The following is a 40765-nucleotide window of genomic DNA, read 5'->3' as shown; positions in this document are numbered from 1 at the left end:
AATACTGACGGGGCATGTTCCTGATCCTCCTATAAAGATCGGAACAAAACCTGGGGTACTTCACTTCGACACGCGCAGAACTTCGCGGCCACGATCCGGTGCGCGACGTTCTACGAGACGACCAGCCCGACCCACCTCCACTGGATCGGCCACGAACACACCGGCATCACCGCAGCGATCGCCAACTTCCTATCTGCGCCGTAATCCGATGGGTCGCCTCCCAGCAACAACGACACCACGCCTGCAACGTCGCGCAAGTCGGCGTACACACTCGCCAACGACATCGTTGCGATCAGTCGGTGGGCTGGGCTCTGGCCGTGCGCGGCGCGATAATGTCAGGCGGGGTCGGTTTGTGGATCGTCCAGGATGGGTCGATACCTTCATCGAGGCGCCCGTTGCCCTTGGCGTCGAGGTAGCGGAAGTAGAGCACCGCGAAGACCACCACCAGCATCAGCGACCAGCCGTAGGTGATCTTCATGTATTCCAGGAAACGTCCGGTGGTTGGCCAGTGCCACAGCAGCCAGCGGTCCATGGTCATAAAGCCGTACACCGCCAGCCATGCCACCCAGTTGCGGATCACTGAGTTGGGCAGCACGACGGTCATCAGGAACGGGAACAGCGTCAGTGAGTAGTAGCCCTGGCCCAACGATGACACCAGCCAGAACGCGATCAGCACCACACCGGAGGACGTGAGCATCCAGAACAGCGGATCGCGGGTACGGTAGTAGCGGTATAGCAGCCAAAGCGACACGATGGCGAGCGCACCAAAGCCTATGCGCAGTAAGATGATCAGCCACATCGGCAGGCCGTAGTAGATCCCGTTGCCTACAATCGAGCTGTTGAAGTAGTCGCGGGTGCTCAGGATGTAGGGCACCGTGCGGGTGACGAAGCTCATCGGGTCGGCGATCAGCGGCCACGCAGCCGCATTGAACACCACCGGAACAGCAATGGCGGCGATCAAAGCCCGCCACTGCCGGTTGAGCAGTGGCAGCAACAGCAGCGGTCCCAATAGCGGTTTGACCACCAGCGTCAGCCCGATCGCGATACCGGCCAGCCATTCGTGATTCTTGTTGCCGTCCAGCAGCCACCGGAAGAACAGCACCGCGGCCAGCAGCAGCGGCCCGTTGAAGTTGCCGAATACCAGTGTGTTGGTGACGCTCTCGGTGCAGAACATGGCCAGCAGCAGTGCCGGGGCGGCCACCGAGGCCAGCGTGAACTTGAACAGCCGTAGCAGAAAGTAGGCGGCCAGCACGATCGCCAGCGCGTTGAAGAAGATGAACCAGTAGCGCGAGACGTCGGGCGGTAGGTAGCCGAAGGGCGCCATGATCAGCGTGCCACCCGGTGGGTACAGGTAGTGCGGGTCGACATGGTCGAAGTTAGCGTCGTATATCGGTTCACCGAGTTTGAATTTCACCACCGCGGCGTAGACAGGCGCGAAATCGTCGGTGATGTAGCCGTTGGTCGCCAAAGCGAAAGCCCGGTGCAGTACCGACAGGATGGCGATCGGCCACAACGCCGAACGCAGCACCACGGCCGCGCTAGGTGCAGACCCGCGGGGCCCGAACGCCGCTGTGAGTTGCGGCATCAACGACGAGACGAATGCGCCCGAGCGGCTGCTGGTACGTGGCTCAGTGTCCATGACGGCCTTGTCGGGTCGGGTCTGCTCCGGCGGCATACTGCCGGGTTCGGCGGTAGTGCCGATTCCGCAGGCCCAGGACTGTCGTGGCCAATGCCGCGGCAAGCAGCGAGGCGGTGAGAACTCCGATCTTGACGTGATCGGCGCGGCTAGCGTCAGGGGCGTAGGCCAACTCACCGATGAGCAAGGAGACGGTGAATCCGATGCCGGCCAGCAGCGCAACCCCGAGAAGGTCGATGCGATGGAGTGCATCATCCCGATTTGCCTTGGTCATACGAGTGACGATCCAGGTTGCGCCGAGAACACCGATGGGCTTGCCCACGACCAACCCGCAGATGATCCCCAGCACGACCGGATCGCCGAGCGCGGCCGAGAATCCTGTGAGGCCGCCGATCGACACCCCCGCGGCGAAGAATGCGAACAACGGTATAGCGATTCCCGCAGATAGCGGTTGAAATCGATGTTCGAGGTGCTCTGCGGGACCTCGTTGCGTTGATTTGTCGGTCCCGTCTCGGTTGCGAACTGGCACTGCGAACCCGAGAAGTACGCCAGCCACCGTCGCGTGGACACCGGATTCGTGAATGAAAACCCAGGTGGCAGCGGCCAGGGGAATCAAGATCCACCATGAGCGGATACCTTTGCTCATGCACAGCGCAAACAACGCCAAGGGAACTACGGCTGCCGCGAGGGCCCACACGCTGATCGTGTCGGTATAGAACACCGCGATGATGGTGATGGCGAAAAGATCATCGACGACTGCCAGCGTGAGCAGAAACATGCGCAGAGCGGGCGGGAGATGCTTGGACACGACGGCGAGCACAGCGACTGCGAAGGCGATGTCGGTTGCGGTGGGAATCGCCCACCCGCGGCTAGCACCGTCTGCCATCCCCGCGGTGAACGCGATGAAGATGATTGCGGGAACGACCATTCCGCCAACGGCAGCCGCGATCGGCAGCGCGGCTCGGCGTGGATCCCGGAGTTCGCCGATGACGAACTCACGCTTGAGTTCCAACCCCACCACGAAGAAGAAGATCGCGAGCAGACCGTCAGCGGCCCAGGCACTCAGAGTCAGATCGAGGTGTAATCCCAGTGGCTCGCCGCCGACTCGGGTCTGCTGCATGGCCGAATAGCTGTCGGCCCACGGTGAGTTCGCCCATATCAATGCCACAGCGGCAGCGACGAGCAGCAACGCCCCGCCAGCTGCCTCGGTGCGCAAAAACGCGCCAACCCGCACCGTCTTCGAAGTAGCGCCTCGCGGGGTCTTGCGGCGCTGCGCTCCGCTCGCGCTGGTACGCGCCATGATGAATACCTTTTCGGTCGGCGATCAATGATGAAACTTGCCGACCAGGCTTCCCGGCGCACCGCAAGCCAGCATAGACCTCGGCTGCAGCACACCGTCATGCGGTCCGCCGTCGATTGCCGCCAGCGCCCAGGGCGGATAGCTGGCCCGCGTCAACGACCCGGTGCAGTTGGCGCAGCCTTCTGATCGCCTCAGTCTTCGCCTACCCCGTCCGGTAGGCTCTGCTGTGGCGCGCCGGGAAGTCTGGTCGGCATCATCAGTGCTGTGACACCACTGTGGGGTTGCAGTGGGTTTCCTTCGACCGGAAGGCTGCGCTGGGGCGCAATGGCTATGGACACTCTCAGTCTCACGGTTGCGTTCCTTCTGGTTTGGTTCGTTACCGGAACGGTCGCTGGACTTTGGCTGGTGCGGCGCGGCCACGATATTCGCTGGATTCCGATCGCCTTGGTGCTAGGCCCAATCTTTGTCCCGATCGCGTTGGAACGCGCCGATCGAGGTGGTCCACGCCGGGCGCCAGTGAGCCCCCGCAACGACTCTCGATCGTCGAGGTCGGCGCCTGGGGCGCCACGAGTCCTAGTGGGCTGGGACGGATCAGCGCAAGCGGCGGCCGCGCTCGACGCTGCGAAGCGCCTATTCGGTGGGACCGGTGAACTCGTCCTGGCTGAGGTCATTTCGTACGAGGACGCCGAGGATCCCCAGCAAGCATCAGTCACCTCGGCCGATGCAGGGTTGGCCGCTATCGCCGCCAACGCCGATCCGGCAGAGACCCCGCCACGGCTCGAGGTGCTCGTCGGCGCCCCCGCCGAAGCGTTAGCCCAGTTTGCCCAACGGCTCGACGTTGACGTCGTCGTCGTCGGCCGCCGCGGTCGAGGCTTGACCCGCCGGCTGCTCGGCAGCGTCTCCAGCTATCTACTTGAGCATTCCGCCGTCCCGGTGCTCATCGTTGATGCCGTGCACTCCTCGGCCAACTCAATTAGGACCACCGATAAGGCGCCCGAATAGCAAGACAGATGAACGCCGGTGCGACGACGCGCGTTGTCCTCGGCGTCACGATCGATAAAGCCAAGGCTGCTGCCGCGGACGAACAGCACGGTGGGCCTTGTCGGGATGGTCATCGGGTGATGGGAACGTCGAGTTCGGTGAGCAGTGCCCTCACCTTGGTGTCGATCATGTCGCGGATGGGACGCACCGCGTCGACGTCTTGTCCGGCCGGATCGGGCAAGTCCCAGTTCTCGTAGCGTTTTCCGGGGTAGACGGGGCAGGCGTCGCCGCAGCCCATGGTGATCACAACATCGGCCGCTGCCAGGATCTCGTCGGTCCAGGGTTTCGGGAATTCGCCGGTGATGTCGATGCCGACCTCACGCATGGCGGCGATGGCGGCGGGGTTGACTTCGTCACCGGGCTCGGACCCACCCGACCAGGCGACGGCATTGTCGCCGGCGTGGTGCGCGAAGAAGCCGAGGGCCATCTGGGAGCGCCCGGCGTTGTGTGTGCACAGAAACAGCACGGTGGGTTTGCCGTCACTGGCCGTGCCCTCGACGCGGGCCAGGGCAGATAGCCGTTGGCGGGCAAAGCGTTCGGCCAGCAGCGGCAGAAAGTTTGGGATGGTGGCGCGGCCGGCGAATTGGTCGTAGGAGGATTCCAGGAATCGTTGGATGGTCTCCACTCCGAAGGCGTCGGCGAATTCGGCCTGTAGCCGGGTAGCTGCAGTGCGCAACGCCAACTGCTGGTCGACGGACAGATCGGGGCCGGGGTGAGTGACAGGACTGTCGGTCATGGCGTGCTTCCTTTTTCGCTGGTGGCCGGCTGATCAGGGGGCGGTGATGAATCCGAAGACATGGTGCTGTTGGTGAAGCGGCTGCGCAGAGTCAGCGAAACATAGATCAACGCGACCAGAATCGGGACTTCGATGAGCGGGCCGACGACGGTGGCCAGCGCCTGTCCGGAGGTGGCACCGTAGGTGGCGATGGCCACCGCGATCGCCAGTTCGAAGTTATTGCCCGCGGCGGTGAACGCCAAGGTGGTGGTGCGCTCGTAGCCCAGACCGATCGCGGCGCCCAGTAGGAAGCCACTGCCCCACATGATGGCGAAGTAGGCCAACAGCGGCAGCGCGATGCGGGCCACATCCAGTGAGCGGCTGGTGATCTGCTCACCTTGCAGTGCGAAGAGAATCACCACGGTGAAGAGCAAGCCGTACAGCGCCCACGGCCCGATCCGCGGCAAAAACTTCGTTTCGTACCAGTCGCGGCCTTTGCTGCGTTCGCCGATGCGCCGTGACAGGTATCCGCCGATCAGCGGGATGCCGAGGAAGATGAGTACGGACTTGGCGATCTGCCAAGGCGATGTGTCGATCGTGGTCTGTTCGAGGCCGAGCCAGCCGGGCAGCACCGAAAGGTAGAACCAGCCCAGGACGGCGAACATCAGGACCTGGAAGATCGAGTTGAGCGCCACTAGGACGGCAGCGGCCTCGCGGTCACCGCACGCCAGGTCGTTCCAGATGATCACCATGGCGATGCAGCGGGCCAGGCCGACGATGATCAGCCCGGTGCGGTACTCGGGCAAATCAGGAAGCAGCAGCCAGGCCAGCGCGAACATCAGTGCCGGGCCGAGCACCCAGTTGAGCACCAAAGACGACAGCAACAGTTTGCGGTCACTGGTGACGGTGTCGAGGCGGTCGTAGCGGACCTTGGCCAGCACCGGATACATCATGATCAGCAATCCGAGTGCGATGGGTAGCGAAATCCCATCAATCTGAACACTTTCCAGCATGGTGTTCAGGCCGGGGACCCCGCGCCCCAGTAGCAGGCCGGCGATCATGGCCGCGCCGATCCACACCGTCAGATACCGGTCGAGAATCGACATCTTGCGCACTACCGCCGGCCCGGTCGCCGGCGCGGGGGCGGTCACTGGGAGGCCCCGACCGGCTCGGCGCCGGCGGCGCCGAGCACCACCGACAGGCTGGCCAGCGCTTCGGGGACCACCGCGTAGTAGACCCACGAGGCGCGGCGCTGCGACGTCAGCAGGCCGGCTTCACGCAGCACTTTGAGGTGATGTGACACCGTCGGCTGCGAGACATCGACGTCGGTGGAGATGTCGCAGACACACGCCTCGCCGCCGGTGCGGCTGGCGATCGCGGAAAACAGCTGCAGGCGTACAGGATCGGCCAGCGCCTTGAGTTTTACCGCAATATCCGCGGCCTCCATGGCCGACAGCGGCTCGCGCAGTAGTGCCCCCGGTGGGCAGGTGTTCCGGCTGCCCAGCAGGTCTGGCGATGATTTCGACACACATCGATATTGACAGGTATCGAAACTATCCGCAAGCTGGCGGGCCACGAGCCGCGGTGGGCTGTGGGTGCCCGAACGCTGAAAGGGTGCTCCCGCCGCCCACTGGGGCGCAGGGTGCGCCACCGCAGACCAGGTGGACCACCGCGATGTGGTGACCACCCGGCCTGGGGCGGTTGTCAGCAGCAGGCTGCGGTGTCGGCTGGCTGGTCTGCATCGGGGTTGGCTGCACTGCCGAAGCACGGGCCGCCTTCGGCCTCGGTGTTGAGGTGTTGCGGGCTGGTGCCGAAGGTGTCCGAATCGGCCAGCACGGTGTAGACCTCCCATTTTTCCCCGGCCGGTCCGGTCACCCAGACCTTGTCCTGGGTGGCAAAGCAGCAGGTGGTGTTGATTTCCTCGTCGGTGAACAACCCAGCCTCGCTCAGCCGGGTGATCTCGGCGTGCACCTGCTCGCTGGACTCGACCTCCACGCCCAGGTGGTTGAGGGTGCCGCCCTTACCGGGGTTCTCCAGCAGCACCAGCTTCAACGGCGGCTCGGTGACCGCGAAGTTGGCATAGCCGGGTTTCACCTTGGCCGGCGCGGTGTTGAACAGCTTGGTGTAGAACGTGATGGCCTCGTCGAGGTCATCGACGTTGAGGGCCAAATGGGCTCGGGACATGCCGTCCTCCTCTAGTGTTGTGACATATATCGAAGTGGCGCCGAGTTCAGAATCCGCTCCTTTTTGATATATGTCAAGAACCTGGCAGGATGGATGTTATGCCCAAAGCGTTACCTGTGATCGACATGACCGCCCCGGTGTGCTGTGCGCCGGTCGCCGCCGGGCCTGTCAGTGACGATGACGCACTGCAGATCGCGATGCGGCTCAAGGCGATCGCCGACCCGGCCCGGGTCAAGATCGTGTCGTTCCTGTTCGGCGCCAACGCCGGTGAGAAAACCAGCGGCGAACTGGCCGCCAAATTGGGCCTCAACGAATCCACCATCAGCCACCACATTGGCCAACTACGCCGAGCCGGTCTCGTCAACTCCGAACGGCGCGGAATGAATGTCTTCCACCGGATACGCCCCGAGGCGCTCCAAGCCCTGTGCGTGGTGCTCGATCCGAATTGCTGTACCTAGACCTCGCCAACACTCGGGAGTGGAACCACCGGCTTCCGCCGCACAATGTGCCCGGTAACTCGAACGGCGAGATACAGGTCAGCTCAACTGTTCCCGACGCAACAGCACTGCGTAGTCGAATGGGAGTCGCCCAAAGACCAAGCGGCCCATGCCAGTTACGTGACCGGACGCCTCGGCTTTGCTCACCACCCGCGGATCTTTCACCGGGAGCGTCCGGCCATGGCGCTTGAGCATGCCTCCGTCAGCAGCTTTGAGATTTTTCAACCAGTCACGATCTGGTCCATACGTCAGCAAAATCGCCACACCGGTATCGGTGGAAAAGACGGTGAGGGGAGTCCGATAGACCCGCCCGGACCGACGGCCGACATGCTCCAGAATCCCGAAAGTCGGGGCCCAACCCGCCCACATGCGCTGGATGGGATTGGTCACGTGGCGGTTGAACCGAGCTAACCATTGCGGAAGTTGCATGGCCTCCACCCCTTCCAAGGCGTGTCCGAGCGCACCCAACGGACGCTATTCGGATAGTTCTGATACCGCGTATTACCAATACGATAGGGCTTACCCGACTTACGGCCGACGTGCTCGAGGATTCCGAACGTGGGTGCCGAGCCGGCCCACAGTCGCTGGATCGGGTTGGTGACATGCCGGTTGAACCGGGCCAGCCATTGCGGAAGTTGCATCTCCGCATTATCTCCGGGCATTGCCAGTCCGAACAGGCCCGAGCACACTGCAGATGTGGCTTATCTCGAGCAGGGCTGGTTCACCGCCAAGGTGCTCAACCGCATTGCGATGGCAACCGGGCTGGCCGGGGCCGAGACACTCACCGTCACCGGGCGCCGCACCGGCAAACCACAGAAGATCCCGGTCGGCACGGTCATGGTGGACGGCAACCGCTACCTGGTATCCACCCGCGGCGAGTCCCAGTGGGTGAAGAATGTGCGGGCCACGCCGCGGGTCAGCGTGGCCAACCGGGCCGGAACCACGTATTTCACGGCCGCCGAGATACCCGTCGAACAACGCCCGGCGGTGCTGGCCGCCTACCGGTCCAAGCTGGGCAAAGTCGTCGAAGGCTACTTCCGGGAGCTCCCCGACCCGGCCGATCACCCGGTGTTCCTGCTGAGCCCGCCCTGAACAACTACACCCTGTAGTGGCCGTCCGGCGCAGTCCTGGGACACTAGAGGCCATGGCCAACACCGATCAGTCCGCCAAGCTGTTCGCCGACGCGGCCGCTGTCATCCCGGGCGGGGTGAACTCGCCGGTCCGCGCGTTCGCGGCAGTCGGCGGCACCCCGCGATTCATCACGGCCGGGCAGGGCTACTGGCTGACCGACGCCGACGGCAACCGTTACGTCGACCTGGTGTGCTCGTGGGGCCCGATGATCCTGGGGCACGCGCACCCGGCGGTGGTCCAGGCCGTCACCGCCGCGGCCGCGCACGGGCTGTCCTTCGGCGCACCCACCCCGACCGAGACCGAACTGGCCACCGAGATCATCGACCGGGTCGCGCCGGTCGAGCGGATCCGTCTGGTCAACTCCGGCACCGAGGCCACCATGAGCGCCATCCGGTTGGCCCGCGGGTTCACCGGCCGGTCCAAGATCATCAAGTTCTCCGGTTGCTATCACGGCCACAGCGACGCGCTGTTGGCCGACGCCGGCTCCGGCGTCGCCACCCTGGGGCTGCCGTCCTCACCGGGAGTGACCGGCGCCGCGGCCGCCGACACCATCGTGCTGCCCTACAACGACGTCGCCGCCGTCGAAGCCGCCTTCGCCGAAGCCGGCGACCAGATCGCCTGCATCATCACCGAGGCCAGCCCGGGCAACATGGGCTGCGTCCCGCCGCTGCCCGGCTTCAATGCCGCGCTGCGCCGGATCACCGCGCAGCACGGCGCACTGCTGATCAGCGACGAAGTCATGACCGGCTTCCGGGTCAGCCGAAGTGGTTGGTATGGAATCGATCCCGTCGATGCGGATCTGTTCACCTTCGGCAAGGTGATGAGCGGCGGGCTGCCGGCGGCGGCGTTCGGCGGCCGCGCCGAGGTGATGGACAAGCTCGCCCCGCTCGGCCCGGTGTATCAGGCCGGGACGCTGTCCGGGAACCCGGTGGCGATGGCCGCCGGGTTGGCCACGCTGCGCACCGCCGACGACGCGGTGTACGCCGCGCTGGACGCCAACGCCGACCGATTGGCCGGCCTGCTGACCGGCGCGCTCACCGAAGCCGGTGTGGCACACCAGGTTCAGCGCGCCGGCAACATGCTCAGCGTGTTCTTCGCCGACGCCCCGGTCACCGACTTCGCCGCCGCGCGGGCCAGCCAGACCTGGCGCTTCGCGCCGTTCTTCCACGCGCTGCTCGATGCCGGTGTCTATCCGCCGTGCAGCGCCTATGAAGCCTGGTTCGTCTCCTCGGTGCTCGACGACGCGGCCTTCGACCACATCGCTGCCGCGCTGCCGGGGGCAGCACGCGCAGCCGCGACGGCCAAGGAGCCTGCAGCATGAGCGGATTGACCCGGGTGCACGTGATGCGGCACGGCGAGGTGCACAACCCGGACGGGATCCTGTACGGGCGGCTGTCCGGCTACCGGCTTTCCGACCGCGGTCAAACCCAGGCCGAGGCGGTGGCAAAAGCTTTGGCGAACAACGACATTGCCGCTGTGATTGCGTCCCCGCTGCAACGCGCGCAGGAGACCGCGGCGCCGATCGCCGCTCAGCACGAACTAACCGTCGGTACCGACGAGGACCTGATCGAGTCGGCCAACTTCTTCGAGGGCAAGAAGGTGTCGCCGGGCGACGGGGTGTGGCGTAACCCGCGGGTGTGGTGGCAGGTGCGCAACCCGCTGACCCCGTCCTGGGGTGAGCCGTACCGCGAGATCGCGGCCCGGATGACCGCCGCGGTGCACCGTGCGCGCCGGCAGGTCGAAGGCCGCGAAGTGGTGCTGGTCAGCCATCAGCTGCCGGTCGAAACGCTGCGCCGGTCACTGCAGGGCCGGCGGTTGCCGCACGACCCGCGACGCCGGCAGTGCAACCTGGCGTCGCTGACCACCTTGACCTACGACGGCGACCAACTGCTGGCGGTCAGTTACTCCGAACCGGCGGCCGGGCTGTGAAACTGCGCAGCCTGGTGGCGGCGATGGCGCTGGTCGCCGTCGTCGGCACCGGCTGCGCAACCGGAGACGACGCCGTCGCGCAGGGCGGAACGTTCGAGTTCGTCGCACCCGGCGGCAAGACCGACATCCGCTACGACCCGCCCGAGAGCCGCGGCCAACCCGGCCCGATCAGCGGACCCGACCTGCGCGACCCGGACGTCACCCGCGCGGTGGCCGACTATCCCGGCCAGGTCGTCGTGCTCAACGTGTGGGGCCAGTGGTGCGGGCCGTGCCGCACCGAGATGGCCCAGCTGCAAGAAGTTCAGCAGGCCACCCGCGACGACGGCGTGGTGTTCCTCGGCATCAACGTGCGTGATTACGACCGCACCGCGGCCGTGGACTTCGTCACCGACCGCAAGATCACCTTCGACTCCATCTACGACCCGGCGATGCGCACCCTGATCGCGTTCGGCGGACGGTATCCGAGCTCGGTGATCCCGGCGACCATCGTGCTGGACCGCCAGCACCGGGTGGCCGCGGTGTTCCTGCGCGAACTGCTCGCCGAAGACCTGCTGCCGGTGGTGCAGGAACTGGCCGCCGAAGAGCCGGACGCCTCATGACCGGTACCGCCGAACTCGCCGCCAACGGCCCGCTGCTGTTGGCCTTGGCGGTGTGCGTGCTGGCCGGGCTGGTGTCGTTCGCCTCGCCGTGCGTGGTGCCGCTGGTACCGGGCTACCTGTCGTATCTGGCCGCGGCCGTCGGCGTCGAGGACCCGCCCGCGGTGGGCGCCGCCGGCGCGACCCCAGGCCAGACCGCGACCAAGTCCGTGACCCGCGCGACGCGGCTGCGGGTGATCGGATCGGCGTTGCTGTTCGTGGCCGGGTTCACCGTGGTGTTCCTGCTCGGGACCGTCGCGGTGCTGGGCATGACCACGTCGCTGATCACCAATCAGCTGCTGCTGCAACGCATCGGCGGCGTGCTGACCATCGTGATGGGTTTGGCGTTCATCGGGTTCATCCCGGTGCTGCAGCGGCAGGCCCGGTTCAGCCCGCGCGCGCTGTCCACGGTGGCCGGGGCACCGCTGCTGGGCGCGGTCTTCGCACTGGGCTGGACCCCGTGTTTGGGGCCGACGCTGACCGGCGGATCACGGTGGCGGCCGGCACCGACGGCGCCAGCGTGGCCCGCGGCGTCGTCCTGGTGATCGCCTACTGCCTGGGTCTGGGCATCCCGTTCGTGCTGTTGGCGGCCGGTTCGTCCTGGGCGGTCAGCGGCCTGAGTTGGCTGCGTCGGCACACCCGCACGATCCAGATCTTCGGTGGCGTGCTGTTGATACTGGTGGGTCTGGCGCTGGTCAGCGGGCTGTGGAACGAGTTCATCGGCTGGGTGCGGGACGCCTTCATCAGCGACGTCAGGTTGCCGATATGAGCGTCCCGCGGCGGCTGTGGGCGCTGCTGCGCAACACCTGGCGCGGCCTGACCTCGATGGGCACCGCGCTGGTGTTGCTGTTCTTGCTGGCGCTAGGCGCAGTCCCGGGGGCGCTGCTGCCGCAGCGCAGCCTGAACGCCGCCAAGGTCGACGAATACCTCGCCGAGCATCAGCTGATCGGGCCGTGGCTGGACCGGCTGCAGTTCTTCGACGTGTTCTCCAGCTTCTGGTTCACCGCGATCTATGTGCTGCTGTTCATCTCCCTGGTGGGCTGCCTGACCCCGCGGATGATCGAGCACGCCGTCAGCCTGCGCGCCGAACCGGTGCCGGTCCCGCGCAACCTGGCCCGACTGCCCAAACACGCCCGCGGCCGGGCCGACGGCGACGCCCTGGCGTTGGCCGAGCAGATGTCGGACCGGCTGCGCGGCTGGCGCAAGGCGGTCCGCAGCAACGGCGACAACGTCGAGCTCTCCGCCGAGAAGGGGTACCTGCGCGAGTTCGGCAACCTGGTGTTCCACTTCTCGCTGCTGGGTCTGCTGGTCGCGATCGCGGCCGGCAAGATGTTCGGCTACGAGGGCAACGTCATCGTGATCGCCAACAGCGGGCCGGGCTTCTGCACGGCGTCCCCGGCCGCCTTCGACTCGTTCCGGGCCGGCAACACCGTCGACGGCACCTCCCTGCACCCGATGTGCGTGCGGGTCAACGCATTCCACGCCGAATATCTGCCCAACGGGCAGGCCAAGTCGTACGCCGCCGACATCGACTACCAAGCCGGTGCGGACCTGGCCGCGGGCATCTGGCAGCCCACCCGGATCGAGGTGAACCGGCCGCTGCGGGTCGGCGGCGACCGGGTCTACCTGCAGGGCCACGGCTACGCGCCGACGTTCACGGTGACCTTCCCGGACGGTCAACAGCGCAGCCAGACCGTGCAGTGGCGACCCGACGACCAGACCACGCTGCTGTCCTCCGGCGTCATCCGGATCGACCCGCCGGCCGGGATGTACCCGGACGGCGACGAACGCCGCAAGCACCAGATCGTCGTGCACGGACTGTTCGCGCCCACCGAACAACTCGACGGCACGCTGCTGTCGTCGAGCCATCCCGAGCTGCGCAACCCGGCCGTCGCGGTGGACATCTACCGCGGCGACAGCGGTCTGGACAGCGGCCGGCCGCAGTCCCTGTTCGACCTGGACACCCGGCTGATCCATCAGGGTCGGCTGACCAAGGAGGAGCGGGTCAACCTGCGCGCCGGGCAGGACGTCGTGCTCGACGACGGCACCCGGGTGCGGTTCGACGGCGCCACCCCGTTCGTCAACCTGCAGGTCTCGCACGACCCCGCGCAGGTGTGGGTGCTGGTGTTCGCGATGACGATGATGGCCGGATTGCTGGTGTCGCTGCTGGTGCGCCGCCGCCGGGTCTGGGTGCGAATCTCCCCGGCCAGCAGCGACGGCGTGCCAACCGGTAGTTTGGACGTCGAATTGGGCGGCCTGGCGCGCACCGACAACTCCGGTTGGGGTGATGAGTTCGAGCGGTTGACCCAGCGCTTGCTGGCCGAACATGAGCCGGTCGAGCCGGCAAGGGAGAAGATCTGATGAACACCGAGTACGTCAATCTGGAATTGGCCCGGTACTCGGACTGGGCGTTCACGTCCTCGATCGTGGTGCTGGTGGTGGCGCTGCTGCTGCTGGCGATCGAACTGTCCTACAGCCGTAGCCGCAAGGTCACCGAGCGCGAACTCGTCGCCGCCGGCGGGGTCGGTGCTGACTCCGACCGGCCCGGTGTGGTCGCCGAGCCGCCCCGGCGCAGCGCCGACGAACGCATCGGGCGGGCCGGGCTGGCGTTGGTCTACCTGGGCACTGCGCTGCTGCTGGCCTGCATCGTGCTGCGCGGGGTGTCCACCGCGCGGGTGCCGTGGGGCAACATGTACGAGTTCATCAACCTGACCTGCTTCTGCGGTCTGGTGGCCGCCGCGGTGGTGCTGCGCCGCCCGCAGTACCGCAGCCTGTGGGTGTTCGTGCTGGTGCCGGTGCTGATCTTGCTGACGGTGTCGGGCAAGTGGCTGTACGCGCACGCCGCACCGGTGATGCCCGCGCTGCAGAGCTATTGGCTGCCGATCCACGTCTCGGTGGTCAGCCTGGGCTCGGGGGTGTTCCTGGTCGCCGGTGTGGCCAGCATCCTGTTCCTGCTGCGGATGTCGAAGTTCGGGCAGCCCGGTCGCACTGACTTCGTGGCGCAGATCGTGTCCCGGCTCCCGGACGCGCAAACGCTGGACCGGATCGCCTACCGCACCACGATCTTCGGTTTCCCGGTGTTCGGCTTCGGCGTCATCTTCGGCGCCATCTGGGCCGAGGAAGCCTGGGGCCGGTACTGGGGCTGGGACCCCAAGGAAACCGTGTCGTTCATCGCCTGGGTGGTGTACGCGGCCTATCTGCACGCCCGCTCGACGGCCGGCTGGCGGGACCGCAAGGCGGCCTGGATCAATGTCGTCGGGTTCATCGCGATGGTGTTCAACCTGTTCTTCATCAACCTGGTCACCGCGGGTCTGCACTCCTACGCCGGGGTGGGTTGACCCGGTCCACCCACGGTGGTGAGCACGCGGTCATCGCGGTCCGACCGGTGCAGCGCCCGCGGTTCGCACGCCGCGCCGCCGGCAGCGTGCTGCGATAGGGTCGACCCCGTCGTCGAAAAGGGGAGTGAGTTTGTCTGATCAGCCGACGCGCAGCGGTGAGCCACGTCATGGCCGGGACAGCACCGAGCCGCCGGACTGGTTGAACCCGTCGACGGATTCCGGTTCGCATCACCTGCCCGCTTCGGAAACCCAGCAGCTCCCCGTGATCGATCCGAATGCGCCGCCCCCGTCGGCTGCCCCTAAGCAGTGGAGCGAGGCCACGCCGCCGACCGGGATGCCTGCGGTCGACCCCTACGGGCTGCCGGGTTTCTACCATTCCCGGTCCGAGTACGGGCCGCCGCAACCTACCCACGTGCCGCCGGTGCCGGCCGGGCCCGCGGTGCCGCCGCCCGGTGCTGAGCTGCCGCCCTACCAACGTCCGCTGTATCCCCCCACGCCGTACCCGGACCTGACCACCGGGGCGTTGCTGCGCCCGGTCAAACCCGCACCGAGCAGCGGATGGCGTCGGCTGCTGTACGTGCTGTCGGGCAAACGGATCAACGTGGGCGAGAGCTCGCAGGACACGCGGCGACGCAATCTGGTCGCGCACGTCAACCAGCCGCTGGCCGGCTGCTACAAGATCGCGCTGCTCAGCCTCAAGGGCGGGGTCGGCAAGACCACCATCACCGCGACCCTGGGCTCGACGTTGGCGTCGATCCGCGGCGACCGGGTGATCGCCGTGGACGCCAACCCGGACCGCGGCACGTTGAGCCAGAAGGTGCCGCTCGAGACCGCCAACACCGTGCGTGACCTGCTGCGTGACGCCGATCGCATCGAGCGCTACAGCGATGTCCGGCGCTACACCTCGCAGGGCCCGAGCCGGCTCGAGGTGCTGGCCTCGGAGACCGACCCGGCGGTGTCCGAGGCGTTCAGCTCCGAGGATTACAGCCGCACGCTCGACGTGCTGGAGCGGTTCTACAGCCTGGTGCTCACCGACTGCGGTACCGGTTTGATGCACTCGGCGATGTCAGCGGTGCTGGCCAACGCGGACACCCTGATCGTGATCAGTTCCGGCTCGGTCGACGGCGCGCGCAGCGCGGCCGCGACGCTGGATTGGCTGGACGCGCACGGTCACGAGGACTTGGTGCGCAATTCGATCGCGGTGATCAACGCGGTGCGCCCGGGCGCCGGCAAGGTGGACATGCGCAAGGTGGTCGACCACTTCTCCCGGCGCTGCCGGGCGGTGCGCACCGTGCCGTTCGACCCGCATCTGGAAGAGGGCGCCGAGATCAGCCTGGACCTGCTGAAGCGGGAGACCCGGGAAGCGCTGCTGGAACTGGCTGCGGTGGTGGCCGAAGGCTTCCCGAACCCGGATCCGCCCGGCACTCAGCGCGGCTGAACCGCGGTTGCGGTCAGCGCGGATTGTTGTCCCCGCGGCTGAGCCGCCACAGGAACTCGGGATCGTCGTCGGGCCCGATGACTCGAGTACGCGGTTGAGCTGCGCGGTCACGCGCTACCCGCAGGCCGGCGTACACGGCCACGCCAATGATCAGGATCAACAACAGGTAGAGCACGGATAACCTCCTAGCCTTCGAATATACGCTCGCCGGTAGGCTCAGGTGGTGTCCGATGAACAGTCCACCGGTCGGATGGTGGTTGATGTCTTGAGCTATGTGCTCGCCCGGCTGGCACTGGTGGCCGCGGTGTGGGGGCTGATCTACTACGGCGCGGTGCTGCTCGACGTCGACATCCCGATGTTGGTCGCGTTGCTGTTCGCGATCGTGATCTCGATGCCGTTGGGGATGTGGCTGCTGGCACCGTTGCGCCGACGCGCCACCGCCAGCGTTGCCGCCGTCGACGAACGACGTCGTCGCGCCCGCGAGGAACTGCAGGCCCGGCTGCACGGCGACGACAAGTAGCGGCTTTCTCGCCGGCCAGGAGCGCGCCGAATTCGCGTTGTCCTCCGGCTCGACGTCTGCGGATCGTGTGATGAGCTGGGCTGACGCCGACCTCGGGCGCGCCGGACCGACCATTGACCAAACATCTGGTCTTCCGTAACGTCGGCGCTGCCAGACCATGGCGAGGCGAAGGAGAGCTCGTGCCGGACACCGTCGACTTCACCGTCACAGCGCAGGCACCGACTCTCGGCCACTACCGTCGGGACTGGGCGCCCACTGCCGCGGTGAACCTCGGCGGGGTCTGGATCGGCGGGGTGGTCAGTGACGCCTCCGGCCGCGACTACTGGGCGGTGCGCGGCACCGACGACTTCCTGGCCGGCATGACGCACGTGGTCTCCCCGGTGTGCGGGTTCCGGGCGCTGGGCCGGGATTTCGACACCCCGGCCGAACACCTCTACCCGGAATACGCGGGCATCGACTGGTTCGAGCCGATGACCTACACCGACACCGCCGAGCGGGTGGAGACCACCTTCCCGAGCGGCCGGCTGGTGCGCGACGACGACGGCTTCCACTGGTACGACGCCACCAACCGCTGGGAACTGCACGGCCGCACGGTCTCTGACGTCGTCGTCACCACCGTGCCCACCCAACCCGGCATCGATCACGAGGTGCACTACCGGCACGAGCTGATCCACGCCACCGGCGTGATCAACGGCGTCGAAGTCGGCGGCTACGCCCATCAGGACTTCGCCTACGGCCCGGACGGGATGATCTACACCGAGTTGCCGATCGTGCGTCAGCTGCAGGGCATGTGGGCGTCCTGGCTGGCCGAGTACCCCGACGGCCGGCTGGGCGGCGGCAGCTTCTGGCAGGGCCGCGACGGGTTACCGTTCGGCCCGGGCTATCAGCTGCGTGACGGCGTCACCACCACCCATGACGACATCGTCGCCACCCCCAGCTTCGACGATGCCGGCCGGATGGTCGCGATGGACGTCGAATTCGGTTCGGACACTTATTCGTTCAGCTTCGACACGATGGGCAGTCCGCTGCACTACTTCGGCCGCCTGACCGGAGATCCCGGCGGCCCGGCACCGGTGCGCAGTTGGTGCTGGGTCGAGTACGCCGGCGGCATGATCACTGCCGAGATCCTGGACATGATGAACCACCAGTTCAGGCTCGCCCGGGGACGTTGAGTGCCAGACAGGGAGCGCCAGATGCCGCAGACCGGAGCCGCCCGGTGAACCCAGCCGACTGCTACCACGTCGGAGTGGTCGTCGATGACATCGGCGCTGCCGCAGCGCGACTGACGGCCGCCGCCGGGCACGCCTGGACCAAGCCGATCGAGTACACCCTGCAGGTCGTGGTCGGGGACCAGGAGCTGGACGTGCCGATCCGGTTCGTGTACTCCCTGCAAGCGCCACACCTGGAGTTGATCGAGCAGGTGCCCGGAACGCTGTGGCGAGCCGACGACGGTCGAGCTGCGCATCACCTGGGTTACTGGGTCGACGACATCGGCGCTGCCGCAGCGCGATTGGAAGCGGCCGGCTATCGGTTGGAGGCCCGACCGGCCGGCCCGGTGCTGTCCACGTTCGCCTACTACATCGATCCGGCCGGGCTACGCATCGAAATCGTCGACCGCGCGCTGTTCGGCGATTGGCCGGGTTTTCTTCGCTCGATGGCCGCCTGAATCGGGCCGCCGGTGCGGCACGGCATCAATATCAACTACTTGTCATTGGGCTCTCGAAGCGCTAGCGTCGGCTGTGCAACATCAGACTGGGCGCTGCCCGTCGAAAGATGGCGGTTCGGTCTGTCACCGGCACTTCAGCCCGTGTCGGTGTTCGTGGTTTCGTCGATGGAGGACTAGACATGCCGCGGTTCCCCAAACCGGCCGAGGGCAGTTGGACCGAGCATTACCCGCAACTGGGCACCGGACCGATGTCCTACGAGGACTCGATCAGTCCGGAGATCTACGACCTGGAGCGACAGGCGATTTTCAAGCGCGCCTGGCTCAACGTCGGCCGGGTCGAGCAGGTGCCGCGCAAGGGCAGCTACTTCACCAAGGAGATGAAGGCCGCCAACACCTCGATCATCGTGGTGCGCAACAAGTCCGGCCAGATCAACGCCTTCCACAACGTATGCCGGCACCGCGGCAACAAGCTGGTCTGGGACGACATCCCCAGTGAGGAAACCCGCGGTGTGTGCCGGCAGTTCACCTGCAAGTACCACGCCTGGCGCTACGACCTGGACGGCGAGCTGACCTACGTGCAGCAGGAAGAAGAATTCTTCGACCTGGACAAGGGCCGCTACGGTCTGGTGCCGGTGCACTGCGAGGTCTGGGAAGGCTTCATCTTCGTCAACTTCGCCAAACAGCCCGAACAGACGCTGGTCGAATTCCTCGGGCCCATGGTGACCAACCTGGCGGGCTATCCGTTCGACAAGATGACCTCGCGGTTCACCTACCGCTCGGAGGTCAAGGCCAACTGGAAGCTCTACATGGATGCCTTCCAGGAGTTCTATCACGCGCCGATCCTGCATGCGAACCAGTCGCCGACCGCCTATTCCAAGGCCGCCGCCGAGTCCGGGTTCGAGGCGCCGCACTATCGCATCGAAGGGCCGCACCGCTTGGTGAGCACGTCCGGGGTGCGGGCCTGGGAGATGCCCGACGAGATGCGCAAGCCGATCGAGGACATCTGCCAAAGCGGGCTGTTCGGGCCTTGGGACAAGCCAGATCTCGGTGAGATGCCGGCCGGTCTCAACCCGGCCAAGTGCGACCCGTGGGGCCTGGATTCCTTCCAGTTGTTCCCCAACTTCGTGATGCTGTTCTGGGGCCAGGGCTGGTATCTGACCTACCACTACTGGCCGACCTCGTACAACAGCCACATCTTCGAATGCACGCTGTACTTCCCGCAGCCGCGCACCGCGCGCGAGCGGCTGGCGCAGGAGTTGGCCGCCCAGTCCTTCAAGGAGTACGGGCTGCAGGACGCCAACACCCTGGAAGCCACCCAGACCAGCATCGAATCCCGGGCCGTGCAGGAGTTCCTGCTGTGCGACCAGGAGATTCTGCTGCGCCATCTGCATCACGAGACCGCGGCCTGGATCGCGGACTATCAGCGCAACACGGCGGGGGTGTGAGCGTCATGACCAACCTGTTTCCCGCGGAATTCGCTGATCTGGAACGGTTTTCCCAGTGGTGTCTGCCCAACGAGGAGCAGCGCTACGCCAAGCGGCTGGCCAGCAACATGGACCAGATGCAAGAGTTCTACGACGTCATCACCGAGCGGGCCGAAGAGGCCATCTCCTACTGCGACAAGTTCCCGCTCGACGACATGCCCGAGGACGTCGTCAACCTGATGCGTCTGCTGTACGCGATGATCACGGTGTCCTTCCCGGTCGAATGCTGGAAGCAGCCGCGGGTGCCTGACTCCGGGGCCACCAGCCTGGACTGTGTCCTCGAGCCCGTCCCGTGACCGCTGCCACCGCGACAACGGTGCTGCGTGCGGCCCGCTGGGCCGACGTGGCGGCCGGCCAGATCCGCACCCCGGCCGTGCTGGTCATCGAGGGAAACCGGATCAGTGCGGTCAATCCCGAAGCGCCACTGCCGGATTCGGCGACCGTCATCGATCTGGGTGATGTGACGCTGCTGCCCGGCCTGATGGACATGGAGCTCAACCTGCTCATCGGTGGACCGGGCAACCCGGACGGGCTGCCCACCCCGATGCACGGTGTGCAGGACGATCCGGCCTACCGCACGCTGCGGGGTGCGGTCAATGCGCGCACCACGCTGGAGGCCGGGTTCACCACGGTGCGCAACCTCGGTCTGATGGTCAAGACCGGCGGCTATCTGCTCGATGTCGCGTTGCAGCGGGCCATCGATCAGGGCTGGCACGCCGGCCCCCGGATCTATCCGGCCGGCCACGCCGTCACACCCTACGGTGGGCATCTGGATCCGACGGTGTTCCAACGGCTGGCGCCCGGCGTCATGCCGCTGTCGGTGGCCGAGGGCATCGCCAATGGGGTGCCCGACGTCATCGCCTGTGTGCGTTACCAGGTCCGGCACGGCGCCAAGCTGATCAAGGTGTCCGCCTCCGGCGGGGTGATGTCGCACAGCACCGCCCCGGGTGCGCAGCAGTATTCGGACGCCGAGTTCGCCGCGATCGCCGACGAGGCGCATCGAGCCGGGGTTCGGGTGGCCGCGCATGCGGTGGGGGACAAGGCTATTCAAGCCTGCATCCGGGCCGGCATCGACTGCATCGAGCACGGCTTCTTGGCCAGCGACGAGACCATCCAGATGATGGTGGACCACGGCACCTTCCTGGTGTCCACCACGTATCTGACCGACGCGATGGCCATCGACCGGATCGCCCCGGAGCTGCGAAAGAAGGCCGAGGAGGTGTTCCCGCGCGCCAAGTCGATGCTGCCCAAGGCGATTGCCGCCGGCGTGAAGATCGCGTGCGGCACCGACGCCCCGGCCATCCCGCACGGCCAGAACGCCAAGGAACTCGGCGCGCTGGTGTCGCGCGGCATGACGCCCATGCAGGCCCTGCAGGCCGCCACCATCACCAGTGCCGATCTGATCGACGCGGCCGACGAACTGGGTCGGCTGGCACCGGGATACCTGGCCGACGTCATCGCGGTGCCGGGTGATCCGTCGCAGGACATCTCCACCACACTGGACGTGCAGTTCGTGATGAAGGATGGCCAGGTGGTCAAAGAGCCGCCACGGCGGTAGGAGGCGAGCATGGAACTTGGGGACAACACCCTGTGGCTGCTCAAGCAGGCGTTCCACTTCTCGCTCAAGTACGTCAACGACGCGGTGGCCGAACACGGTGTGACCACCGCGCAGATCGGCTTGTTGCGGCAACTCGCAGGAGAACCCGGACTGTCCGGCGCCGAACTGGCCCGCCGGCTGCTGATCACCCCGCAGGGCGTCCAGCTGGGGCTGACCGCGCTGGAGCGCCGCGGTCTGGTCGAGCGCAAGCAAGACCCGCAGCACGGCCGCATCCTGCAGGCCTTCCTCACCGATGAGGGGCGAGCGGTGGCCGCCGCGGTGGTCAGCGACGCCGTCGCCGCGCACGACGCGGTGTTCGGCGTGCTCGACGCCGATGAGCAACGCCAGTTGCGCACGCTGCTGGCCCGGGTGGTCGAGCAGGGCACCGGCCACACCGTGTTCCCCGACCACGTCGACGACTGAGGTCCCCAGGACCCGATCGACTGCAAACCCTTGAGATGAATCGCAAGTACTTGATATTATGACCGCAATGCACACTCCGACATCACCCTGCGCGCCCGCCGGCCCCGCCGATCAGGCCGAGGTCGTCGAACCGGCCGAGCCGAACGGGTCCGCCGGGCCCGTGGGCTTTGCCCCGCTGCGGATCAAGCAGGTGGTGCGCGAATCCCCGGATGCGGTCTCGCTGATCTTCGACCTCGCCGACGAGCAGGCCGACCAATTCCGTTACCAAGCCGGGCAATACTTGACGCTGCAGGTGTCGGTCGAGGGTCAGCAGCACCAGCGCTGCTACTCGATGTCGTCCTCGCCGGTGGCCGACCAAGACCTGCGGATCACCATCAAGCGGGACCGCGACGGCGTGGTGTCCAACTACCTCAACGACCAGGCTGCCGCCGGCGACTATCTGCATGCCGCGGCGCCGGACGGCCGATTCGTGCTGACCGACGCGGACACCGAACTGGTGGCGTTTGCCGGCGGCAGCGGCATCACCCCGGTGTTCTCGTTGGCCCAATCGGCGTTGGCCACCACCTCGCGTCCGGTCCGGTTGTTCTACGCCAACCGCAACGCAGAGGGTGTGATCTTCGCAGATGCCTTGGCGCAGTTGACCGCTGAGCACGATGGGCGGTTCGCCCTGCACCACCACCTGGATGCCGACACCGGCGTGGTCACCGCCGAGCACGTGGCGCAGTTCCTCGCCGACGCCGGCGACGCCGACTATTACATCTGCGGACCCGGTCCGTTCATGGACACCGTCGAGCAGGCTCTGCTGGACTTGCAGGTGCCGCGGAATCGGTTGCACCTGGAGCGATTCACGGTGGCCGCGCCCACCGAAACCGATGTCGACGCGTCGATGGCGACCGAAGAAGTCACCATCGAACTGGACCGCAAGACCGTGACGGTGCCCTACAAGGCCGGCAACACGCTGATGCAGACCGCACGGTTGGCCGGACTCAAGCCGCCGTCGTCGTGCGAGGTCGGGTCCTGTGGGACCTGTATCGCGCAAGTGGTCGAGGGCAGCGCGCGACTGCTCAACAACGACGCGCTCGACGACGACGAGATCGACGAGGGCTGGGTGGTCACCTGCCAGGCCATGCCGACCAGTCGTACGGTCCGGGTGGTCTGGGATTAGTGAAGGACGGGAAGCGTGCAGAGGGAGAATCAGCGATGACGCGGACAGCGGTGGTCACCGGCGGTGCCTCCGGGATGGGTGAGTCGACCTGTCACGAGTTGAGCCGACGTGGACACAAGGTGGCCGTCCTGGACCGCAATGCGCAAGCCGCGCAACGGGTTGCCGAACAGTTGCGGGCCGACGGGGGCACCGCGCTCGCCGTCGACGCCGACGTCACCGACCGCGCCGCCGTCGACGCGGCATATGGCAAGGTCCGCGCCGAACTGGGGCCGATCGAGATCCTGGTGACCAGCGCCGGTTTGTTCGACTACTCGTCGTTCGCCGACATCTCCATCGAGTCCTGGCAGCGGTTGATCGACGTCAACCTGACCGGAACCTTCCACTGCTGCCAGGCCGCGCTGCCGGACATGGTGGCCGCCGGCTGGGGCCGCATTGTGATGATCTCGTCGTCCAGCGCGCAGCGCGGCACGCCGTTCGCCGCGCACTACGCGGCGGCCAAGGGTGCGCTGCTGACCCTGACCAAATCGCTGGCCCGGGAATACGCGACGGCCGGCATCACGGTGAACAACATCCCACCGTCGGGCATTGAAACCCCGATGCAGCACCAGAATCAGGCGGCCGGCTACCTGCCGCCCAACGAGACGATCGCCGCCAACATCCCGGTCGGGCGACTGGGCACCGGCGAGGACATCGCCGCCGCCGTCGCCTTCCTGTGCTCCGAGCAGGCTGGCTTCATCACCGGCCAGATCCTCGGAGTCAACGGCGGAGCGGTGATGTGAGGAACCTTCGGAATTTTCTTCGACATCGGTACTAGCACAGGGAGATTGACATGGCAGTGCGATGGGCCAAGCCGGCCGAAGGCTCCTGGACGGAGCACTACCCCGAACTGGGCACCGGACCCATCTCGTTCCGGGATTCCATTTCGCCGGAGTTCTACGAACTCGAGCGGGAGGCGATCTTCAAACGCGCCTGGCTCAACCTGTGCCGGGTCGAGGAAATGCCACAGGTCGGTAGCTATCTGACCAAGCTGGTCGAAGCCGCCGACGATGCCCAGCTGATCCTGGTGCGCGGGGCCGACGACCGAATCCGGGCCTTCCACAACACCTGTCGGCACCGTGGACATCGCCTGGTGCCGGCCGACGACACCGGGACGGCGTTCAGCGGCCAGGTCGAACAGTTCAGCTGCCCGCACTGCGGGTGGCGCTACCGGTTGGACGGCACGCTCGAGCACGTGGAGAACGCCGAGCAGTTCGACGGGCTGGATTGGTCCGCGTACGGGCTCTCGGAAGTGCACTGCGACACCTGGGCCGGATTCGTCTTCGTGAACTTCGACGCCCAGCCGCGGCAGACGCTGCGGGAGTTCCTCGGCCCGATGATCACACCGCTGGATGCCTATCCGTTCGACAAGCTCACCGAACGCTACGACTGGGTGGCCTACAACAACAGCAACTGGAAGATCTTCGCCGACGCCTTCCAGGAGTACTACCACGTGCCGTCGCTGCACACCCAGCAGGTGCCGCCCGAGGTGCGAGATCCCAACCCGGGCTTCACCTGCGGGCACTTCCAGATCGACGGCCCGCACCGTCTGGTGTCCACCGCCGGCACCCGGCGCTGGCTGCTGGCCCCGGAGTACATGTATCCCATCGAACGGGCGACCCAAAGCGGTCTGGTCGGCCCGTGGCGCACCCCGGACATCGGCGAGTTGCCGATGGCGGCGTTGAACCCCGGCGGCATCGAACCCTGGGGGATCAGCAACTTCCAGATCTTCCCGAACATCGAGATCCTGATCTACGGCGGCTGGTATCTGCTCTACCGGTACTGGCCGACGTCGTACAACACCCACCGCTATGAGGCCTACACCTACTTCTCTCCGGCCAGCACGGTGCGAGAACGCATCGAACACGAGGTGGCCTCGGTGGTGCTCAAGGAGTTCGCGCTGCAGGACGCCGGCATGCTCGGCGGTACCCAGGCCGCGTTGGAGTACGACGTGGTCGACGAGTTCCCGCTCAACGACCAGGAGATCCTGGTGCGGCACCTGCACAAGGTGGCGGTGGACTGGGTGCAGCGCCACCGCAACGAGACCGCAACGGTGGGGGTCTGACCATGTCCGTTCAGCTGACCAGCACCAAGCGACTGCCCAGTGCCTTCGCCGAACTCGAGCCGTACGCCGAAACCTGGTGCCTGGCGACCGAAACCGAGCGCTGGAACCAGCGATTGGCCAGCACCATGCCGCAGCTGCACGAGTTCTACGATGCGTTCTTCCCGCGACTCGAGGAAGCCATCGACTACTGCGACAAGTTCGCACTCGACGAAATCCCGGATGATGCACTCAATCTGCTGCACCTGATCTACTCGCTGGTGATGGTGGCGATGGCGGTGGAGATCATGCACCAACCCGCTCCGGTGGACGCCGCCGACGCGGTGATGATCCGGACCGGCGAACCCCGACCCTGACTTCTGTGAAAGGACATGCCATGAGTGTGTTGACCATCAACAAGCTGACCGACTCCGTCGGCGCCGAGGTCGCCGGATTGGACCCGGGCCAGCTGAGCACCGACGACGGGTTGGCGGCCGCAGTGCTCGACGCACTCGAGGACAACGGGGTGCTGGTGTTCCGCGGGCTGCACCTGGATCCGGAAGCGCAGGTGGCGTTCTGCGGGCGGCTCGGCGAGGTGGATCGCTCCGGTGATGGCCACCACCCGGTGTCGGGTATCTACCCGATCACGTTGGACAAGTCGAAGAACAAGGCCGCTGACTATCTGCGCGCGGCGTTCATATGGCATATCGACGGCTGCACACCGATGGGTGACGAATGCCCGCAGAAGGCCACCGTGCTGACCGCGGTGCAGGTCGCCGAGGTGGGTGGGGAAACCGAATTCGCCAGTGCCTACGACGCTTACGAGTCGTTGACCGAAGACGAGAAGCAGGCCTACGGCGCGCTGCGGGTGGTGCACTCGCTGGAGGCCTCGCAGCGCAAGGTGCAGCCGAACCCGTCGCCGGAGGAGTTGGCCCGGTGGCGAGCCCGGCCCACGCATGAGAACCCGCTGGTGTGGACGCACCGCAACGGCCGCAAGTCGCTGGTGCTCGGGGCTTCGGCGGACTATATCGTCGGGATGGACCGCGACGAGGGCCGCGCGCTGCTGGCCGATCTGCTGGAGCGCTCCACCACCGAGGAGAAGGTGTACCGGCACAACTGGACCGTCGGCGACACCGTGATCTGGGACAACCAAGGTGTGCTGCACCGGGCTGCGCCCTACCCGCCGGACTCACCGCGAGAGATGCTGCGCACCACGGTGCTCGGTGACGAACCCATGCAGTAGCGGCCGGGTCGGCTGCAACCCCCTTGATCGATAGGAGCTTGGATGGCGAAGTCGCTGCTGTTCGTGGAGAGCCGACCGGTGTCCCCGGACCGGGTCGCCGACTATCACCGCTGGCACGATGAGGTGCACCTACCGGAAATGCTTGCCATCGAAGGCTTCAGCTCGGCCCGGCGGTGGCAGACCGACGGCGACACCTTCATCACGCTCTACGAGGTGGACGTTGACATCGACACCGCACGGGCCAACGTGAAGGCCGCGTTCGCCGGCGGGACCATGTCACCGCCGGAGCCGGTACAGACCGACCCGCCGGCCGTGCAGCGCTGGCTGTCGCTGGTGAGCGAGCAATAAGCTACGCCGGCCGGGCTGCCGCTCACCCGTTTCCGCCCGCCGCGCCTTCCCGCTCAACCATTTTCTTCCCGCTTATGTAATTCAATAAGCGCAACCAAAAGCGTTGAGCGGGAAAGCGTTAGGCGTTCGAGCGTCAGCTGGTGGGGCCGCCGCGGATGGTGAACGCACCGGCGTCGTCGATCTTGTCGAGCTGGCCCGCGAAGTCCTCGGCGCTGCCTTCGGTCAGGTCGACACCAGCGGTCTCGGCGATGAACACCCGCGAAACATGCTTGCCACCAACGCGATAGATGTATGCCGTGCGGTCACAGGACTCGTGCCCCAGGTAGATCACTACGGGCGTCACGCTTTCCGGCTCCAGGTCCTTGACCAACTCGGCCATGGTGTTCTCGGTCATCCGGGTCTTCGCGATCGGGGAGATGGCATTGACCAGGATGCCGTTGCGCTTACCCTCGATCGCCAGCACGTTCATCAACCCGATCAGACCGGTCTTGGCGGCACCGTAGTTGGCCTGACCGAAGGTGCCGAACAGCCCGGAGCCCGACGACGTCATGATGATCCGGCCGTAGTTCTGCTCGCGCATGACCGGCCAGGCCGCGCTGGTGACGTGGAACGCGCCGCGCAGGTGCACGTCGAGCACGGCGTCGACCTGCGTCGAGGTCATGTTCTTGAACGCGGCGTCGCGCAGGATGCCGGCGTTGTTGACCAGCACATCCAGGCTGCCGAACGCCTGCATCGCGGCGTCCACGATGCCCTTGCCACCTTCCGGGGTGGCCACCGAGTCGGTGTTGGCGATCGCGGTACCGCCCGCGGCGACGATCTCGTCGACCACGGCTTGGGCTGCCGAGGACGACGTGCTGGTCCCATCCACCGATGCGCCGACATCGTTGACCACCACCCAGGCGCCGCGGCGGGCGAATTCCAGGGCGTGACAACGGCCCAGCCCGCCGCCGGCACCGGTCACCACCACGACACGGCCGTCAAAGTTCAATTCGGACAACTGCTCCACCTTCGTACCAGGCACTTGATATCAACTAGTTGGCTTTAGCCGAGCATATCGGCCGCCGGACCCGCTGCAGCGGTGCCCCCGGCGTCCCTTCGGCGGTCAGCGTGCCTCGGCCTGCGCCATCATCTCGGCCAGCGTGGCCGGTTGGGCAGCCAGGAAACCGTTCCAGTCCGACGCGCGGTCCACCAGCACATCGCGCACCTGCGGATGGGTGTAGACCATGAAGGTGTCGGCCAGGATCGCCTCGGCGACCTGCTCGCCGACCACCTCGGGCAGCAGTACCTCGAATTGCAGACCGGGATAACCCTTTTCCACCTCGGGCCCGAAGTTCGGCGGCATGGTGGACAAGATATTGGTGGCCACCGGCCCGGGGCACAGCACCGTGACGCCGACGCCGCTGTCCCGCAAGTAGAGTGCCAAACCCTCGCTGATCTGGAGCACCGCGGCCTTGGTGGCGGCGTACGGCAACCGGTCATAGGAGTAGGTGTAGAGCCCGGCGAAAGACGCGGTGTTCACGATGTGGCCGTGACCCTGCTCGATCAGCAGCGGGAGGAAGACGGCGTTGCTGCGCACCACCGACATCAAGTTGATGTCGATCACGCGTTGCCATTCACTGACCGGCAGGTGCTCGGGGCGCCCGCTGGTCAGCACGCCCACGTTGTTCATCACGACGTCGACGCGGCCGAAGGTCTGCAGGCTGAAGTCGCGCAGTTCGGCGAACGACTGCTCGGCGCTGACATCGCAGCTGAATGCCGCGGCCCGGCCGCCCTGCGCGACGATCTCGGCGACGACCCCATCAGCACCGTCGGCGTCGATGTCGGCGACGACGAGCGCTGCGCCGCGCCGGGCCAGGGAATGCGCACTGGCCCGGCCTATCCCGCTGGCGGCTCCGGTGATGACGGCGGTGGCGCCGGACAGTGCCGTCATCAGCGCACCGTGAAACCGGCGTCCAGCGGCCAGGCGACGCCGGTGATGAACTTCGCTTCCTCGGAGACCAGGAATGCGACCGCGTTGGCTACGTCTTCGGCTTCGAGCATCGGGATCGGCAACGCGTTCTCCATGCCGGAGATCGCGTTCTGCCCACCGGCCGCGGCCTGCTCCATCAGTGCGGTCATCATCGGGTTCAGCGTCATGCCGCTGGCCACCCCGGTGGGGTGGATGGTGTTGACCCGAATCCATTCTGGCGCCAGGTAATTGGCCAGGTTCTGCATGAGTGCCACCAGTCCCCGTTTGGCCGCGGCGTAGGCGTTGCCGCCGGCGTTCAGCGAGGCGGTGCCCTTGATGCCTGCGGTCGAACTGGTCAGCACGATCGACCCGCCGCGTTTGCCCTCGCGCATGGTGGGCAACCCGGCCCGCACGGTCTGGTACACCCCGGTCAGGTTGGTGTCGATGACGTCGCGCCACTCGGCCATGAAGTCCTCGGTTTCGGCGCCCAGGCGCACGATGCCGGCGTTGGCGATGATGATGTCGAGCCGGCCGAACCGCTCGACACCTTCGTCGACGGCGTCCTGCAGTTCGGTCAGGTTGCGCACGTCGGCCTTGCGCGCCACCATCCGGGCGCCCTGCTGCTCGACCAGTTTCGCGGTCATGGCCAGGTCGTCCTCGGTGGCATTGGGGTAGCCCATCGATTCGATGTCGGCGCAGATGTCGATGCCGATGATGTCGACACCTTCGCGGGCCAGTCGCACGGCATGTGCGCGACCCTGACCGCGGGCCGCGCCGGTGATGAACGCCACCTGTCCGCTGAGTCCTTGTGCCATTGGATTTTCCGTTCTGCTAGGGGGTTTGGCCGGCCGACGCGGCGGCCAGGCGCTGCACGGTTTCGTCGGCGGCCTGCTGCAGCATGCGGGCCTTGGGAAAGCCGCTGTAGGCGGCGAACTGCAGGATCACCTCGTTCATCTCGCCGGGGTTCAGGTCGCCGGATTCCAACGCCGAGCCGACATGCGAATAGATCGGGCCGATGGCGTCGGACACCCCGACGCACGCGATGGTGATCAGCCGTCGCTCGCGGCGGCCCAGGCCCGGGCGTTGCCATAGGTGGCCGAACACGAACGCCAGGATGCCGGCCTGGAAGTACGGCGAATCCTTGGGCGGTGGCGGCATCTTGTTGATCTCGATGAAGCACTCTTCGCCGGCGGCCAGTCGTTCGTCGTGATCGGTGGGACCCAGTGACCCCGGGCTGAGCTCGGGACGCATGTGCGAGAAGTCTTCGCCGCGTTCGGCGGCGATCCGCGCCATCTGGGTGCGCAGCGCACCCTCGGCCTGGGCGCCTTTGGGCCAGCCGCAGTACACCGCGAAGTGCAGAACGAACTCCAACAGTTCCTCGGTGCTGAGGTCGCCGCTGGCCAGCGCCGCGTACATGTGGTCGTTGATCTCGTCGACGGCGTCCGAGGCGCACACGCTGGTCAGGGTGACCAAGCGGCGGTCTCGGCGGCTCAGCCCAGGCCGGGCCCAGACCTGGCCGAACACGAAGTCGGCGCACGCGCCGGCCAGCGGCGTCGGCGGTTGGTCCGACGGCGGCGCGCTCGCCATGACGTCTCGAATGGTCTCGGTAATCCGCGGGTCCACCAGCACCTCCATGCAATCGACTTAAGGTTAAGGCGAAAGACTTAACAATGTCCAGTGTGAGAATCTACTGTCATGACGCCGCCGCAGACCGTGCCGGTCAGACCCTCTGCCAAACAGCAGTTGGTGCTGACCGCCGAGCGGTTGTTCGCCCAGCGCGGTCTCGACGGCGTGCCGTTGCGGCAGATCGGGGTCGAAGCGGGGTCTGCCAACAAGTCGGCCGTGCAGTACCACTTCGGCTCGAAGCAGGCGTTGATCCGCGCGATCCTGCTCAACCGGCTCGAACAGCTCGGCCAACGACGACAACTGCTGCAGGCCCGAGCCGACCCCGATGACCTACGCAGCGTCGTGGAGGCCCAGCAGCTCCCGCTGATCGAGCTCGCCGAGGACGAAAACTGTTATTACCTACCGTTTTTGGAGCAGTTGCTGCGCTCCGGTCCGGAGAACCCGCTGGCTGAGCTGCCGGATGAGCAGCAACGCTCGCAGCAGGCGTATGTCGAGCGGGTGGGTGCGCTGATCGCCCACGTGCCGCAGCCGCTACGCGATCACCGGATCCACCAGGTGTCGGCGATGTGCGTGCACACCTGCGCCGATCGGCACCGCGCCCGGGTGTTCGGCTCCGACCTGCTGAGCTATGGCCTGCACGTCAGCGCATTGCTCGACGGCATGGTGGCCCTGTTGGCGGCGCCGCTTTCCGAGGAGACCGAGCGCGCTCTCGGCGAACTCGACCCGGCGCGCCCACGTTGGCGTCCGATGCTCTGAGGTGTCCGCCGGCCCACCCCTGCTCGTTCAGATAGCGTCCAGGTAGGCGAAGCGGGCAACTTTCCGTACCTGGCTTCTAACCGAATGAGCTTGGGACGGCTTTGGGTCAGCGGCGCGCCGGAGCTGGAATGTGTTCGGGGCGTACGCCGGTACCGACCACATAGGCCGGTAGCACCGACAGCTGCGGGATGCGACGCAGCAGCTTCAGCACCGCTGCGGGTGGACTGAGCTCGGCGCCGGACAGCACCGGGCCGAGCACGCGGGCGTGCACGACCCGCTGTACTGCCTGCGTCACCACGGTCGGTAGCGTGCGGCGGCGTTGCACTTTGGCCAGATCATCTGTGCTGACCCGGTTTTCGCGCAGCGGCTGGTACAGCAGTCGGGTGGCCGCGACGGCGTCCTGAACGGCCAGGTTGATGCCCACCCCGCCGGCCGGCGACATGGCGTGCGCGGCATCGCCGATGCACAGCAGGCCCTCGCGGTACCAGGTGCGCAGCCGATTCATTTGCACGTCGAGCTTCTTGACGTCGTCCCAGGAGTTCAGCCCGCTGGTGTCGGAATCCGGGATCAGTTCAGCCAGTTCGGCTTTGAACGCGTCCATGCCACGCGCACGCAGCTCGGCGTCAGAACCCTTGGGGATCAGGAACGCGATCTGGTAGTAGCCGACCCGCGGGATCATGATCACGGCCCGGCCCGGTGCGGTGCGCGGGACCAGGGAGTATTCGCCGTCGGCGCGTGGGATGCGAAACCACCACACGTCGAACGGCACCGGGTACTGCCGGGGCGCCAAACCGGCGTCTTGGCGCACGACGGAGGAGCGCCCGTCGCAGGCGATGGTGAGGTGCGCGCGCAGGTCGGCGTCACCGTCGGGACTGCGGTACCGCACCCCGGTGATCCGGTCGCCGTCGCGCAGCAGGCCGGTGGCCTCGGTCTGCATCCGCAGGGTGAAATTCGGTTCCGCCTTGCCGGCGTCGGCCAGCATGTCCAAGAAATCCCACTGCGGCACCATCGCGACATACGGATGCGGTTGGCGTAACCGGCGAAAGTCGGCGAACGTCACCGGCACACCGTCCAACGGGAAGGCGGCCGTCTCCAGCTTGCTGTACGGGATCTGGTCGAAAGCCTCGAGCAGGCCGAGCTCGTCGAGCAGGCGCATGGTGCTGGGATGCACGGTGTCGCCGCGGAAGTCGCGCAGGAAGTCGGCGTGCTTCTCCAGTACGGTGACCTCGACCCCGCACCGGGCCAGGATCAGGCCCGCCATCATGCCGGCCGGGCCGCCACCGACTATCAGGCAGGTGGTGTCGGGCATGCGCGCCATTCTTCCGGTCGCGGAGGGTGCAACGCCAGCCTCAATCCGAGCGGATGTTGCCGCGGTCGACTGCCGTCGACCCGGGTCAGCGCCGGCACGGCAACGAGCCGACCTTCATCATGCGGACTCAGCGAGCCGCTCTCGAGCTCGCTGACCCGCTCGACTACTCGTCGGGTCGGCTGCTGACTTCGCGCCGCACCCGGGTGCGCTGCCAGTAGATCCAGGCGAACCCGAACACGAACAGCACCACCGCCACGATTCCGGCGACCACACCGGCCGTGCTGCGGTCGGTACCGAAGCTGGCGATCGAGATCAGTACCGCGAAGACGCCGAGGCCGATCGCGAACAGGCCCGGCTTGCCGGCCGGGTTCTTCATCGCCTCGCCGGCATGCGGCAGATGGGTGCGTTGGTGGTCGACCGGATCCTCGGCGTCGTCGCCCATGGCAGCTTTCCTCCTCAGTAAGACCTGTACGCGGTATGCCCGACATTGCCGGTCTTCAATCGCTGCGGCTTTGACCGATGTGTCAACTCGGCTTGACATCCGGCCGTCGTGTCAAGTTTGATTGACGACATGGCGGAACCCGCTGAGCTACCCGTCGAGGACTTCGGCAGCGTCGACCCGGCAACCGGACTGCGTGCCGTCCGCGCGTTGCAGCGCCTGCAGGAGCGGCTGGAAGCACTGCACGTGGCCAAGGCCCGCGAGCAGGGCTGGAGCTGGCAGGCCATCGCCGATGCACTCGGCGTGAGTCGACAGGCCGTGCACCAGAAGTACAACCGTCGGAGGTGAGCATGTTCGAACGCTTTGCCCGCACGGCCCGGGTGGCCGTCGCGTTGGCCCAGGAGGAAGCGCGTGACCTCGGCGCCCGCGAGATCCGGCCGGAGCATCTGCTGATCGCGGTGCTCGACCCCGCCGACGCCGCACTGACCACGATGTGCGCCGGTTTCGGGCTGACCGCCGACGACCTGCGCACCCGGCTCGGCAGCGCGGCCGGAACCTTCGACGACGACGCCGAGGCGTTGCGTGCGATCGGCATCGATCTGTACGCGGTGCGGGATGTGGTGACCGAATCCTTCGGCCCGCTCGCGTTCGACAACGCGGTCAGCAGCTCAGGACGACGCCGTCGCCGTCGTGGGCTGGTGCCGTTCAGTCGCGCCGCCCGCAAGGCGCTGGAACTGGCCGTACGCGAAGCCGCTAGTCACCGCCAACCCGAGATCCGGTGTGAGCACCTGCTATTGGGCATTCTGGGTTGTGCTGACGGGGCCAGCCTGAGCCTGGTGAGCCAGCACGTCGACGTCGCGCAGTTACGCGCGGCGGTCACACAGCTACTGACCGACGCCGCCTGATCAGGCGGCCAACAGCAAGGCAGCACCGACCGCCACGGCCCACACCAGCATGGTCAAGCCGGTGTCGCGCAGTACCGGAATCAGCTGCGGACCAACCGCATTGCCGACGACCGGCCGAGCCGCCCGGACCGCCAACGGCGTCGCCAGCAGACCGAGTAGACACCACGGCGTCGCGGCCGCCAACCCCAGGGTCACCAGGCCGGTCACCGCCAGCAGCCCGACGTAGAAGATCCGGGTTCGCTTGTCGCCCAATCGAACCGCCAAGGTGATCTTGCCCGAGGTGGTGTCGGTGGGGATGTCGCGCAGGTTGTTCGCCACCAGCACCGCCGAGGACATCGAACCGATCGCCACGGCGCATGCCAGGCCCACCGCATCGACGCGCAGCGCCTGGGTGTACTGCGTGCCCAGCACCGCCACCAGACCGAAGAAGACGAACACCGCGACCTCGCCCAGGCCGGAATAGCCATACGGTTTGGCGCCGCCGGTGTACAGCCAGGCCCCGGCGATGCACACCGCGCCGACGGCGATCAACCACGGATTGCTGAAGAGCGCGAGCACCAGGCCGGCCACCGCACCCACGCTCAACGCCAGCACCGCCGCGGTCAGCACCGCGCGCGGTGCGGCCAGCTTGGAACCGACCAGCCGCAGCGGACCGACCCGGTCGTCGTCGGTGCCGCGGATGCCGTCGGAGTAGTCGTTGGCGAAGTTCACCCCGATGATCAGCGCGACCGCGACCACCAGCGCGAGCAGCGCCTTCCACCACACCGCGCCGCCCAGCCAGGCGGCCGCTCCGGTGCCCGCGATCACCGGGGCCACCGCGTTGGGCAGGGTGCGGGGTCGAGCGCCTTCGATCCACTGGGCCACGGATGCCATGGCACAGATCGTTGCATCCAGCCGAACCCCGGGTGCACCGGCCCGGTAACTCGGTGCAGGTGGTACCGCAGAATGGTCGGATGCTCGGAGTGATCGGCGGCAGCGGCTTCTATTCGTTCTTCGACGACGACGCGCGCAGCGTCGACCTCGACACCCCCTACGGCGCGCCCAGCGCCGCGGTCACCATCGGCATGGTCGGCGCACGCGAGGTGGCGTTCCTGCCGCGGCACGGCCGCAACCACGAGTTCTCCCCGCACACCGTGCCGTACCGGGCCAATCTGTGGGCGCTGCGCGCGCTCGGTGTGCGGCGCATCTTCGCACCGTGCGCGGTCGGCAGCCTCACCCCCGACCTGGGTCCGGGTGCGCTGGTGGTGCCCGATCAACTCGTCGACCGCACCAGCGGACGGCCCGCCACCTACTTCGATCGCGGCGGCATCCACGTCAGTTTCGCCGACCCGTACTGTCCGGATCTGCGTCAAGCCGCGGCCGGGCTGCCCGGCGTGGTCGACGGCGGCACCATGGTGGTGATCGAAGGCCCGCGGTTCTCCACCCGGGCCGAGAGCCAGTGGTACGCCCGGCAGGGCTTCACCTTGATCAACATGACCGGTTATCCCGAGTCGGTGCTGGCCCGCGAGCTCGAAATCTGTTATGCGGCAATCGCTCTGGTCACCGATCTGGACGCCGGCGTGGAAGCCGGCGCCGGTGTGCGCGCGGTCGACGTGTTCGCCGAGTTCGACCGCAACATCGGCCCGTTCAAGAAGCTGGTACGCGAAGCGCTCGACGGGGTCGACGAGGTGGGCACCTGCGCGCACTGCCAGGCGCACGACGGGGTCAAGCTGCCGTTCCAGCTGCCCTGATCAGGGGCCTGGTTGAGTCTTTGACACCCGTCAAGTAATACTGGCGGCATGAAGACTTCGCTGCGTGAACAGTTCGGCATCGAGTTCCCGCTGTTCGCTTTCAGCCATTGCCGCGACGTGGTCGCCGCAGTCACCAACGCCGGTGGGTTCGGCGTGCTGGGCGGCACCGCGTTCACCCCCGACCAACTCGACCAGGAGCTCACCTGGATCGACGAGCACGTCGGCGGCAAGCCCTACGGCGTCGACATCATCGTGCCGGCCAAGTTCGAGGGCAAGGGCGAAAGCCTGTCCAAGGACGACCTCGCCAAGCGCATCCCCGACTCCTACCGCAGCTACGTCACCGAGCTGCTGGCCAGCCACGACATTCCGGCCGAGGATGTGCGGCTGGCCGGGTCCAGCCTGTCCGGCGACACCGGTGCCGCGCTGCTCGACGTCGCGCTGCAGCACCCGATCAAGCTGATGGCCAACGCGCTGGGTGTGCCGCCGGACTACATGATCGAGGCCGGCCGCAAACACGGCATCCCGGTGGCCGCGCTGGTCGGCGCCCGTGAGCACGCGGTCAAGCAGGTCAAGGCCGGTGTCGACCTGATCATCGCGCAGGGCACCGAGGCCGGCGGGCACTGCGGCGAGGTGTCCACGTTGGTGCTGGTACCCGAGGTGCTCGAGGCGATCGCCGAACTCGGCAGCGACGTCCCGGTGCTGGCGGCCGGCGGCATCGTCACCGGCCGGCAGATGGCCGGCTGCGTGGCGATGGGCGCGGCCGGCGCCTGGACCGGTTCGGTGTGGCTGACCACCGAGGAAGCCGAGACCGCGCCCTACACCGTGCAGAAGATGCTGGCCGCCACCTCGCGCGACACCGTGCGTTCGATGGGCCGCACCGGAAAGCCGTCCCGGCAGCTGGCTTCGGACTGGACCGACGCCTGGCTGCCCAGTGAAGGCGGGCAGAAGCCACTGCCGTTGCCGCTGCAGTCGATGCTGTGCGAGCCGGTGCTGCGCCGCATCGACCGCCTGGCCGAAGGTGGCCACGAGGGTGCGCAGAAGCTGGCCACCTACTTCGTCGGCCAAGGCGTCGGGCTGATGAACAAGGTGCGCCCGGCCCGCGAGGTGGTGCTGGAGTTCATCGAGGACTACGTCGCGGCTGCCGAGCGGTTGTCGGCCTCGCTCGGGGAGTAACCGGCGGCGCGGGTAATCAACGCGCAGTATTCACCCTGGCGACACCCAACCGGGTTAGCGTCGAAGGGTGATCGCCGAAGAGCTCGATCAGCTGGCCGCCGAGCTGGCCGAACTGCTGGAGTCGTTGGCCGAAGCCGAACGGCTTTGGGCGCCTTGGGTGCAGGCCGTTGCCGCCGAACATCATCTGAGCGCGGTCAACCTGGTGCACTACTGGGCGATCCGGCAATTCGATCTGCGCGACCTGCAGTTGCGGTTGGGCCGGCTGGGTCTGTCCTCACTGGGCCGCAGCGAATCTCACGTCGCCGCGACGCTGCAGGCCGTCGCCGCGGCCATCGCCGCGCTGCGGGGCTTGCCCTACGAACCGGTCGGCACCGCGAGTGTGCCGTTCGGCGCCGGTACCCAGGTTCTGGATCGCAACGCCGAAGAGTTGCTCGGTCCGGCGCCGGCCGGCAACTCGGCGCGGATCATGGTGACACTGCCGTCGGAAGCCGCCACCGACGCGGGTCTGGTCGAGCGTTTGGTGCAGCGCGGCATGTCGATTGCGCGGATCAACTGCGCGCACGACGACGCCGACGCGTGGCGCGTGATGGCCGCCAACGTCCGCGCCGCCGGACGGCGGGTCGGCCAGGAGGTGTTGATCGCGATGGACCTCGCTGGTCCCAAGCTGCGCACCGGGCCGTTGTCCGAAGGCCCGAAAGTGGTGCGGCTGCGGCCGGTTCGCAATGCGCGCGGTGAGGTACTGCAGTCCGCCCGCGGCTGGTTGACCTCGGCGAGCAACCCGGCCGCCGCGCCCGACGAGCTGACGACGCTGCCGGTCACCGGCGGATTGGTACGTCAGCTCAGTGCCGGCGACGTGCTCGAACTGCGTGATGCCCGCGGATCCCGGCGCTGGCTGGAGGTCGAGCAGGTCGGCTCCGGCGGAGCCGTGGTCAGCTGCGAACAGACCGTGTACCTGGAAACCGGCACCACCTTGCATCCGGTCGGGTCGGAGCTGACCGCGCAGATCGGTGAGCTTGAGCCGGCGGTGCAAGCGCTGCGGCTGCAGGCCGGCGACGTCCTGCAGGTCACCCGCGACCTGACCCCGGTGCCGGTCGACGTCAGCCCGCCGCGGATCGGCTGCACCCTGCCCGAGGTGTTCGACATCATCGAGATCGGGGAGCGGGTGTTCTTCGACGACGGCAAGATCGGCGGCGAGGTGGTGGCCGTCGAGTCGGGCAGCTTCGAGGTCCGCATCGACCACCCGGTGCATGCGAGTGCCAAACTGCGTGCCGGTAAGGGCATCAACCTGCCCGACACCGATCTGCCGGTTTCCGCCTTGACCGATAAGGACGTCGCGGATCTACCGACGGTCGCCGAACTCGCCGACATCGTGCAGTTGTCGTTCGTGCGGGAGCCCGAGGACGTGGCCCGGCTGCTGCAACTGCTCGACGAGGTCGACGATCACGAGCTGGGCGTGGTGCTCAAGATCGAAACCCGGGTCGGGTTCGAACATCTGCCGCAGCTGGCCTTGATGGCGATGCGACGCAGCCGGGTCGGCGTGATGATCGCGCGCGGCGACCTGGCCGTCGAGTGCGGGCATGAGCGGATGGCCGAGGTGCAGGAGGAGATCCTGTGGCTGTGTGAATCCGGGCATCTGCCGGTCATCTGGGCCACCCAGGTGCTCGAGCAACTGGCCCGGACCGGTATGCCGTCGCGCGCGGAGATCAGCGATGCGGCTCTGGGCGAGCGTGCCGAGTGCGTGATGCTGAACAAGGGGCCCTACATCGACGAGGCAGTCGAGACGTTGGCCGACATCCTGAGCCGGATGGCCGGGCACCACCGCAAGAAGAGTGCACTGCTGCGCCCGCTGCGGGCCTGGCGCCCGGAACGAGCCAGGCCGTAACGCCGTCTCCGTCCTCTGCCCGCTCGCGCTCTACCGTCTCCGTCCCGCTCTACGGGCCCGCAGGGCGGGCCTGGAGACGGTAGAGCGGAAAGGTGGCGGGCCTGGAGACGGCAGAGCGGGAAGGTGCAAGGCGACGGCCGGTCAGCTGAATCGGGCGATCAGTGCGCGCCGGTCCACCTTGCCGATGCCGCGGCGCGGTAGTTCGTCGAGCACATGCAGCTCGCGCGGTGCAGCAGTGGAATCCAGTGTGCCCGAGACGAGTTCACGCAGTTCGGCCACGCTGGGCGCAGTGGCGCCGGCGGTCAGCGTGATGGCCGCCACCACGCGTTGGCCGAGTCGGTCGTCGGGGACACCGAACACCGTGCACTCGGCGATCGCCGGGTGGCTGGCCAACGCGGCCTCGACCGGCCCGGGCAGCACCGTCAGGCCACCGGTGCTGATCGCGTCGTCGATACGGCCGAGCACCCGCAGCACCCCGGAGTCGTCGAGCGCGCCCAGATCGTCGGTGTGGAACCAGCCGGCCTCGGCGAACGGGTTGACCGGCGGGGGATTGCGGTAGCCCTTGGCCAGGGTTGTGCCGCCGAGCGCGATCCGCCCGACGTCGCCGTCCCCGTCGATGCGCACCGTGACACCGTCCAGTGCGGTGCCGTCGTACACGCAGCCGCCGGCCGTTTCACTCATGCCGTAGGTTCGCACCACCGAAATACCTGCTGCGGCAGCACCTTCGAGCACCGGAGCGGGTACCGGTCCGCCGCCCAGCAGCACCGCATCGAGCTCGGCCAGGGCTGAGCTGGCCGCCGGGTCGGTGAGCGCCTTGGCCAGCTGCGCGGCCACCAGTGATCCGTACCGGCGGCCCGCTCCCATCCGGGCCACCGCGTGCGGCAGTTCGGCGATGTCGAACCCGTCGCGCAGGTCCATCTCGACCGGCACCGTGCCGGCCAACACGCTGCGGATCAGCACCTGCAGGCCGGCAATGTGCTGCGACGGCAGCGCCAACAGCCAGCTGCCCGGCCCGCCGAGCCGATCATGGGTGGCGGTCGCGCTGGCGATCAGCGCTGCCGCGGTGAGCATCGCCCCCTTGGGCGTGCCGGTGCTACCAGAGGTCGCGACCACCAGCGCGACGTCGTCGTCGATGTCCTCGCCGGCCCGCAAAGTCGTGGTGAGCAAATCGCTTTCCCGCAGATTCCCACCCGGGACCGGAAGCAACGGGCTGTCGCGGTCGTCCAGCACCCCTTCCAGCGCGGCCAGCATCGACAGCGCCGACGGTTCCGCCGGCACGACGAGGGTCCGCAGCGTAGCTATGTGCCGGCCTCGCCGTCGCGGGGATCATCGAGGGGCCAACCCTGGTGGGCGAGGCGGGCCCGGACCCGTTCCACATCCTCCGGTGAGGGCAATTCATCGGTGATACGCATGATTTCGGCGCCGATGTCGATGTGGTCGAAGTCGGGTCGGTTCTTCAATTCGCAGGCAACCAGTTTCACCTCATCGGCGCTGAGTCGCCGGGACAACAACGCCAGCAGCGGGAAGTAGTCGGTGGGTGGCACGCCTTCGGGGTAGCCAGCCCGCAGCCAGGTGACGATCTTGTTGAGGAATGTGTTCACCTGATGCCAACTTCCACCTGCAGGCGCACCGGTCGCCCTTTCGCTGCTGCAGCCGTCGCCAGTTTACTTCGGTTCGGCGCCAAGGATGTACCAGCCAGTGTGGTGCCCGATGAAGTCCCGGGCGATGAACAACACCCCGACGATCACCGCGATCAACACCACGGCGAAGATCAGCCAGCTCAACGCGACCAGCAGCTGGTTGCGGCGGAGCTGCCCGTCGGCGTTGACGGTCCCCAGGCCTTCGGCGTTGAGTCGCACGCCCAGCGAGAACAGCGCGGGCAGTCCGGCGCCGACGATCAGACCGGCCACCAGGATCTGCAGTACCGCTGCGGTGTTGAACCAGCTCATGAGACCTCGCCTCGCGCTTGACCGGACATCAGCGCACCGGCGTCTCGGGCTGACGCGGCGGGGGAGCGGCCAGTAGGTCGGTTTCCAGCGCAGCGAGGTCGGCGGCGATGTCGAGGTCGCCGGTTTCCACCGGGATGATGTCGATCGCGCCGGCGTCGGTGTCGGTGACCGCGGCGCCGGCCACCGGGCGCGCACCCGCAGCGCTGTTGGTGCCGGTGGTCAGGTTGCCCTGCCATTCGTCGTTGACGTTGGTGTGGTCGATCGGAGCCTTGCGGGACTGGCGGTAGATCAGCGCGGCCACCAACACCAGGGCCGCAAAGCCGATGCCGGCGCCGGCCCAACCGCCGATGCCGTGCACCACGAAGTAGGTCAGCGCGCCGACGGTCGCGGCCGCCGGCAGCGTGATCAGCCAGGCGGTCGCCATCCGGCCGGCCACTCCCCAGCGCACCTCGGCGCCGGGCTTGCCCACACCGCTGCCCAGGATGGAGCCGGTGGCCACGTGTGTGGTGGACAGCGAGTAACCAAAATGGCTGGACAGCAAGATGATGGCGGCCGATGAGGTCTCGGCGGCCATGCCCTGCGGTGATTTGATCTCGACCAGGCCCTTGCCCAGGGTGCGGATGACGCGCCAGCCGCCCAGGTAGGTGCCCAGCGCGATGGCTCCAGCGCAGGAGAAGATCA

The 40765-nt window shown here is 67.0% G+C and carries 45 protein-coding genes and 4 pseudogenes (1 of these 49 only partly in view); 29 read left to right on the top strand and 20 right to left on the bottom strand.

Annotated elements, in window-relative coordinates:
• Positions 1-292: 292 nt before the first annotated feature.
• Positions 293-1585, bottom strand: a complete 1293-nt coding sequence (gene aftC, locus AC5Y3P_RS17305) for an arabinofuranan 3-O-arabinosyltransferase (RefSeq protein ID WP_500047153.1) — start codon at positions 1583-1585, stop codon at positions 293-295.
• Between the two features lie 43 nt (positions 1586-1628).
• Positions 1629-2936 carry a Na+/H+ antiporter NhaA gene (gene nhaA / locus AC5Y3P_RS17300; RefSeq protein WP_500047143.1) on the bottom strand — a complete coding sequence of 436 codons (1308 nt, stop codon included), beginning with the start codon at positions 2934-2936 and terminating at the stop codon, positions 1629-1631.
• 576 nt (positions 2937-3512) lie between these two features.
• Between nhaA and AC5Y3P_RS17295 the strand changes: the two genes are divergently transcribed.
• On the top strand, positions 3513-3938 hold the full coding sequence (locus AC5Y3P_RS17295) for a universal stress protein (RefSeq protein ID WP_500047142.1): 426 nt from the start codon (positions 3513-3515) through the stop codon (positions 3936-3938).
• Positions 3939-4047: 109 nt separating this feature from the next.
• Here AC5Y3P_RS17295 and AC5Y3P_RS17290 read toward each other — a convergent pair whose 3' ends face one another.
• The 4 genes and pseudogenes from AC5Y3P_RS17290 to AC5Y3P_RS17275 all read right to left on the bottom strand — a co-directional run bounded on the left by AC5Y3P_RS17290 (position 4048) and on the right by AC5Y3P_RS17275 (position 6876).
• Positions 4048-4713, bottom strand: coding sequence for an arsenate reductase ArsC (locus AC5Y3P_RS17290; RefSeq protein WP_500047141.1), 666 nt, complete (start codon positions 4711-4713; stop codon positions 4048-4050).
• A gap of 38 nt (positions 4714-4751) precedes the next feature.
• Positions 4752-5798, bottom strand: a pseudogene (gene arsB, locus AC5Y3P_RS17285) (ACR3 family arsenite efflux transporter); the annotation flags it as partial.
• Between the two features lie 41 nt (positions 5799-5839).
• Positions 5840-6220: an ArsR/SmtB family transcription factor gene (locus AC5Y3P_RS17280; RefSeq protein ID WP_500047140.1), complete on the bottom strand. Its 381-nt coding sequence runs from the start codon at positions 6218-6220 to the stop codon at positions 5840-5842.
• A gap of 176 nt (positions 6221-6396) precedes the next feature.
• Complete coding sequence (locus AC5Y3P_RS17275; RefSeq protein WP_500047139.1) at positions 6397-6876, bottom strand: ArsI/CadI family heavy metal resistance metalloenzyme; 480 nt, start codon at positions 6874-6876, stop codon at positions 6397-6399.
• Positions 6877-6974: 98 nt separating this feature from the next.
• On the opposite strand from AC5Y3P_RS17275, the gene AC5Y3P_RS17270 reads away from it, so the two are divergent.
• A complete protein-coding gene (locus tag AC5Y3P_RS17270; protein WP_500047152.1) occupies positions 6975-7334 on the top strand; it encodes an Rv2640c family ArsR-like transcriptional regulator in 360 nt (119 codons plus the stop codon).
• Positions 7335-7412: 78 nt separating this feature from the next.
• On the opposite strand, the gene AC5Y3P_RS17265 is transcribed toward AC5Y3P_RS17270, so the two are convergent.
• Both AC5Y3P_RS17265 and AC5Y3P_RS17260 read right to left on the bottom strand, forming a co-directional pair.
• Positions 7413-7802 carry a nitroreductase family deazaflavin-dependent oxidoreductase gene (locus AC5Y3P_RS17265; RefSeq protein ID WP_500047138.1) on the bottom strand — a complete coding sequence of 130 codons (390 nt, stop codon included), beginning with the start codon at positions 7800-7802 and terminating at the stop codon, positions 7413-7415.
• An 80-nt stretch (positions 7803-7882) separates the two neighbouring features.
• Positions 7883-8014: pseudogene (locus AC5Y3P_RS17260) on the bottom strand (nitroreductase family deazaflavin-dependent oxidoreductase); the annotation flags it as partial.
• A 55-nt stretch (positions 8015-8069) separates the two neighbouring features.
• Here AC5Y3P_RS17260 and AC5Y3P_RS17255 point away from each other — a divergent pair.
• The 8 genes and pseudogenes from AC5Y3P_RS17255 (at position 8070) to AC5Y3P_RS17220 (ending at position 15844) form a co-directional block, all read left to right on the top strand.
• On the top strand, positions 8070-8465 hold the full coding sequence (locus AC5Y3P_RS17255; protein WP_500047137.1) for a nitroreductase family deazaflavin-dependent oxidoreductase: 396 nt from the start codon (positions 8070-8072) through the stop codon (positions 8463-8465).
• 52 nt (positions 8466-8517) lie between these two features.
• Positions 8518-9825 carry a glutamate-1-semialdehyde 2,1-aminomutase gene (gene hemL, locus AC5Y3P_RS17250; RefSeq protein WP_500047136.1) on the top strand — a complete coding sequence of 436 codons (1308 nt, stop codon included), beginning with the start codon at positions 8518-8520 and terminating at the stop codon, positions 9823-9825.
• Positions 9822-10433: a histidine phosphatase family protein gene (locus AC5Y3P_RS17245; RefSeq protein ID WP_500047135.1), complete on the top strand. Its 612-nt coding sequence runs from the start codon at positions 9822-9824 to the stop codon at positions 10431-10433. The genes hemL and AC5Y3P_RS17245 overlap by 4 nt, the downstream gene beginning before the upstream one ends.
• Before the next feature lie 23 nt (positions 10434-10456).
• Positions 10457-11032, top strand: coding sequence for a TlpA disulfide reductase family protein (locus AC5Y3P_RS17240; protein WP_500047151.1), 576 nt, complete (start codon positions 10457-10459; stop codon positions 11030-11032).
• Positions 11029-11837: pseudogene (locus tag AC5Y3P_RS17235) on the top strand (cytochrome c biogenesis CcdA family protein). The gene AC5Y3P_RS17240 and the pseudogene AC5Y3P_RS17235 overlap by 4 nt, the downstream one beginning before the upstream one ends.
• A complete protein-coding gene (gene resB / locus AC5Y3P_RS17230) occupies positions 11834-13429 on the top strand; it encodes a cytochrome c biogenesis protein ResB (protein WP_500047134.1) in 1596 nt (531 codons plus the stop codon). The pseudogene AC5Y3P_RS17235 and the gene resB overlap by 4 nt, the downstream one beginning before the upstream one ends.
• Positions 13429-14406 (top strand): c-type cytochrome biogenesis protein CcsB, encoded by a 978-nt coding sequence (ccsB, locus tag AC5Y3P_RS17225; protein WP_500047133.1) that lies wholly within the window; start codon positions 13429-13431, stop codon positions 14404-14406. The genes resB and ccsB overlap by 1 nt, the downstream gene beginning before the upstream one ends.
• Positions 14407-14638: 232 nt before the next feature.
• Complete coding sequence (locus tag AC5Y3P_RS17220) at positions 14639-15844, top strand: MinD/ParA family ATP-binding protein (protein ID WP_500047150.1); 1206 nt, start codon at positions 14639-14641, stop codon at positions 15842-15844.
• A gap of 13 nt (positions 15845-15857) precedes the next feature.
• On the opposite strand, the gene AC5Y3P_RS17215 is transcribed toward AC5Y3P_RS17220, so the two are convergent.
• Positions 15858-16019, bottom strand: a complete 162-nt coding sequence (locus tag AC5Y3P_RS17215) for a hypothetical protein (RefSeq protein WP_500047132.1) — start codon at positions 16017-16019, stop codon at positions 15858-15860.
• A 48-nt stretch (positions 16020-16067) separates the two neighbouring features.
• Here AC5Y3P_RS17215 and AC5Y3P_RS17210 point away from each other — a divergent pair, with 48 nt between their 5' ends.
• The 13 genes from AC5Y3P_RS17210 to AC5Y3P_RS17150 all read left to right on the top strand — a co-directional run bounded on the left by AC5Y3P_RS17210 (position 16068) and on the right by AC5Y3P_RS17150 (position 26367).
• On the top strand, positions 16068-16364 hold the full coding sequence (locus tag AC5Y3P_RS17210) for a DUF4229 domain-containing protein (RefSeq protein WP_500047131.1): 297 nt from the start codon (positions 16068-16070) through the stop codon (positions 16362-16364).
• Between the two features lie 179 nt (positions 16365-16543).
• A complete protein-coding gene (locus AC5Y3P_RS17205) occupies positions 16544-17536 on the top strand; it encodes a hypothetical protein (RefSeq protein WP_500047130.1) in 993 nt (330 codons plus the stop codon).
• Between the two features lie 44 nt (positions 17537-17580).
• Positions 17581-18030 carry a VOC family protein gene (locus AC5Y3P_RS17200; protein WP_500047129.1) on the top strand — a complete coding sequence of 150 codons (450 nt, stop codon included), beginning with the start codon at positions 17581-17583 and terminating at the stop codon, positions 18028-18030.
• 179 nt (positions 18031-18209) lie between these two features.
• Complete coding sequence (locus tag AC5Y3P_RS17195) at positions 18210-19475, top strand: aromatic ring-hydroxylating oxygenase subunit alpha (protein ID WP_500047128.1); 1266 nt, start codon at positions 18210-18212, stop codon at positions 19473-19475.
• A 5-nt stretch (positions 19476-19480) separates the two neighbouring features.
• Positions 19481-19810, top strand: a complete 330-nt coding sequence (locus AC5Y3P_RS17190) for a hypothetical protein (RefSeq protein WP_500047127.1) — start codon at positions 19481-19483, stop codon at positions 19808-19810.
• On the top strand, positions 19807-21072 hold the full coding sequence (locus AC5Y3P_RS17185) for a metal-dependent hydrolase family protein (protein WP_500047126.1): 1266 nt from the start codon (positions 19807-19809) through the stop codon (positions 21070-21072). The genes AC5Y3P_RS17190 and AC5Y3P_RS17185 overlap by 4 nt, the downstream gene beginning before the upstream one ends.
• Before the next feature lie 9 nt (positions 21073-21081).
• The gene (locus tag AC5Y3P_RS17180) at positions 21082-21534 is read left to right on the top strand and encodes a MarR family winged helix-turn-helix transcriptional regulator (RefSeq protein ID WP_500047125.1); all 453 of its coding nucleotides are present in this window, start codon (positions 21082-21084) and stop codon (positions 21532-21534) included.
• 58 nt (positions 21535-21592) lie between these two features.
• On the top strand, positions 21593-22699 hold the full coding sequence (locus AC5Y3P_RS17175; protein ID WP_500047124.1) for a 2Fe-2S iron-sulfur cluster-binding protein: 1107 nt from the start codon (positions 21593-21595) through the stop codon (positions 22697-22699).
• Positions 22700-22734: 35 nt separating this feature from the next.
• A complete protein-coding gene (locus AC5Y3P_RS17170) occupies positions 22735-23478 on the top strand; it encodes an SDR family NAD(P)-dependent oxidoreductase (RefSeq protein ID WP_500047123.1) in 744 nt (247 codons plus the stop codon).
• 50 nt (positions 23479-23528) lie between these two features.
• Positions 23529-24800: an aromatic ring-hydroxylating oxygenase subunit alpha gene (locus AC5Y3P_RS17165; RefSeq protein ID WP_500047122.1), complete on the top strand. Its 1272-nt coding sequence runs from the start codon at positions 23529-23531 to the stop codon at positions 24798-24800.
• Positions 24801-24802: 2 nt separating this feature from the next.
• Entirely contained in the window at positions 24803-25153 is a 351-nt protein-coding gene (locus AC5Y3P_RS17160) for a hypothetical protein (protein WP_500047121.1), read from the top strand.
• Between the two features lie 20 nt (positions 25154-25173).
• Positions 25174-26019, top strand: coding sequence for a TauD/TfdA dioxygenase family protein (locus AC5Y3P_RS17155; protein ID WP_500047120.1), 846 nt, complete (start codon positions 25174-25176; stop codon positions 26017-26019).
• Between the two features lie 42 nt (positions 26020-26061).
• Complete coding sequence (locus AC5Y3P_RS17150; RefSeq protein WP_500047119.1) at positions 26062-26367, top strand: hypothetical protein; 306 nt, start codon at positions 26062-26064, stop codon at positions 26365-26367.
• A 133-nt stretch (positions 26368-26500) separates the two neighbouring features.
• Here the strand turns inward: AC5Y3P_RS17150 and AC5Y3P_RS17145 are convergent, their stop codons facing one another.
• The 4 genes from AC5Y3P_RS17145 to AC5Y3P_RS17130 form a co-directional block, all read right to left on the bottom strand.
• Complete coding sequence (locus AC5Y3P_RS17145; protein WP_500047149.1) at positions 26501-27355, bottom strand: SDR family NAD(P)-dependent oxidoreductase; 855 nt, start codon at positions 27353-27355, stop codon at positions 26501-26503.
• A gap of 114 nt (positions 27356-27469) precedes the next feature.
• Positions 27470-28297, bottom strand: a complete 828-nt coding sequence (locus AC5Y3P_RS17140) for an SDR family oxidoreductase (protein ID WP_500047118.1) — start codon at positions 28295-28297, stop codon at positions 27470-27472.
• A complete protein-coding gene (locus tag AC5Y3P_RS17135) occupies positions 28297-29130 on the bottom strand; it encodes a mycofactocin-coupled SDR family oxidoreductase (RefSeq protein ID WP_500047117.1) in 834 nt (277 codons plus the stop codon). Before AC5Y3P_RS17135 ends, AC5Y3P_RS17140 begins: the two co-directional genes overlap by 1 nt.
• A gap of 16 nt (positions 29131-29146) precedes the next feature.
• A complete protein-coding gene (locus AC5Y3P_RS17130; protein WP_500047116.1) occupies positions 29147-29950 on the bottom strand; it encodes a carboxymuconolactone decarboxylase family protein in 804 nt (267 codons plus the stop codon).
• A gap of 60 nt (positions 29951-30010) precedes the next feature.
• Between AC5Y3P_RS17130 and AC5Y3P_RS17125 the strand changes: the two genes are divergently transcribed.
• The gene (locus AC5Y3P_RS17125; RefSeq protein WP_500047115.1) at positions 30011-30697 is read left to right on the top strand and encodes a TetR/AcrR family transcriptional regulator; all 687 of its coding nucleotides are present in this window, start codon (positions 30011-30013) and stop codon (positions 30695-30697) included.
• A 106-nt stretch (positions 30698-30803) separates the two neighbouring features.
• Here AC5Y3P_RS17125 and AC5Y3P_RS17120 read toward each other — a convergent pair whose 3' ends face one another.
• Positions 30804-32006 carry an FAD-dependent oxidoreductase gene (locus AC5Y3P_RS17120; protein WP_500047114.1) on the bottom strand — a complete coding sequence of 401 codons (1203 nt, stop codon included), beginning with the start codon at positions 32004-32006 and terminating at the stop codon, positions 30804-30806.
• A gap of 163 nt (positions 32007-32169) precedes the next feature.
• Complete coding sequence (locus AC5Y3P_RS17115; RefSeq protein ID WP_500047113.1) at positions 32170-32448, bottom strand: hypothetical protein; 279 nt, start codon at positions 32446-32448, stop codon at positions 32170-32172.
• A 129-nt stretch (positions 32449-32577) separates the two neighbouring features.
• Between AC5Y3P_RS17115 and AC5Y3P_RS17110 the strand changes: the two genes are divergently transcribed.
• Together AC5Y3P_RS17110 and AC5Y3P_RS17105 are read left to right on the top strand one after the other, a co-directional pair.
• Entirely contained in the window at positions 32578-32793 is a 216-nt protein-coding gene (locus tag AC5Y3P_RS17110; RefSeq protein ID WP_500047112.1) for a helix-turn-helix domain-containing protein, read from the top strand.
• Between the two features lie 2 nt (positions 32794-32795).
• Positions 32796-33350, top strand: a complete 555-nt coding sequence (locus AC5Y3P_RS17105; RefSeq protein WP_500047111.1) for a Clp protease N-terminal domain-containing protein — start codon at positions 32796-32798, stop codon at positions 33348-33350.
• Here the strand turns inward: AC5Y3P_RS17105 and AC5Y3P_RS17100 are convergent, their stop codons facing one another.
• Positions 33351-34223: a 1,4-dihydroxy-2-naphthoate polyprenyltransferase gene (locus AC5Y3P_RS17100; RefSeq protein WP_500047110.1), complete on the bottom strand. Its 873-nt coding sequence runs from the start codon at positions 34221-34223 to the stop codon at positions 33351-33353.
• Between the two features lie 80 nt (positions 34224-34303).
• Here AC5Y3P_RS17100 and AC5Y3P_RS17095 point away from each other — a divergent pair, with 80 nt between their 5' ends.
• The 3 genes from AC5Y3P_RS17095 (at position 34304) to AC5Y3P_RS17085 (ending at position 38135) form a co-directional block, all read left to right on the top strand.
• Complete coding sequence (locus tag AC5Y3P_RS17095; RefSeq protein ID WP_500047109.1) at positions 34304-35080, top strand: S-methyl-5'-thioadenosine phosphorylase; 777 nt, start codon at positions 34304-34306, stop codon at positions 35078-35080.
• A 48-nt stretch (positions 35081-35128) separates the two neighbouring features.
• Positions 35129-36253 (top strand): nitronate monooxygenase, encoded by a 1125-nt coding sequence (locus AC5Y3P_RS17090; protein WP_500047108.1) that lies wholly within the window; start codon positions 35129-35131, stop codon positions 36251-36253.
• 67 nt (positions 36254-36320) lie between these two features.
• Complete coding sequence (locus tag AC5Y3P_RS17085; protein WP_500047107.1) at positions 36321-38135, top strand: pyruvate kinase; 1815 nt, start codon at positions 36321-36323, stop codon at positions 38133-38135.
• Between the two features lie 141 nt (positions 38136-38276).
• Here the strand turns inward: AC5Y3P_RS17085 and menE are convergent, their stop codons facing one another.
• The 4 genes and pseudogenes from menE to AC5Y3P_RS17065 form a co-directional block, all read right to left on the bottom strand.
• Positions 38277-39386, bottom strand: a complete 1110-nt coding sequence (menE, locus tag AC5Y3P_RS17080) for an o-succinylbenzoate--CoA ligase (RefSeq protein ID WP_500047148.1) — start codon at positions 39384-39386, stop codon at positions 38277-38279.
• 47 nt (positions 39387-39433) lie between these two features.
• Entirely contained in the window at positions 39434-39736 is a 303-nt protein-coding gene (locus tag AC5Y3P_RS17075) for a DUF3349 domain-containing protein (RefSeq protein WP_500047106.1), read from the bottom strand.
• Between the two features lie 63 nt (positions 39737-39799).
• On the bottom strand, positions 39800-40084 hold the full coding sequence (locus AC5Y3P_RS17070) for a hypothetical protein (protein WP_500047147.1): 285 nt from the start codon (positions 40082-40084) through the stop codon (positions 39800-39802).
• 150 nt (positions 40085-40234) lie between these two features.
• Positions 40235-40765: pseudogene (locus AC5Y3P_RS17065) on the bottom strand (inorganic phosphate transporter) (its annotated part continues 661 nt past the right edge of the window); the annotation flags it as partial.

The organism is Mycobacterium sp. NGS45, from assembly GCF_059812645.1.
The sequence above is the reverse complement of the archived record's forward strand: the minus strand, read 5'-3'. Positions and strand labels throughout refer to the sequence as shown.

What these genes read in the sequence shown, in the direction of transcription:
- AC5Y3P_RS17125 (WP_500047115.1), top strand. Translation starts at nt 30,011, where the DNA reads ATGACGCCGCCGCAGACCGTGCCGGTCAGACCCTCTGCCAAACAGCAG.
- AC5Y3P_RS17135 (WP_500047117.1), bottom strand. Translation starts at nt 29,130, where the DNA reads ATGGCACAAGGACTCAGCGGACAGGTGGCGTTCATCACCGGCGCGGCC.
- AC5Y3P_RS17100 (WP_500047110.1), bottom strand. Translation starts at nt 34,223, where the DNA reads ATGGCATCCGTGGCCCAGTGGATCGAAGGCGCTCGACCCCGCACCCTG.
- AC5Y3P_RS17155 (WP_500047120.1), top strand. Translation starts at nt 25,174, where the DNA reads ATGAGTGTGTTGACCATCAACAAGCTGACCGACTCCGTCGGCGCCGAG.
- AC5Y3P_RS17195 (WP_500047128.1), top strand. Translation starts at nt 18,210, where the DNA reads ATGCCGCGGTTCCCCAAACCGGCCGAGGGCAGTTGGACCGAGCATTAC.
- resB (WP_500047134.1), top strand. Translation starts at nt 11,834, where the DNA reads ATGAGCGTCCCGCGGCGGCTGTGGGCGCTGCTGCGCAACACCTGGCGC.
- AC5Y3P_RS17115 (WP_500047113.1), bottom strand. Translation starts at nt 32,448, where the DNA reads ATGGGCGACGACGCCGAGGATCCGGTCGACCACCAACGCACCCATCTG.
- aftC (WP_500047153.1), bottom strand. Translation starts at nt 1,585, where the DNA reads ATGCCGCAACTCACAGCGGCGTTCGGGCCCCGCGGGTCTGCACCTAGC.
- AC5Y3P_RS17120 (WP_500047114.1), bottom strand. Translation starts at nt 32,006, where the DNA reads ATGCCCGACACCACCTGCCTGATAGTCGGTGGCGGCCCGGCCGGCATG.
- AC5Y3P_RS17240 (WP_500047151.1), top strand. Translation starts at nt 10,457, where the DNA reads ATGGCGCTGGTCGCCGTCGTCGGCACCGGCTGCGCAACCGGAGACGAC.
- AC5Y3P_RS17190 (WP_500047127.1), top strand. Translation starts at nt 19,481, where the DNA reads ATGACCAACCTGTTTCCCGCGGAATTCGCTGATCTGGAACGGTTTTCC.
- AC5Y3P_RS17070 (WP_500047147.1), bottom strand. Translation starts at nt 40,084, where the DNA reads ATGAGCTGGTTCAACACCGCAGCGGTACTGCAGATCCTGGTGGCCGGT.
- menE (WP_500047148.1), bottom strand. Translation starts at nt 39,386, where the DNA reads ATGCTGGCCGCGCTGGAAGGGGTGCTGGACGACCGCGACAGCCCGTTG.
- AC5Y3P_RS17270 (WP_500047152.1), top strand. Translation starts at nt 6,975, where the DNA reads ATGCCCAAAGCGTTACCTGTGATCGACATGACCGCCCCGGTGTGCTGT.
- ccsB (WP_500047133.1), top strand. Translation starts at nt 13,429, where the DNA reads ATGAACACCGAGTACGTCAATCTGGAATTGGCCCGGTACTCGGACTGG.
- AC5Y3P_RS17170 (WP_500047123.1), top strand. Translation starts at nt 22,735, where the DNA reads ATGACGCGGACAGCGGTGGTCACCGGCGGTGCCTCCGGGATGGGTGAG.
- AC5Y3P_RS17095 (WP_500047109.1), top strand. Translation starts at nt 34,304, where the DNA reads ATGCTCGGAGTGATCGGCGGCAGCGGCTTCTATTCGTTCTTCGACGAC.
- AC5Y3P_RS17090 (WP_500047108.1), top strand. Translation starts at nt 35,129, where the DNA reads ATGAAGACTTCGCTGCGTGAACAGTTCGGCATCGAGTTCCCGCTGTTC.
- AC5Y3P_RS17130 (WP_500047116.1), bottom strand. Translation starts at nt 29,950, where the DNA reads ATGGAGGTGCTGGTGGACCCGCGGATTACCGAGACCATTCGAGACGTC.
- AC5Y3P_RS17110 (WP_500047112.1), top strand. Translation starts at nt 32,578, where the DNA reads ATGGCGGAACCCGCTGAGCTACCCGTCGAGGACTTCGGCAGCGTCGAC.
- AC5Y3P_RS17140 (WP_500047118.1), bottom strand. Translation starts at nt 28,297, where the DNA reads ATGACGGCACTGTCCGGCGCCACCGCCGTCATCACCGGAGCCGCCAGC.
- AC5Y3P_RS17175 (WP_500047124.1), top strand. Translation starts at nt 21,593, where the DNA reads ATGACCGCAATGCACACTCCGACATCACCCTGCGCGCCCGCCGGCCCC.
- AC5Y3P_RS17180 (WP_500047125.1), top strand. Translation starts at nt 21,082, where the DNA reads ATGGAACTTGGGGACAACACCCTGTGGCTGCTCAAGCAGGCGTTCCAC.
- AC5Y3P_RS17290 (WP_500047141.1), bottom strand. Translation starts at nt 4,713, where the DNA reads ATGACCGACAGTCCTGTCACTCACCCCGGCCCCGATCTGTCCGTCGAC.
- AC5Y3P_RS17265 (WP_500047138.1), bottom strand. Translation starts at nt 7,802, where the DNA reads ATGCAACTTCCGCAATGGTTAGCTCGGTTCAACCGCCACGTGACCAAT.
- hemL (WP_500047136.1), top strand. Translation starts at nt 8,518, where the DNA reads ATGGCCAACACCGATCAGTCCGCCAAGCTGTTCGCCGACGCGGCCGCT.
- AC5Y3P_RS17150 (WP_500047119.1), top strand. Translation starts at nt 26,062, where the DNA reads ATGGCGAAGTCGCTGCTGTTCGTGGAGAGCCGACCGGTGTCCCCGGAC.
- AC5Y3P_RS17275 (WP_500047139.1), bottom strand. Translation starts at nt 6,876, where the DNA reads ATGTCCCGAGCCCATTTGGCCCTCAACGTCGATGACCTCGACGAGGCC.
- AC5Y3P_RS17160 (WP_500047121.1), top strand. Translation starts at nt 24,803, where the DNA reads ATGTCCGTTCAGCTGACCAGCACCAAGCGACTGCCCAGTGCCTTCGCC.
- nhaA (WP_500047143.1), bottom strand. Translation starts at nt 2,936, where the DNA reads ATGGCGCGTACCAGCGCGAGCGGAGCGCAGCGCCGCAAGACCCCGCGA.
- AC5Y3P_RS17165 (WP_500047122.1), top strand. Translation starts at nt 23,529, where the DNA reads ATGGCAGTGCGATGGGCCAAGCCGGCCGAAGGCTCCTGGACGGAGCAC.
- AC5Y3P_RS17245 (WP_500047135.1), top strand. Translation starts at nt 9,822, where the DNA reads ATGAGCGGATTGACCCGGGTGCACGTGATGCGGCACGGCGAGGTGCAC.
- AC5Y3P_RS17105 (WP_500047111.1), top strand. Translation starts at nt 32,796, where the DNA reads ATGTTCGAACGCTTTGCCCGCACGGCCCGGGTGGCCGTCGCGTTGGCC.